Source organism: Solitalea koreensis (assembly GCF_900182575.1).
Taxonomy (GTDB): Bacteria; Bacteroidota; Bacteroidia; order Sphingobacteriales; family Sphingobacteriaceae; genus Solitalea; species Solitalea koreensis.
Genome location: NZ_FXSZ01000007.1, coordinates 1 through 57,671, shown reverse-complemented (window position 1 = coordinate 57,671; position 57,671 = coordinate 1). Strand labels below are relative to the sequence as shown.

The window sequence follows — 57,671 nt, the reverse complement described above, 5'->3', positions numbered from 1 at the left end:
TAGGAAGCAAGCACGTTTCCAAAATATTGTTGTAAGAATTATACACAGGAGCCTCTCCAACGTTTCCGTCTTCGTCTTCGATCGTTATAACTGACAATCCAAAAGTTGGAAATGGCCCCATCGTGGAGTCTTGAAATGGGAAAACAGCTGGTACCGGATTTAAAACTCTGATCTGTACCCCGGTAATATTAAAAACTTCATTATCAATCCTATTCATTTAGCTATATATTGTAGTGTATTGAATAATTTCATTCACAAAAGATTCGCTAAGCGGCCCGCTCTTAAAATCTTGAATTGTAGATGCCAACTGAACTGAATTTGAAGCTCCGATAACAATCTTAAAATCGTAAGGCAACGATATTAATAAGCGATGAGCCAAAGTAGGCAATGCAATGGCTTGCTCCTCAGCAAGTGCCTTTAATCGCCTGGCCAACTCAATAGATTCCCCGTTCAACCATGCAGGCGGATTACTGGTAAAGGTGTCATAACAACTTCCCAACAATCCCATATAGAGAGGACTGGCTGCGTAATATTGGATATTATTAGAAAGGCAAAAAGGAAGATTTTCACGTAATGCAACTGTACTGCAAGCATTCAACTTATTAAATTCCATCAGCACATCAACTATTTCAGGCTTAATGTAAGGAGTAAGCCATGAGGGAGGATTACCACCTATCCCAATCATCTTTGCATACCCCTTTTCTTTAAATGATAACATGGTTTCCATAACGCGCGAAACAGTTTCTGGCTCTACCTGGGAAGGATCGTGCAAAAACAAAATATCCAATGAGGAAACACCCAACGTTTCAAGACTTTGTTCTACACTTCTTTGCATGCCATCAACACTGTAATCATAACGCCCCTGGTCAGCTGTAAATCCTTTTAAACGTCCTACTTTTGAACTAATCAATGGTCGGGATCCTCTCCACTGCCGGAGTGCCTGACCAATAAACTGCTCGGCATTGCCGTATGCAGGGGCTGTATCAATGGCTCCTATCCCACATTCCAGCGCTTCAAGAATAGTCTTAACAGATTCTTCCGGATCAACCTTCCCCCAAACTCCACCTATGCCAGCAGTACCCAAAACACATCTGTTTAAATTTGTCTTTTCGTTTTGCCGATTCATATTTATCAATATTGATTGCCTTAAAACTATTTCATTTTATCTATAAGAGCCTATTTCATATTGCTCAATTCCTATGTTATTTTAACAATGGTTTCAGATGTTCTGAAAAGGTAGAAAATGAAAGAAGCGCTGAGCCAAAAACTAAAAGTTTTACAAAGAATGAAGGAGAGATAAAACTAAAACAGGTAAAGAAAAAAGAGTTTCTTTACCTGTTTTTACCCTATATAAAATGAACGTTTAATTTTTTAATAAAAACTCGGCAACTCCCATCGGAGCCATTTTCACTTCCGCATCTTTGGATTTTAGCACTTCTGACTTCAGTTCCACGAAAGATGCCGGCTGCAATGACTTCCAAACAAATTTGGTTGCTTGTACCAACTGTTCCGGATTAAACAAACGAATCAGGTACGTTCCATCTTTATTGGGAGTAACACTGGTCACTACAATAGTGGTATTGGTCAATTCAAATAACCCTTTGGAAAGCGACAATCCAGTTTTAATCGGCAAGGCTATTAAGGGTTGAGTAAACTCAGATGCCGACATTTCCATCTCGCTTTCATTAACTTGATCATGCGGACGCAACGCATACCTAAAATGGGCTACTCCTTCCTGATCCGCTTTATAATTGGTATGCCAATAATTGTTCATGGCATAACTGAACCAGGTGGCTGTGGGATGCCCCTCTTTTTTCCATTCTTTGTGATTAGGCGGCACCGTTTGTCTTTCGTCTATTATGTTTCCCGGCTCCACAAATGGCGTTTCCAGCCACATCCATTGCAGACCTTTTTCGGAAGATGATGCATCCAGCCATCTGCGGCCATATAGATAGTCCATATTGGAACCTGCCAGCTGATCTTTCAGATAGTGCATACTGCCATATCCTGCATCTAAGGTTGTGTTAGTTAATAAGGAGTTGAAAGGATACCCAAAATGCACCCCTTCTTTGGCTCTTACCTTTTTCTTATCCAGAACATTCTCCACTAAAACCTTATCATCTCCATTATAGAGTGAAATCCTGCGTTCTAAGGCATTAGCTCCCGGTGCCTCCGAAACGAGGGAAATGGTAGTTAATACGGGTCCGTTTTCAAGAATCGCGACCCTAACCTGTCCATTGGTAAGAGCCTCAGCTGGATTTAATCCTGGCACATACCAATAGCTGTTCATCCCCTGATTATTGAAAGTTCCTGCATAGTTAAAATCATTGTCTTTCGCTAAACTTGCGATACTGCCATTTGACGAATCCCAGCTGATACCTATTTTCCCGTTGGTCATGGAATGGTCAGTTAGCATCAATTTACTTGTTAATGGAGCAGTCGCTTCATCAACGATTTCATAGGTTGCGGATCCCAGTGCCGGCACATCATTGGCCATGAACACATAATTTCCGTTAGCCAGTTTTTGCAAAGGACTTTTCTTGCCCGAAGCATCTTTTACCGATTTTCCCTTCAGCGTACCGGGCACTTCCACCGGCCCACTCCGTTTCCAGGAAGATGTGTTGAAAACAGCAATTTTATTAGACTGTTCATTACGCAAAGGTTGCATCAGAGTTGTCCATAAGGTATTTATCTCCGCATCGGCATCGAGCATGAACTGCTTTTTGATACGCCATTGTTCTGTAACAAAGGGTACATCCGGCTCTGTAATACTATTATGGGCACCCCAGGTATGCTCATGAAACATAATGACATTGGTCCATGCATTATAAAACTTCTTTTCATCGTACTTCTTCGGATCAACCATAGCGTACAAGGTGGTTAATTGCTGCAAACGTAAACTGTTCACCCTGTTTTTGCCTTCTTCGGAGGCGGTTGAAATTGCGCCATCCTCCCAATAAGGGGTCATATCTCCCTTTACTGATGGAATCTGCGCTCCATACTTTTGCTCAAAGGTTTCAAAAAGCTTATCCGTGGTGTTCAGTACAATTTTAGGCGAACTGTACTTTTCATTCCACTGTTTCACAAAGTCGGAGATAGTAGTATCTATCGGGCCGTTATCTGCAACAATATTATACCTCCATTGAACCAGCTCATAAGGATAATTCTTTTCAGTTAGCTCGTTTAAATAAGCGGCGATTTTCTTGGGACCACGCTCAAAGACTGCTCCTATAGCCGTTCCATGCCAAGAAGAATACCCTTTGGCTCCGGCCCAAAACAACACTTTTTCCTCTCCGGAAGGGGAACTCCACCAAACCGGCTTATCACCCCATGTTTTAACGAAGTATCCCACTCTATCCCCTCCGTAAGGGTGACTTTCTCCCAAAAAATTGGGTCCGCTGGAAAAATACTTCACCCCTCCTTTTGAAAGGGCTGTAACGGTTGTCCAGGCAAATCCCGGAACATCGGAAATCATCGCACTGTTGATCTTCAGGCCCAACTCTTTACGGAGCCGTACCGCATAATCTGTATAATGAAACATTTCTTCAGGCTGACTCAGTCCGGTTAAGATATTGGCATACAAAGCCGACAAACAAATGCTGCCCGATTTTACGGCTTTTAAAAACTTCTCCTTCTGAACCGGAGAAGCTTGTTGTAGATAATGTTCTACCGCCCACAACGATTCGATGTTCCATTTGAACCTGGCTTCGGCAGGATAAGACCTGGTCTTATCAATCATCGCCAAAGCATCATCAATATTCTTTATATGGATTTTCAAAACCTCCGGTTGAAGATGAGAATAACCGATGTCGGTATGGGAATGGTGGATAAAATTCAGTTCACGATAGACAACCGGTTTTAGGTGCACGAAAGAATTTATCAAAACTTTCCCCTGCACAAGAGCATAAACAGAAACACTGTCATCTTTTTTTACGGCAGCAACCGGAATATCGAAATTATTAACCCCTTCTTTTACAACAAAGGTGTACAATTCTTTATCGTTCACTTTAACCTTTAATGGTTCGTCTTTTCCAAAATGCAGGGCAGTGATAACAATAGGCTGTTTGCCATTTTTTAAAAGAAAAGGCATAGCAGCCACAGTGACTTTTTCCTCAAACGAAAACTTAAAAGTCATAAACCAGTCTTTACTATCTTCAGCCTGGCCAACAATTTTGAGGCGAACCGGCTTCCCTGGCTTTACTTTACTCAAAGGCAAGCGCAAAAAAGCCAGTCCGTGGGCATCATTGGCTCCATCTCTTTTGGTTTGCTGAAACACTAATGCAGAACCATCAGGAGCATCAAACCGCCAATTCGGCATTTGATTGTTGGGCAGGGTGGTAAAGGTCAATAACTTTACACCATCGACATACAGATCATAATTGCGCTTTCCACTGCTTGTTGCCGAAGAGTGGGCAGCTACCCACCCAAAATAAACATAATCGCCCTTACTATTTTGAGGGACAGTTGTCGTTTCCCATTCAATCGCTTTTTTACCATCGGTATTGCGGGTTAGTAAAGCTTTGGTCGCATAATCAGGAAAAGCAGAATAATAATCGATATTTTCCCCACTAATTTCCCTGGCGAAACCGTTAATCCAGCTTATTTTACCAAAATAGGGCACGGCTTTTTGCGCCATCACCTCTTGTGATAACAGAATTAGAATTAAAATGCCTTTTTTTAAAACTTTTATACTTTTCATTTAAATCGGGTTAAGAACAACTAATTTGAAGCACTTTGTAAGCACCAGAATTCTTCAATATCTTCAAGGCTTTGTCCTTTAGTTTCAGGGATTTTTTTCCATGAAAGGAAAAAAGCATAAGCACTGCATAAGGCAAAAATGAAGAAAGTAAATGCAGGCCCGTAATTATGTAATAATAAAGGAAAAAACTGACCCACTACCCAATTGGCAATCCATAAACTCACAGTTGAAATAGCCACCGCTTCGCTACGAACTTTTGTCGGGAAAATTTCTGAGATAACCACCCAGGTTACGGCGCCAAATGAAAACGAAAAACAAGCTATAAAAAAGATGATTGGCATAAGCACCATCCAACCATTTGAAAGGTTTGTTATAAATAAAACGGAGGCAAACAATAAAGACAATACTGCTCCACCTATGCCCCAGAGCAATAGCGGTTTTCTTCCTATCCTATCCACGAAATAGATGGCCACAAATGTGAAAAGTGTATTTACGATGCCAATGGTAACTTGTCCTCCTAGTGCATCGCCCAATTTAAATCCAGCTGCTTCAAGAATGGAGGGACCATAATAAATAATGGCATTAATTCCGCTAAATTGTGATAGTGCAGCCAAGAGTATACCGATCGCCATCGGCTTTTTATACGCGCCTTTAAATAGATCAGTCAGTTTGGTGACAGTTTCATCCTTAAACGAGTTTTGAATCCCTTCCATTTCAACTTTTGCATATTCCACATTTGAAATTTTAGTCAATATCTTTTCTGCCTCTGCGGTTCTATTTTTCAAAGCCAACCAACGAGGACTTTCCGGGATCAACATTAACATTAAAAGAAAAACAACTGCCGGAATAATTCCAATGGCAAACATTCCTCTCCATACTTCCTTAACGAACAGCAAGTCCACCCATCCACTTGTTGGCAAGGCTATAGCCAAAGAGGTTTGAATCTTTGCGTTAGAAAAATAAGCGACCAAAATACCGATGGTAATCGCCAGCTGATAAAATGTTACCAGTTTACCTCGCAATTGAGAAGGAGATAGTTCGGCGATGTACATCGGACAAATTGCTGATGCCACACCAATTCCTACGCCTCCTATCAGTCGAAAAACAATTAAAACAACAGCATCCTGAGCAAAAGCACAGCCCCATGCCGAAATAACAAACAAAAAAGCTGAAAGCAACATCACTTTTTTTCGCCCTAATGTATTGCCTAACTTGCCACTTATTGCTACCCCAATCATACAGCCCAATAAGGCTGAACTTACAAACCATCCCTCCATAAGCGGCGCCATTCCGTACTGCTTTTTAACAAAACCGATTGTACCGGAAATAACTGCGGTATCAAAACCAAACAAAAAGCCGCCTATTGTTGCGGTCAGGATAATTAAACTGAGGTAAATTAGATTAATGGTCGACTTTGGTTGCATAAAATAAAAGTTTAGGTTGTTTAGGTTGTTATTATTTTTTATCTCATTCTGTTTGCCTATAGTGCTTAAAGCACGGGTATTTTTTTAGTTCAATTTTTCGTTGCTCATGCTTAATGGGGCTTTTTCCACTCCCCATTTTTTATTGGCTTGAGCTCCCATTTCAAAAAGGATTGTTCCTCCCTTCATCAGACGATTACGATCAATCCAGCAATTTTCTATTTTTTTATTATTGAATGAAGCTGACTGGATGTACACATTCTCTTTCGAGTTATTTTTGGTTTGTATAACTAATTGCTTTCCTGAATAATACTTCGGATCAAGCTGAATGGTTACTTTATCAAAAAGCGGACTTCCAAACTGGAATGATGGGTTCATGGCAGCATGGCCCTGAACATCAAACAAACCAAGAGCAGCCATAACATACCAGGCGCCTAACTGTCCCTGATCCTCATCCTGCCCAACACCGTACCCTCGCAGTGGTTCAGTTCCATAAAATTCATCGCAAATAGCTCTTGTCCATTTCTGAGTAAGCCATGGTTGGCCGGAGTAATTGAACAACCAAGAATCGAGCAAACAGGGCTGATTACCATGATTGTATTGTAAATCAATTCCAGAGAAGCTGTCGATCTCCTCAGAGCTTCCTCCAAACTTGTTTTTTTGCGACTGAACAAACATGTTTCCCAGGCGGTTGTTAAATTCGTCTTTACCCATCAGCTGGATCAAACCCGCCACATCATGAGGCACATACCAAGTGTATTGAAAAGCGTTTCCTTCCTGAAAACCATCCCAGGCTTTCATGGGATCGAATTTTTCAATGAACGATCCATCTTCTCTTTTAGGACGAATAAATTTGGTTTGTGCATCAAACAAATTCTGATAATATCCGGCCTGCTTGATTAATTTTTCGTAGTCAGTTGTCTTACCCAAAGCTTTTGCCATTTGAGCTACTCCGTAAGAACTATATGCATATTCTAAGGTATGGGAAGATCCAAAATTAAACACCCAACCGTTAGGCAAAACCGTATTCTTATAAGGAATGTAACCGTTTTTAACGAAATCAATCAAATCATACTTCCCGTTTCCGAGGTTACGATCACGGTATTCCACCTCATTTTTAAATGCAGCTTCATAGCCTTTATCAACTTCAAAATCACGTATTCCGCAATTGTAAGCCGAAGCAATCAGTAATCCCTGAAAATTAGTTTGTACCCCATTGGTATATATACCAGCCGCTTCTCCATCGTGCAACCAACCGCGATTTTTGTAATAGTCTATATTCGATTGAACGTATTCTGTGAAATAATCGGGATAGGCCAATGCCCATAACTGGCTGAGGTTCCAGAAGCCACCCCAGATACCGTCGGTATTATAATGATGATACTTAGGCTGGCCTTTCCCATCAAGTGGAATTTGTCCCACACCACCATCAACCATCGGATATTGTCCATTGACGTCGCTTGAGATGCCGCGCCCCAGCAAGGCGTGATACAATCCGGTGTAAAACTTTACCTGATTCAGGCTATCACCTCCATCTACCCGAATCCTACCTAATTTTTCGTTCCATGCCTTTTGGGCAAGATCATGCACCTCATTAAATGTTTTTCCTTCAGCTTCCGCTTTCATATTCAACCGTGCATTTTCAACCGAAGTATAACTTAAGCCGGTAACGATTTCCAAAGTTTCGTCCTTTTTCATGTCGAAAGTCAGAAACAGGCCGTTGCCCGTTCCTTTGGTTTGGGCGACGCCACTTGTTTGAAGTGAATCAACAAAAGCACCTGTAGTTAGCGGCTGCATGTTAAGTTTTGCAACAAAATACATTTTCACTTTTTTATCCGGATCGCAGAATTTGGCATACTCCGGATACGTTTCAATATATCCTTCCACCTCATTGCCATTTACTAATTTAGCATACGCATCGGTAACACCACTGCTTTCGCCCTGACGATGCCCAATGTCAATTATGAGATGGGCTTGTTTGGTTTCAGGAAAAGTGTACCGATGAAAACCTACCCGCTCGGTGGCCGTCAACTCTGCTTTGATTCCGTAATCTTTCAGCAATACCGAATAATATCCGGGCTCAGCATGTTCAGTTGACTTGTCGAAACGGGAACGGTATCCTCCCTCCGGATTTTCAAGTGTTCCCGGAATGGTTTGTAGTTTGCCAACAGTAGGCATAAATACCAATCCGCCAATCTGAAATTCATGAAAATTGCCAAATCCTTCAATCGATGTATGCCGGTCGTCGTAACCACAAGGGCCCCAACTTCCCACACTCCCGTAAGCATTGGTATGCGGAGCTAATTTGGCCATGCCAAAAGGAAGAGATGCGGGTGTATAAAAGAACCAACGACCGTGAACCGATCCAATCTGAGGATCAACGAAAGCCGACAGGTTCGCCATATTCTTTTCAGATGAACAAGAACAAAGTAGTATGATGAGACAAAAAAATATCAAATTCCTGAATGGACGCATTTTTTACAGTTTTGATTTTATATAAAATTTAAATAAAAAGACAGATCACAATCACTCAGATAGCCTGTTAACAACACTCATCCTTCACATAAGCGATCACCAGCATTGCCTTCTTTACTGAATTATTTTTTACACTATATTTATTTGTCGCTGCCGGTATCACAAAGGTTTCTGCGTAATTAAACACATCCGTTTTATTCTCTACTGAAACCTCTACCTTATTACCTTCTACTAGCATACAGATATGGCATTGATTATTTGTGTTAACGTTTATCTCGTCTGTAAACTCAAATCTTTCAATTGCATAAAAATGTTCGGGATGTGTGGGAAGCTGAAATTGTTTATAGTTTCTGCCTTCTGCTATAAGAGTCGGTTGGGAAATGAGTGTTTCTTGCACCATTTTCCCTTTTCTTTCAAAGTATAGGTTTTCAAAAGCATGCTCGATATTAATAGGCCGGGGCTGTCCGTTTAGGCCCAATCGCAACCAATCATACATTTTAAACGTAAAAATATAAGGGGTACTGCTAATTTCCAGCACCATATTGTTTTTCCCTGAAGCATGAATTGTCCCGTTGGGTATCAGGAACAGATCGTGTTTATTAGCCTTAAATTTTTGAACGTATTTTTCTGCCTGCATTTCAATGCCGTTATTTTGTGCATCGAGCAAAGCAGATTTAAATTCAACCGGATTAATGTCTTCTTGAAAACCGAGGTAAACATCAGCACCGGGTTCACAATCGAGAATGTAATACGTTTCGTCCTGAGTAAAGTTCTCTCCAAAGTTTTCTTGAATATAAGCCGTACGCGGATGGCATTGAATAGAAAGATTCCCTCCATCAAAAGTATCCAGAAAGTCAAAACGGATTGGGAATTCTGTACCGAAACGCTGAGCGGCTTTTCCCAAAAGCTTGGTATTATTATGAAACAAAAGAAAATCAAATGATACTTCCAGTAAGTTTTGGTTACCTTCAATTACGATTCCATTTTCAGGAGTGATTAATTCAAAAGACCAGGCATAGTTTACTTCATCCATATTCAGTCCTTTGATATTTTTCTTCATCCAGTTTCCGCCCCATACTCCGGCTTCGAACCATGGCCTTGCCCGTAGCGGCTGCTCCAGCATTTTGGTCAACGTATTTCGGAAATCTCCCCCTTCCATCCACGTAATTTCATGGATTCGTTGTTCATCAACAATACTGTCAATTTCCGAAAGTAATTCCTCCTTATGTTTGTTCAATACAGGCCATTCTACAAAATAAGCTCGTTTATACATTTGGGCATTATCAAACAAGTCAACAGCACCAATATTTTTCACAGATCCGGCTCTCATTCTGTATTGAATTTCATTTTTGGGCACATCCACATAAACCAGATGACTGTCCCAATTACCTAAGGCTGCACCAGTTCCGTAAAGTATACATAAATCGGCAGAAGCATCCGGCTGCAACATTTCCAATTTTTCTTTATCAAAGAAATCGGACAAACTACCCATGTACCTTTTCCCAAAAACCGGATCGTTTCCCTTTAAATTATCGCTAATCATAGCGTCAATCTCTTCAGTTGTTTTGAGACAGGTGTTTACATCGTACCAAAAAACTTTTTTATTCCTTTTCTGAAGTTCCGTATGCAAGTGTGTTCTAAAATTCTCCCACAACACCCCGTTAAAGCCATCGATTACAACGGTTTTCTCATTGCATATTTTTTGGGCCAAGGCATCAAAACCAGTAAAAACCAAAAATTCGGAATGAAATGAAGGGAAAATAGTATATCCGTTACCTGATTCAACAGCGTTTACAGGCAATACTGGCTGTGTTGTCTTTCTTTCAAGAAAATTGGTATTCTGCTTATTCATATTGTTTTTTCGTTCAGCAATAACAGCAGCTCCTGTTAAAATACACTCCTCGGTATCTTCACAAAAAACTACATTAATCGGTTGTCTCATCTGCGCCAAACCATCTTTCAATGATTTTTCAAACAATGAACTGGCTTTGGCAATATTTCCTCCAATAATTAATTCATCACACTCAAATTGCTGCAACCAAGGGAACAAGAATGTAGCGAGATTAATCCCAAATTGATTAAAAATGGAACCTGCAATTTCAGCATCGGCAGCTATCATTTCCTTAACTGATGCAATTTCTTTCCCTGTTTGTTTTTTATATTCACTCAAAAACCAACGCGTTGAAAAACAGTCATCAGCTTTTGCATCCAAAAATGGCTCGTCGTAAAAAGCTCCAATAGCCGGCAATTGAGGATGTTGGGTAAGCAAAACCCCGTTTTCCATAAAGGCTGATCCAAAACCTGTTCCCAAAGTCAGGAATACCGTTTTTCTGCTTTCCAACTGATAACGATGATAAACACCCTCCGCAAAACAGTGCGCATCATTTGAAAATACAAAAAACGCATTGGTTAGCCCGGTAAAGTCGGCCATTGCTTGTTGCATATGAATTCCGAACATATTTTCGAATTTTCCGCCAACATTCGCAATGGCACAAACGCCCTTTTCGTAATCAAAAGGACCTGGAAATGCTATTCCGACAGACTCTACAGTAGCCTTATCGTGAAGTATTTCCTTGATACAATCACTAATATTAACCACAATTTCATACGCCGAATCCTTTGCGTCAATATTTTTTCTGATTAACTCCAAAAAAGTCTTCCCCTGTTGATTTGTATCGATATTGGTCACTGAAACATGGCTTCCGCCAACATCAACTCCAATTGTATTGTAATTTTTCATTGGTTATATTGAACGTTTTATTTCTATACTATAGGTAAACCAATCGTTGCGATAATAGCCAAGATTGTATTCCACCGGTTGACGGGCACGGTCCAACACGATTCTCTTTCGCTCAAGTAGGGGTTGCCCTTTTTCTATCTTTAGCAGCGCTGCAATTTTAGCGGTCGCGGCAATTGCTCTTAATTCTTCTTGAGAATAGACAGGAACAATGTTATGGTCACGATCTAACAATTCATAAAGTGGTTTTTCAAAATTCTCATGTTCGGAAATCCCTGTCCGAGGATGAAAATAAGATTCAAAATAAACCATCGGATTCTCATCCGTACTACGGGTACGCTGCAAACAAACCACACGTTCACCTTCTTCAATCTGCAGAGCCTTAGCTACATCTACTGTAGCTTGTATTTTATGAGCTTTAATGATCAGGTTCTTAAAAACCAATCCCATGTCTTCCATTTCACGGGTAAAGCTCATCCAATTGTTGAGGTTCGTGGTAATTCTATGTTGAGTCACCCTGGTACCGATTCTTTTTTTTCGTTCCAGCAGATTTTCACTCACCAGAATACTGATAGCCTGCCGGAGTGTATTTCTGGAAATACCCCAATGCCGGGCAAGCTCCGTTTCTTTGGGAAAAATTTCTCCTTTACTAAAATCAGGATGTTTTATGAGTTCCCTTAATTGTTCCTCGGCTTGCTTATGCAAAGGCACTTTGCTGTTGTGATCAAGTAAAGGAATTTTGCTCATATGTTCATACATAATAACAAATATATTTTTTCCAAAGAACTAATCAAGATTCCTTATTAAATAAAAATCTAAAGCTTTTATATTTATTTCAAATACAAAACGATTTGGAAACTTCGGAAACCGGCTCATTCTTGAAAAGTTTTATCATCAGCTTTTACCTGGTGGTAGTAATGTGGTGTGTTAAGTGGGTTGAATTTAAGTATGATATTAATTTTGCTTCGTTCGGAATTGTACCACGTACAGTACCTGGATTAATTGGAATCCTCATCGCCCCATTCATTCATGAAGATTTTGTTCACCTCACTTCAAATTCTCTCCCCTTATTAATTACAACTACCATGCTTTGGTATTTTTTTGAAGAAATGGCTACCAAAACCTTTTTATCGATTTACATTATAACCGGAATTGGGGTTTGGTTATTGGCCCGGCCAGCCATTCATATCGGTGCAAGCGGCGTAATTTATGGATTAACCGCCTTCTTATTCTTTAGCGGATTGTTCCGTCGTGACTATCGCTTAATGGCGCTTTCCTTGCTCATTATATTTCTATATGGCAGTTTGATCTGGGGTATTTTTCCGTTCATTCCAGAAATCTCTTGGGAATCACATTTAATAGGCGGATTGGTTGGTACCTTCATTGCCTTCTTATTTCGAAAGCAAGGTCCGCAACGTAAAGTGTATTCGATTGAAATTGAAGAAGATGATTTGGGAGAGGAAGATGAATACTGGAACACGGCAGAAGAACCAGGAACAGACGAAGAGGAAGAAGATAAACAATCATAACCTTGACGTTGAGTTACATACACCGTCAAACCAAGGTAATTTTAGTCGGTTTTTATTTGTATTAAATCTAAATAACTGTATTTTTGGCGCATGATATTATTGTGCCAGAACGAATTAGGTGAAATTTTTAATGATTCGTCAAAAGCTTGTTTACAGTTAGTCTTAAACGGTAAAAAAACATCGCTCCGAATTTGTGAGTTTTTGTTGCTTCGTCAGCGTTTAAACGATACCGACTGGAAAGGGATTTTGTTAGACACGGATCCTAAGGACGATTTTCATCGTATTGGTTTAAGCATTAAAAGTAAAGCAGTCGTTTTTGAACTTCATAATGCGCTTCGCCTTCGAGATCTGACAAACACAGCCTATTTTTATTTTTCTCTAAAAGATATGCTTTCAAGATCAGGAGTTACGATGCAACACGATCTTACCATTCCCTCGGAAGAAGAACTGGTCAATTGCTAATCCCTTATTTGTTTGCACTCGGGCTGAATATTGTCAGGCTCAATCGATTTATTTAAAAAGCTTCCAAATTATTTTATTTTCAAGCCTTTTCTAAAACATTGGCGTAAATTGGTTTTAACAAACTTTTTCGCCATGAAAACTGCACTTAGATTTAAAACCTCCTTACAAGAAAATATTCAAGACCTTCTTAACGATCAAATCGCAATGGAGGCACATTCTTCATCGGCTTATTTAGCGATGTCGGCTTGGTGCCACGTGCAAGGTTTACAAGGAACTGCAAATTTTTATCGTAAGCAATCAGGAGAAGAACGTAACCACATGATGAAAATCTTTGATTACATCGCTGACGCGGGAGGTCATCCGATTTCACCTGATGTAAAAGACATTCCTAAAAACTTCAACAACTTGCATGATTTATTGCTCGCCTCTCTGGAGATGGAGGTAAAAATCACTGAAAGCTTCAATAAAATTGTGGAACAATGTAATAAATCCAGAGACTTTCAAACCGCTCGCTTTTTAGATTGGTTTTTAGATGAACAATTAGAAGAAGAAAAAACCGCACGCAGAGCCATTGAACTCTATGAATTAATAGGAACGGAAGGTACCGGATTATTCCGCATTGATCATGAGATCGAAAAATTAGGATTGGAATAAATAGCAAATACCTAAAAAAGAGGCTGTTTCGATTGAAGCAGCCTCTTTTTTTATGGCTTATTTTACGGGAACCATTTTCAAACACACGGGTTTATCAATGCTTAGTATTACATCTGTCTTTTCTAATTTTCCACTACTTGCGTTAATTTTAAAAACCTGTATCGTATTACTATCACGATTAGCCACCAACAGTAATTTACCCGAAGGATCAATCGTAAAATTTCGAGGATGAAGGCCTACCTTAACATGCTCGACCATACTTAACTTACCATCATTCCCTACCTTATAAACAGTAATATCATTTGCTTTAGCCCGGTTGCTGGTGTATAAAAACTTACCGTTCGGGGTTAAATGAATATCTGCACTTCCTTTGTTTCCTACCCCGGCAGTTGAATCGGAGGTTATGGTTTGAATTAACTTTAAATTATTGTTTGACCAGTTATAAACTGCCACTTTTCCAGTAAGCTCGTTTAATAAATAACAATACTTTTTATTGGGATGAAATTCGAAATGGCGCGGGCCGGAACCAGGCTGGAGAGTATAAAAGGCAGGCTTCGCCTCACTTAGCACTTCTTTTTTCACAGAGTCGAATTTATATTGATACAAACGATCATTACCTAAATCAGCCGCCAACACATAATTGCCATCGGGAGTAAAATTAGCACTATGCGCATGTGCTTTTTCCTGGCGATCAGCCACTATGCCCTTTCCCTGATGCACTATATTTTGAGCAATCGGGGTTAACGAACCATCTGTCTTGGTCTTAAATACAGCAATATTACCTGAGCTGTAGTTTGCAGCAATAACGTTTTTACCCGAAGCATCCACCGTTACATAGCAAGGATGATCACCTTCGGAAAGTTGAGTATTAAAAAAATGTAATTGCCCGTTTGCTTTATCAAATGAAAAAGAAGATACTGCTCCTTTATGCTCCCCATTTTCATTAACCGCGTATACAAACTTTTGGTTTTTAGAAATTGCTAAATAGGATGGGTTTTCGGATTTAACCTCACTTTGATAGGTAAACGTTATCTTCTCCGTATTAAATTTATAAACATAGATACCCGTACTTTTTCCATCGGTATAAGTTCCTACTAGTAAGTAATAATCAGACGTCTGTGCTTTTGCAAAAAATGACAGAAATAGCAAGAGCATAATGATAGTTCTTTTCATAGAAAAATGTTTAATGCCACGCCAAGATAGGTAATTATTGAAGTAGAAATTCTAAATTATTACTTGAAGTCATATTCCCAATTTATGCCTACGCTTCCATCATAAAAAAAAGGAGTAAGCAATGAGTAGGCAGTTTCTGATTTGTGTACAGATTCGGCTTTATCAGGAAAAATCCAATAAGCAATTTTGGTGGACAGCATACCAACCCCTGCCCCTGCGACAACATCTGAAAACCAATGTTTATTATTATACATCCTGAATGCACCGGTTGCGGCGGCTACAGCATAACCCGATATACCAATCCATGGGGAAACAGATTTATATTCCTGATGCAAAAACTCAGCACCCATAAAAGCAGTTGCCGTATGCCCTGAAGGGAATGATTCATAATTAGATGAATCAGGGCGTTGAACATGGGTGGTACTTTTAAGTGTTCGGACAGCTAAGGCCATAATCCCTGCTGAAACTCCGTAAATGAATGCAGACCGCTTCATGCTATTTCGCCCTTGCACACCTCCAACTTTTAACCCCAAAGCAGCTACCGAGGGCACATATTGCAAATAATTATCGATTTTGGTGGAGAATTGCGGATGATTTTCCACTATTTGATCGCGAATATGAATATTAAACTGCTGTAGTTCATTATTATTTAAAGCTACCCCCCCATATGTAATAAAAGTAATGGGTATAAATACCTCTTTTAGCTTTACTTTTAAAGGAGTATTTGTATTCGTATTTAAAGATGCGGAAGGAACGGCGTGTTTGGTAATGAGCGTATCTTTGGCAAAAGAACAATATTGAGCCGTTGCATTATTTAGTTGTACCATTCCCAAAAACAACATGCCATATTTTACAAATCTCATATCTTCTTTTTCTAATACTGTTTGGTTCCGCTATCAAAGGTAATATTCCAAACTAACGTAAAAAGCAACGTAAATAATATAAGCTTAAAGAAAAGCTGATTTTCTATCTTTACTAAAGTTTATTCTTCTATCAATGACAGATTCATTGCCACTTACTTTTGAACCACTTTCTCCTTCCAATTGGCATCAGTTCGAGCGATTATTTGGAGAAAAAGGAGCATGTGGAGGCTGCTGGTGTATGTCGTTTAGATTAAAAAGAGCAGATTTTGAAGAAGGAAAAGGCCAGAGCAATAAAGATGCAATGAAGGAACTTGTGTTTGACAACAGAATGACAGGTTTACTAGCCTTTTATGAAGGCGAGGCCATTGCCTGGTTATCCATGTCGCCAAGAGAAGAATTTGTAAAACTTGAAAACTCCCGAATTCACAAGCGCATTGATAATACAGCCGTGTGGTCGATTCCTTGTTTTTTTATAGCCAAACCCTTCAGGCGAAATGGCGTTTCGATGGAATTATTAAAAGCAGCTATTCAGTTTGCTAAAGAGAAAAATATAAAAGTACTGGAAGCCTATCCTACTATTCCGTACAATCCGAAAATGCCCGATACTTTTGCTTGGATTGGTTTTCTATCCTCCTTTGAGAAAGCCGAATTTCAAATCGTAGATCAGAAATCAAAAAATCGCCCCATGGTGAGATATTACCTTTAAACCTTTCTGTTGAATAACTAAAAACCAACTTAGTGTAAAATGTACCGAATCTAATTCTCATTTAACATTCTCATTACATGGACTAAAGTCGATTTTCATGAATAGATTTTCCTGAATTAAAAAATCACACGGCTATCAAATTACGAAGTAGTTTACAAATGCTTAATATTTTTTTTATTTTGACATCAAACATTATACTATTTTGCTATTTTTGAAAAATGCTTCAATGATAAATTTAAGCTTAGTAAAGAGATTCAACTTTTATAAAGAATAGACTATGATTATAATTGCCGATGGAGGTTCAACCAAAACCAATTGGTGCCTTTTGAATAAAGAGAACAAAAAGATCTACTTTAACACAGAAGGCTATAATCCTTATTTTATTGATACTGAAGGCATAATTCAATCACTCCGAACCACCCTTCCCGATAACATTGAAATTAGCGATATTGAACACGTAAGCTTTTATGGAGCCGGTTGCTCGAACGAAGACAAAAAGAATGTTGTTGCGAAGGCATTGGAAACAGTTTTTAGCAAAGCGCGTGTATATGTTGGCCATGATTTACTTGCAGCTGCCCGTGCATTATTGGGGACTGAATCCGGTTTTGCGGCCATCCTCGGAACAGGAACGAATTCATGCTTATATGACGGCCATGACATTACAATGAATGTTGACTCTTTAGGATACATGTTAGGTGATGAAGGCAGCGGTTCTTATATCGGTAAGCGCATTTTACGTGATTACATGCGTGGATCAATGCCATTGGAAATGGCCGAAGCATTCCATCGCACTTTCGGATATTCGCACGCAGAGATCATGGAGCAGCTTTATAAAAAGCCATTGCCAAACCGTTATCTGGCGAGCTTCAGCAAGTTTGTATACGATAACAATAATGTACAGCCTTATGCCAGAGATGTTGTAAAAGAAGCTTTTACTGCCTTTTTCCGTGATTTAGTAAGCAGGTATCCTGATTACCAAAATTATAAATTCAACTGCATCGGTTCTGTAGGCTATAATTTCAGAGATATCTTAAGTGAGGTTAGTGCTGAGTTTGGAATGCAAGTGGGTAAAATTGTACGTTCTCCAATTGATGATTTGGTACAATACCACATTAATGAACTTAAAATTACAGCAGTGTAAATTTTGTATTACATATAGGAATACTACGGTGTGAGCAATCACACCGTTTTTTTGTCACCACGAATAAGCATTCTGAAACTGAAAAACGATTGAATGCGATGATAGCCTTTTAAACATTATTCTTTTTCAGTTTCGTTCACATCCATTAGGGGCTTGCGTTTGATTTTCATGATTTCTAGAAGCAGAAAGCCATATTAATTTACTGAAAATAAGATAAATAGATAATAAATTAAATTCAAACAAAAAACTTTTGAAATAAGACAGATCAGAATTTCATGAGATCATACTATTGGCCTATACCTTCATTTTCAGTGAAAAACCAAACGAGTTCCCTCTAGGTAACATTATCATATTTTTCTAACTTTGCGCTCTTATTAAAACTTTTAAAAAATTAACACATGTCAGTTAACAAAATTAAAGTTGCCAACCCGGTAGTGGAATTGGATGGTGACGAAATGACCCGTATCATCTGGAAATTTATCAAAGATAAACTCATTACTCCATACCTCGATTTAGATATAAAATATTATGACTTAGGCATTGAGCATCGTGACGCTACCAATGATCAAGTTACTGTTGATGCAGCTGAAGCAATCAAAAAATATAATGTAGGTATCAAGTGTGCTACCATTACTCCTGACGAAGAACGCGTAAAGGAGTTTAGCTTGAAACAAATGTGGAAATCACCAAATGGAACGATCCGTAATATTCTGGATGGAACTGTTTTCCGTGAGCCTATTGTTTGCAATAATGTACCTCGTTTGGTTCCAAACTGGACTGCTCCTATCTGCGTTGGTCGTCATGCTTTCGGTGATCAGTACAGAGCTACCGATTTCGTTACTAAAGGAAAAGGTAAATTAACCATTACCTTCACGCCTGAAGATGGAAGCGATGCTCAATCTTTTGAGGTGTATAATTTCAAAGGCGATGGCGTAGCGATGGCGATGTACAATACCGATGAGTCGATCCGTGGTTTTGCCCGTGCTTGCTTTAATCAGGCAATCATGAAAAAATGGCCTTTATACTTATCTACCAAAAACACCATTTTGAAGAAATACGATGGTCGTTTTAAAGATATTTTTGAAGAAGTTTACCAAGGTGAATTTAAAGCCGAGATGGACAAATTAGGCATCACATATGAACACCGTTTGATCGATGACATGGTTGCATCTGCTTTAAAATGGAATGGTAATTTCGTTTGGGCTTGTAAAAACTACGATGGCGACGTACAATCTGATACCGTTGCTCAAGGTTTTGGTTCATTAGGTTTGATGACTTCTACATTGGTTACTCCGGATGGAAAAACAATGGAAGCTGAAGCTGCTCACGGAACCGTTACCCGTCACTACCGCGAACACCAAAAAGGAAACCGCACTTCGACCAATCCAATTGCATCAATCTTTGCATGGACCCGTGGTTTGGAATTCCGTGGTAAATTAGATGGCAACCAAGCTTTGATTGACTTCTGTCATGCATTAGAGCAAGTTTGTGTTGAAACGGTTGAATCTGGTAAAATGACTAAAGACTTAGCAGTTTGTATCTACGGAAACAAAGTTACTGCTGATCAATATTTATATACTGAAGATTTCTTAGCAGCTATCGACGAAAACCTGAAAGCAAAGCTTGAAAAGTCATTAGTTAACAGCTAGTAGAAAAGATAGATCTTTCTATTAATAAATAAACGAGGCTGTCTCCTGTTTTTTTAAAACATAGGAAACAGCCTCGTTTTACATTCATACCATAAAATCAAAACACTGTATATATAAGTTAGTTTTAGAAGAAAAACTTAAGAATAAACAAGACAGCTATTATATAAACAGCAATATTAACCTGACTTGCCTTCCCCGTAAAAACTTTAATAAACACAAACGATAGCATTCCAAAAACAATTCCTTGTGCAATACTATACGTAAATGGCATCATTACGATGGTTATAAAGGCAGGAATGGATTCTCCAAAATCATTAAAATCAATATTAACTACACTGGAGATCATAAACAATCCAACAATTATCAAAGCCGGAGCTGTTGCTGCATCGGGCACCAATAGAAAGATCGGCGCAAAGAACAATGCAAGCAGAAACATCCCTGCCGTTGCCATAGCGGTTAAACCAGTTCTTCCTCCTGCTGCCACTCCCGACACACTTTCAACGTAAGCAGTAACGGTGCTTGTGCCTAATACGGCTCCAATGGTTGTACCAATAGCATCGGAAAACAAAGCCTGTTTTACTTTAGGAAATGAACCATCCGGTAAAATCAAGCCCGCTTTACTGGCCACACCGATTAAGGTTCCCACTGTATCAAACAAGTTCACAAACAGGAATGTAAAAACCACAATTGCCATATCTGCCGTAAAGATCTGTGTCCATTCAAACTTCATGAAAATCGGCGAAATACTTGGAGGCAAACTAATCCAAGCACCTGAGGGCAATACGGTAACTCCTAAGGGAACTCCGGCAAAAGCAGCGACAATAATTCCTATTAAAATAGCTCCTTTGACGTCAAGCGTCACAAGTACGCTGGTTACTATTAATCCGATAAATAGCACCCATACATGTGGATTTGCGATATTTCCCAAGGTTACTAACGTAGCCTCATTACCTACTATCAGCCCTGAATGTTTTAAACCAATTAAGGTGATAAACAAACCAATACCTACTGGAATAGCATGTTTCAACGTTTGCGGGATACTATTCACAATCAATTCGCGAATATTAAAAAAGGTTAATACCAGAAATAGTAAACCTTCAATAAACACGGCAGTAATAGCAAATTGCCATTTATAGCCCAGTCCCTGTACTACCGTAAAAGCAAAAAAAGCATTCAGCCCCATACCACTGGCCACCACCACCGGAAGATTTGCCAATAATGCCATCGCCAGCGTTCCAATAACAGCAGAAAGAGCGGTGGCGGTAAATAAGGCATGTTTGTCCATGCCGGTTGTACCCAAAACAGCAGGATTCACGGCCAATATATAGGCCATGGTCATAAAAGTGGTAATGCCTGCAATAATTTCTGTTCGAACCGTTGTGCCGTGTTCGCGTAGCTTGAATAAGGATTCGAGCATAGTTTAGCTGTTAGGTGCTTGAATATACCAAATTAAAAACATTCCTAAGAAACAACGTCACCAAACAACTGCCAAATAGGATCTTTGGGCAAGGGAGCGGTAATGGTCATTTCTTCTTTCTTAACAGGATGAATAAAATTGATTTTACGGGCATGCAGATTAATACTCAAATCAGGGTTAGAGCGCTGATAGCCGTATTTTTTATCTCCACGGATAGGACAACCTATATTTGAAAGCTGAACGCGTATTTGATGATGCCGTCCTGTAATTGGATCCACTTCAATTAAATAATACGAATCAGACTTACCGATTACCTTGTAATTTAATTCTGACCGCGAGCTTCCTGGCACTTCTGTATCATAGGCCTTAGAAGTGTTTTTCTCCTGATTCTTCTTTAAATAGTTAATCAGGTTTCCTTCAGGCTTTGGCGGTTGATTTTTCACCAGAGCCCAATAAGTTTTATGAATATCTCTTGATTTAAACAATGCATTAAATCGTTCCAACGCCTTACTGGTCCGTGCAAAAAGTATAACTCCGCTTACCGGCCGATCAATACGATGTATTAATCCTGCAAAGGCTTCGCCCGGTTTATTGAAGGTATATTTGATATAGTCTTTTACGTGATCAATCAGTGGTTTATCGCCAGAAATATCACCCTGTACCGGAATACCCGATGGTTTATTAACAGCAATAATATGATTGTCTTCATACAGGATTTCAAGATCTTTATAATTAAAGTCAGAGGCGAAGCTCATTTAGATTGGTTTTATTTTAGGATAACGGGCAGGAGATTCTATCGTCACGCTGAACAGAGTCGAAGTTCTTTTGCTACACGCCTCGACTCCACTCAGGCTGACTGTGGTGCCCCCATAACCCGCAATTCAAAATTATTTATTTACTAGTATTGTTCTTTTTCGTTCGGGAAATCACCTGATTTTACATCAGCGATGTAATTTTGAACAGCCCCTGTTATTTGCTCATACATGTTCAAATATTGACGCAAAAAACGAGGGCGGAACCCTTTGGTAATACCAAGCATGTCATTCACCACCAATACCTGCCCGTCACAATGTTGTCCAGCACCAATTCCGATAGTAGGGATTTTCAGCTCTTTAGAAAGGCGTTGAGCTAATTTAGCAGGGATTTTTTCTAATACTATCGCAAAACAGCCCGCCTCTTGCAGAATATGGGCATCTTCAATTAACTTTTTAGCCTCCGCCTCTTCTTTGGCTCGTACCGTATAGGTTCCAAATTTATAAATTGATTGGGGGGTTAAGCCCAGGTGTCCCATTACCGGAATACCTGCAGAAATAATTCTTTCTACTGATTCTCTTACTTCTGCTCCACCTTCTAATTTCACTGCATGACCACCCGATTCTTTCATGATTCTGATTGCGGAAGCAAGAGCTTCAATCGAATTTCCCTGATATGAACCAAAAGGTAAATCAACCACAACCAATGCCCGTTTTGTGCCACGCACCACCGAACCTGCATGATAAATCATATTATCAAGTGTAATAGGTAATGTTGTTTCAAAACCAGCCATTACGTTGGAAGCGGAATCACCTACCAGCAATACATCTATTCCTGCTCCATCAAGGATGACAGCCGTTGAATAATCATAAGCCGTTAGCATTGAAATTTTTTCTCCGCGCACTTTCATTTCCTGAACAGTATTCGTGGTAATTCTGCGTATTTCGGTATGGACAGACATTTTTTTATGGATTAAATTATTTATTCTTTAGCGTTTTACAAGGCATTGATGAATGATTCGCATGTTTAATGCTGTTTTATTTCCTTCAAACAATGGCCATCAGAGGTCTTTGCAGTTTTTTTGTAAATTTATTGGTAAACGAAACCAAAAGTACCTCGATTTTTTTACCTTTGCAACCGATGAGTACTTTCGAGAAAATTCCTGCTATTCTTCTCCTTGAAGATGGCACAGTTTACCACGGAACAGCCGCTGGTAAGATCGGAACCACCACCGGCGAAATTTGTTTTAATACCGGAATGACCGGTTATCAAGAAATTTTTACAGACCCTTCTTATTACCGTCAAATTATGGTTACCACCAATGCCCACATCGGCAACTATGGTGTTAACAGTGAAGAGGTAGAATCAGAGTCGGTAAAAATTGCAGGTTTAGTTTGTAAGAATTTTACCGCTAACTATTCCCGCATGATGGCTGATGAATCAATTCAAGAGTATTATTTGAATGAAAGTGTTGTTGCCATTTCAAATGTCGACACACGCGCCTTGGTACGCCACATCCGTGATAAAGGTGCTATGAATGGCATCATTTCATCAGAAGTTTTGGATATTGATCAACTTAGAAAGATGTTAGCCGAGGTCCCGTCTATGGCAGGTCTAGAGCTTTCATCAGAAGTATCAACAAAAAAACATTACTTCTACGGAAATCCTGAGGCAAAATACAAAGTGGCAGTTCTTGATCTTGGCGTAAAGAAAAACATTCTTCGCAATTTCGATAACCGTGATGTATATGCTAAAGTATTTCCGGCGAAAACCACTTTCAAAGAAATGCAAGAATGGAATCCAGATGGTTATTTCATTTCGAATGGTCCTGGAGATCCTTCTGCTATGCCTTACGCCATTGAAACTGTAAAAGAAATTCTTGCTGCAGATAAACCATTATTCGGCATCTGTTTAGGTCATCAGATTTTGGCTGAAGCGAACGGCATTTCAACGTACAAAATGCATAATGGTCACCGTGGCTTAAACCACCCGGTAAAAAATATTATAAAAAATCACTGCGAAGTAACTTCACAAAACCATGGTTTTGGTGTAAATCCTGATGAAGTTAGAAAATCAGATAAAGTAGAAATTACGCACCTAAATCTGAACGATCAAACGATTGAAGGTATACGTGTGAAAGGCAAAAAAGCATTCTCGGTACAATACCACCCTGAATCGTCGCCAGGCCCACATGATTCACGCTATTTGTTTGATGACTTTGTTGCGATGCTTGCTTAAAACAAGATAAAAGAATAAAAATTCACGATATAAAAAAGGCAGGATTGGTACCAATCCTGCCTTTTTTATATCGTGTTCCCTGTAAAAGGAGTTAAGACATACTTATCGCCCTATCTAAGTGCACATATCCGCCATCTACATAAACGCGATTAAAGCAGCCATCCATTCAAAGTTCCCATTCAGCAAGCCAGAATCAAAACCGGTTGCCGTCAAACCAAAGCATTAGGAATAATAAAAAATATCGGCTCTCCATCCAATTACAATAGACAATCCTATTAAAACAATAGCAAATTCAACATTAGCCACCCATTACATTGATGGATAATTTCATTAAAATGATAGCATATTCAACTACAACATTGCTTTAGTTAATACTTTCAACTCTATTTGTATGTAAACATTATCAGACAGGATAAACGCTAAAATTCAGGATAGTATTACTAGCGTTAACCACGCTTAATCTTTTAAAGTTGGTTTATTTGATCTTGAACGAATTTAACGCTACGATTCAACTCTTTTAACCACAATACCCTACTGCTTACCCGTATTTTTTGACTTTAAACAATTTGTAGTAATGAAATAAGGGTCAAAAACAGGTACTGTAGTGCTATTGTAGTAATGGATCCTACTGGTTTTCAAGGGAAAAACCAGTATTTAGTGGTAACCTAATTGAATTCGGAATTAACCAGAAATGGATTTAAAATGAATTTGGGGAAGGATTACTAGACAACATACAATTGATGGAAAAACCTAACGAAGAAACATTAAAAAATTTAAGCTTTGATGAAAGCGCTCCTAATGCTAAAATCAAAAGACAAATAGATGGCTTTGTTGGAGCACAGCAAATTGACATTCCTGAATCGGCCTTGGCCCGACATCTAAATCTGTTTTATATTACCCATATTGGTTATTACCCAAATGCGCAATTCCATTACAGGAGGAGAGAAAATGGATGCAACGATTATATTTTAATTTATTGCCTGAACGGAAAAGGACATTACACTTGCGAACAAGGATCCTTTACCGTTAAACCCAACCAGTTTATATTATTAACCCCTCATCAATTTCACTGTTACCAATCTGACATTGACGACCCATGGACAATTTACTGGGTGCATTTTACCGGCAAGAATATCGAAGACCTGAAAGCTGACTTAAACCTTGACAGATTTTCTATCCCCACTGACTTGCCTTATAATGAAAAAACAATAGAATTATGGCAAGAAATGTACAGTAGCATCCTGGATGGCTTCAGTACGGATAATATGAATTATGCGAATCTCAGCTTGTACAGATTTATTTCATTTTTCTTATTTCCAACTAAAGCCAAATACACAATAAAGGAATCTAAAAAAGTTGATCCATTAGAGCAATCCATTACTTTCATGAAAACAAACATTCATAGGCGACTTTCCGCAGAAGAAATCGCGAAAGAATTCAACTTTTCAGCTTCTCATTATTCTGCATTATTTAAGAAAAAAACCGGCCTCTCACCAATCGACTTTTTTATCAGAATAAAAATCCGTTATGCCTGTCAGCTGCTTACTCAAAGCAATTTAATTGTTAAAGAAGTGGCTGAAAAAATCGGGTATGACGACCCTTATAACTTCTCAAGGATATTTAAGAAAATCACCGGCAGTTCACCATTGGAGTACAAGAAGACAATTCATAAGAAATTTAAAGATGAAGCCCTAATCAACAATTAAGGCTCCATACATCAAAAAAGAGGCTGTCTCAAAAGTCGAGACAGCCTCTTTTTTGTTATTAAAATTTTCAAAATACAGGCATTTAGGTTAAATAAAATAACAAAAATTCATTTATTTAATATTTAATTATAAATATCATAACAAAAAATATGGAAATTTTGCTTTTGAGACAGCCTCTTTGCAATACACTTTATAACAACTGTTAATTTCACGCTTCCTATTTTAACGGGAAACAGACATTAAAGGAATTATTATTGAATGCAGGATGCTCCAAATCGCCTTGTGTCGGCTCATTTATTGATGCGGCAGCAAATAAGGCAATCGGTTTTCCCTTGTTATCAGTAACTACAAAAGGGCGCTCCAGATGAGCCAACTCCACTTTGTTCCCGTTTTTCATTTTTAGTTCCTTCAATGAGATGAGCGGATGCGCTGCCGGTTTCCAATTCAATCCATCATCAGAAGTAAGCAAAGCAAGCGCTCCAAATTGAGGAACTAATTTTTTACTGTGTGAATAATATTTTGCAGCTACATAGAATTGTTTTCTTGTTTTATCATACCACATACAAGGATCTTCACATGCCATTTCTGCCGAGGTAAACACTTCTCCCAACAAGGTATAAGGGCCATCCGGCTTATTACTAACGGCCATGTAAAATGTCATATTGCCAACATTCGGTTTCCTTGATTTGTACATCATATAAAACCTCTTGTCAGGCCCTTGCGTTACCGTTGGGTTAGTAGTCACTTCAAAAGTATTTACATTATCGGGCTTCATTAAAGGCTGTTCAGGCTTTTCATAATTGCCATTCAACAAATCTTTAATACTCTTGGCTTTGACCACTCCTATTGCCTGAGTACAGTTATACTTGAGCCAGTGCTTCCAATCAGCAGTCATTCTTGAATCATCTTTTACCTTAAAAGAAGGATCATATGAATTACTGATGTAATACAAGTAATAGTATGCTCCAAATTTTCGAATTTGCGGGTTGTGCATGGTGAAGCGATCCCAATGAGCTGGATTACCATCACCCTTTAATACCGTTGAAGTATGATGGTACGGACCGGTCAGATGATCTGAAACGGCATGCGCTATTTCGGAGTATTTACACCAACCTTTAAAACCGTTGAATATATAATTCATCGAGTCATCATCTAAGGTTCTTTTTCCGTGGCTCCAACGAGAATAGAACATATGGTATTTACCATCTTCTCCCTTAATTACACTGCTGCACCAGGTGTAATGCTCATTTGAATAAAAGATATTCGAGGAGTCTACCTCTTTTATTAATTTCTGAAAGTCCAGGTTATCTTGAGCATGACAATTCGTTGAAAAACAACTCGAAACAAAAACAAAGAGAAAACACGACAGATATAATTTGAATTTCATACGGCTAAAATACTTCAAATTTTTTCATAATAACAAAAGATTCACCTTCAAAAAGGCCAGGAATTAGGCTAATTTGAAAAACAGTTAATATCTCGCCTAAAACCTTGAAAAAACCGCCTTATTATATGTAATTATTAAAAATGATTAACTTTTTTGATAAAAAATACAATAAATACGCTAATCTGTAGCAAAATATTAAAATCACAATAGTGATTATTCTTTGTCCTTTCAGTGAAAATTCCCTACCTTCGGAACGCTTTTTGACCTTCGCAGGCTTTTACTCTAGTAAGGATAGTTTTAATAACTGACGAATTACAAATAAGCACCCCCATTACAAATTCCTTTACGAAACATTAAAAAAACCTAACTAAATAAGTATGAGCTTAATCTTAGACGTTAAAGCAAGACAAATCCTCGACTCGAGAGGAAATCCTACTGTTGAGGTGGATGTAATTACTGAAAATGGTATTATAGGCAGAGCAGCAGTACCTTCGGGTGCTTCTACAGGCACACATGAGGCAGTTGAATTACGTGATGACGACAAAAAAGTATACATGGGCAAAGGCGTTTTAAAAGCGGTTGCAAATGTTAATGATAAATTAGCTGAAGCTTTACGCGGAGTGGATGTGTTTGAACAAAACGTCATCGACAAAATTATGATTGAAGTGGATGGCACTGAAAACAAAGCAAACATTGGAGCAAATGCTATATTGGGTGTTTCTTTGGCAGTAGCAAAAGCAGCAGCACAAGAATCACGTCAACCATTATATCGTTACATTGGTGGCGTAAATGCTAACACTTTACCTATCCCAATGATGAACATCGTTAACGGCGGTGCTCATGCTGATAATAAAATTGACTTTCAGGAATTCATGGTAATGCCTGTGGGAGCTTCTTCATTCTCAGAAGCATTACGCATGGGTACTGAAGTTTTCCATCATTTGAAAGCAGTTTTAAAGAAAAAAGGCTATTCAACTAACGTAGGTGACGAAGGCGGTTTTGCACCAAACATTGGTTCAAATGAAGAAGCTATTGAAACCGTATTAATGGCCATTGAGGCTGCTGGTTACAAAGCTGGATCAGATATTTACATTGCGATGGATGCTGCGGCTTCTGAAATGTATGATGCTAACACCAATACTTACAAGTTCTACAAATCAAACCCTGACAAAGTATTCACTAGCGATGAAATGGTTGAATACTGGAAATCATGGGTTGAAAAATATCCAATTATTTCAATTGAAGATGGTTTGGCAGAAGATGATTGGAATGGATGGAAAAAACTTACAGAAGCAATTGGTGATAAATGCCAATTAGTGGGTGATGATTTATTCGTTACCAATGTAACGCGTTTATCAACCGGTATTGAAAAAGGAATTGCAAACTCAATTTTGGTAAAAGTGAATCAAATTGGTTCATTAACCGAGACTATCAATGCAGTTACTATGGCTCAAAATGCAGGCTATACGTCTGTAATGAGTCATCGTTCTGGCGAAACTGAAGATTACACCATTGCCGACCTTGCCGTAGCATTAAATTGCGGTCAAATTAAAACCGGTTCAGCTTCACGTTCTGACCGGATTGCAAAATACAATCAGTTGATTCGTATTGAAGAAGAACTTGGCGATACCGCACGTTTCTTGGGTAAAAATTTCAAATACGCTAAGAAATAGTTAATAAATTAATAGTCATTAGTTTATAGAACAGCCTGAACATCTTCAGGCTGTTCTAATTTCCCAAAAACACGCTTTCTACTTCTTACTTCCTGGCGTTAAAAGCCATTTGTTTATCCCGATCTTCTGGTTAAATTTGGCTGTGGTTGATTAGAATTCACACAAGAATTTAATCGACTGATAATTAGCATGAAGAACATGAAAAAACTTGTATCCATTTTCAGAAACAAATACTACCTCACGCTTATCGTATTTTTTATCTGGATGCTTTTCTTGGATCGCAACGATTTATTATCACAATATCAATACCGTCAAAAGCTAGCTCAGCTTAAAACCGATCAGAATTATTATAAAGAAGAAATCATTAAGGTTAAAAAAGACCTCAATGAACTTTCTACTGATCCTCAACAACTTGAAAAATTTGCCCGCGAAAAATACCTCATGAAAAAAGACGGCGAAGACATTTTCATCATTATACCCGAAGAACAAGAGCAAAAAAAGTAATTCCCAAATCTTCTAAAGGGAACTTTTAAGCCCAGTTTACGTTATCTTTATATAGAAAACTACTCTGTCATGAAAACATTACTGGTTCCAACTGATTTCTCAGAAGCTGCCTCGAAAGCTATTAAGTATGCAACAGATTTTGCCCTCCTGAACAACTACAAAATAAAACTGCTGCACATCAATCAAACGGTTTCTGACCCAAACATGCCGCCTGAACTTGTGGTTGACATCTTGGACCAACAAGAACAAAGTTCAAAAGAGCATATTGCCAAGCTTAAAGAAGACTTGGAAAACCAAGGAATACAAGTAGACGCAACCGTACTCCGTGGATTTTCAATAGCAGGAGAAATTGAAACGGTTATAAAAGAAAACAAAGTGGATATGGTAGTAATGGGTACCCGAGGCACCAGTGACATCATTGAGAAATTACTTGGCAGCAATGCTTCTTGGGTAATGGACAGTGTCCATTGTCCTGTATTGGTTGTTCCGCAAAAAACAGAAGTAAAACCAATAAAAAAGATTGTCTTTGCAACCCAGTTCAGATCCCCGGAAGCCGAATTTCTGAATCAAACCATTGAGTATGCAAAAAAATTAGATGCAGAGGTTACAGTGCTTAAGATCAATACCCATGATGAAGACGAAGGACTTTTGAATGAGCTGAACATTGTTTCGCAATCGCAACATTCGCGCATTGTAGTCAGGAATGCTCCAAGTGTTTCAGCAGGGTTAATTGGATATCTTGAAAACAATGAAGTTGACTTACTCACTGTAATTGCTCACAAACGCAATTTGCTTGAAAAAGTATTCACCCCTAGTTTAACTAAAAAACTGGCGGAACACATCCATGTACCATTATTGGCTTATCATATTTAAGGTTTCGATTCCGTTTAGGCTGAAATATTAAAGTAAAATAATTTCAAATATGCTTTAGAACTAGCAAATTTGCCTTATACTTATTCTTTCAACTTTATCTTTTTCTAACATAAATGGCGAAAATTTATCACCTTACCACTTGCAGCACCTGTCAAAAAATTATTAAACAAGCGGAAGCAGCAGGAATAACCTTTGAAAAGCAGGACATTAAAACACAAGCGATTACTCCCGAACAGATCGATGAAATGAAACGTTTGGCAGGAAGCTATGAAGAGCTTTTTAGCCGCAGATCGCAGAAATTCAGACCAATGGGCCTACATGAGCGGTCGCTTACCGAGAAAGACTATCGTGATTTCATTTTACAAGAATATACTTTTTTAAAGCGCCCGGTCGTGGTCGCCGGAGATAAAATATTTGTTGGAAATAATCCCAGAGTGGTTGAAGAAATGATACAGGAGTTGAAGTAATGTTATACTGAATACTTGATGCATTATGTCGCACCAGTCTCTCCAAAAGGAAGACTGGATCGAGTGGGGTGACCCCTTGGTAGTGCGAAACATTAATAAACATCTGAAATAGAATAAGCTTTTCCATGAAACTGAAAAGAGTCGCCCTTTTTCAGTTTCATTAAGCAAAGCCCAATAGGTGAAGCCGAAGAAACCGCAAAATAGTTAGTTCCATTAATGGTTAAGGCCCCGGCGCTTATGGCAATGTAAAACGCGCCATTATTGGTTATGGCTAAACTTCCGGGCTGAATAACTGTAGAATTATGGTCAGGCTTTATGGCCATTAGCACTTGTTTCAGCTTTAAGGCTTCGGTTAATTGGGTGCTGTTTCTGTCAATCTCTTGCTGCATCATTTCACGGGTGGTTTCGAATTTGTCACCCGCGCTGCTTTTGGTGTCATCGGTTGAAGCTTCGCGTGCCGATTGAATCGCCTTTTCAATAGTGGCTATTCGTTGTTCAATATAGTGTTTGCAGGCAATATAAAGTTGTTGTTTGATATCCATAGAACCTGCAAATAAACGGATTTCTGCTTCAAAGTTTCGGTGACCACTTCCGTTTTATTTAATTTATACCATGAAGTTACGCTTACTGAATTGTGCAAGACTTACACTTTGCAAGTGCAACTCTCTACCTCAAAAACAACAAGGCTACCTTTTTACAGGCAGCCTTGCTGTAGTTTTATGCTTTATCCCGGGTCAGAGACCCTATTTTAATTTGCAGTCTTAAGTCGCGCTATCGCTAAGACTTAAGACAACTGAGTGCAGTTTTGGATCTTTCGGGGTCCTATAGTTTAAACATAATAGGAAAGGTATAGTGAACCCTTACAGGTTGGCCATCTCGTTTCCCTGGATTCCATTTTGGCATTAATCTGATAACACGAAGGGCTTCTTCATCAAGATCGGAATCAATTCCTTGTGATACTTTTATATCTGATACAGAACCGTCTTCTGTTATTACAAAATCACTTATGACTTTTCCTTGAATTCTATTTCGTCTTGCAAATGCAGGGTATCGCAAAGTTTTACCGATAAACTTAACAAGTTGCTTCATTCCGCCCGGAAACTCAGGAAATTCTTCAACATGGTAAAAAATATCTGAATTATTTATCAGGCTGTCTGTAGAAGATGATCCTGCTACGATTGTTTTTTCTGGGTTGCGGGATGCTCTTATAATATGTACTTCCCCAATAGGTTTAAACGAAATGGGAAAGTTGTAATAAAGAGAAACGGGTTTCCCGTTTTTCAGAGCCGGTTGCCATTTAGGCATAAGGTTAACTATCCGGAGGGCTTCTTCATCACATCCACTTCCAATTCCTTTTAATACTTCCACGTTTTTGATAGAGCCATCAGCAGCTATAAGACATTTGATCATTACGTAGCCCGAGACATTTTTAAGACGAACCTCAGTTGGTGTTTTAAGATTTTGATTAATAAAATCGAACAGCTTTGAGTCTCCACGGGAAACTGAGGTAATTCATCGGCGGCGTTTATAACCTCAAGAGAGTCATTTGTAATGCAAACCGTGGTAGTTATCGGTTTTGTTAAATCAGCCGCAGGTTTGCTGTAGTTAAAAGCGCTTAATGAAATGGTAATTAGCGGTAAAGCAAGGATTAAAAATGATTGGTGTTTCAGCATACTGTTTTTGAAATCTTTTATTTAAGAATCAAGCAAGATAAAGACTTTTAAAGGTTCGATTCAAAAAATCTATAAAAAAGAAAAGACAGCCCCCCACAAAAAACTCAACGCCTCTGGCAAGTCTTCAGACTTGCAAATACTATTCAATCAGGTCAATTTTCAGCAATACATCTACCGAGCCTGCATAGCTTTTAGCACTACTGTATAAATATTCTTCCGCCACTAGTACTATTCCTGCTTTAACAGGGTTATCATGGATATAAGCTAATTTCTGCTCCATCATTTTATTATTGTACAGAGCAATTGGATGGTAACTCTGCTGCCAAAACTGATAATGGGTATTATTAATATTTTTCTTTCCGGCTCGTGTAAACATCCATAACATCCATTCTTTTCTGCTTTCTTCCGGATTATTTTGGATAGATTCTATAATTTTCGATGATGTGTACTTTTTAAAGTCTCTAATGATATTGGGCAACTCCTTTCCTTGCTGTGTGGAGAAAATAAAATGAACGTGATTGCTCATGATGCACCAAGCATGTGTTCGAAGTCCTTTCTGTTGCTGACAATAACGAAGACTTTCCAATAAAATATCCTTATATAAAGTTCTTGTAAAAACATCGATCCAGTTAACCACCGAAAAAGTAACGAAGTACAAAACCTCATGATCCCTTATCTTGTATTTTTCGCTCATAGGTAATGATTTAAAAATGCCAAGCTAATATAATGCAAGTCTGAAGACTTGCTGCATTTTTTCACACCAGTCTCCCAAAAGGAAGACTGGCGCGAGCGGTATTTCATCCAATCAATTTGTGAATGATTCTGACCCAAGCTCTTTTAAGTCTTCTTTATTAGTATCATCGTCAAAAGAATAATTATTGCTTCCACTCGTAAATCATAGGCAGATATAAACGGTACTTGATGGAAAGAACCCGGACTAATACAACAACTATCGCAGCTATAACTTCAGCATATCGTTGATCAATATTAAAACTCAATAGGGCAAAGAATAAGGTACCTCCTACTATACATGCCGTGGCATATATCTCCTTTTTAAAAACTTGCGGAATTTCATTCAGCATTATATCGCGCAAAACCCCACCAAAAGCAGCCGTCATGGTACCCAAGGCAACGCAAATGACAGGATGCAACCCGAAGGTCAGTCCCTGGTGAATTCCGGTTATGGTAAAAGCGCCCAATCCAAACGAATCAAAATAAAACAAGATTCTTTTAAAACGATGCACATATGGTCTTGCAAAAAGAATGATGAGGTACGAAATAAAGATGGTGCTGATGGTGGTAAAATCGCGCATCCAGGCCACGGGCGTAAAGCCAATCATCATGTCACGCAATGTCCCTCCGCCTACAGCCGTCACAAAGGCCATAATCAGCACGCCAAAAATATCCAACCGTTTATTCATAGCGGCCAATGCACCTGAAACCGCAAATGCAATAGTACCGAGCAGATCAAAAATATTTAAAATTGACATTGTGAATGAAAAAAACCAGCTTGTTATTCTATACTTCTATTACATCATTATTCTATACTAGTCCCGTTAAATTAAGTCTTCCGAAGGTTGACTTAATTTCTCCAATGAAACCGAGGTCACCGATCGTCAAAATAACATTATTTTAAGAATTCAAGCACAGTTTTCAAACAGGGGGCAAAAAGGAAGGTTTTGTGCTTTATCATCGGGTCGCAGACCTACCCCGCTCTTTTAAGTCTTCCGACAGGATGACTTAAAAGTTCAAATGATACAGAATACTCCGTCTGCCCGAAAATCCAGAACCTAAGCTATTCAAGTAACGCTACTTCGAGCAATCCCATCTGCTGCTATATCTTTAATGCTCGGGCTCATCTACAATTCCCGCCGCTTCAATCCAAAAAGTTAAGAAGTAAACCCCTTCTTCATTGGAAAATTTATAACCTTCATTACTCATTTTTGGTAGATGCTTGCACTTCGAAGATAAGAAAAGCAACTAAGTTCATTACCATCGGCCAGACGGAGTCTTCTGTTTAATTTTATACTCCTAAGTCATCCTAAAAAGGAAGACTTTCGAGAGCGGGAGGTTTCAAACAGGGGGCAAAAAAGAAGGTTTTGTGCTTTATCAACGGGTCACAGACCCTCGTATTCATTAGAACTTTGAAGTCATCCTAGCGGAAGACTTCAAAGAGCGGGTAAAAGCACTACAGATATGAGTTTTGGAAGCCGTTTAATTACTATTCGCAAGGAGCATAAGATTTCGCAAAGCGAACTGGCTCAAAAGGCAGGGATACACTCGAATGTACTGGGAAGGTACGAACGGGAAGAGGCTACACCTTCGGTAGAAATGGCTGCTAAGATTGCTGACGTTTTAGGTGTTTCTCTTGATTATTTGGTAGGTAAAACCGACGTGGAACTCGATCAATCTATTTTGGATAAAGTCGTTACCATTCAGAAGCTACCCGAGGAGGATAAAAACCATATCATGTATTCGCTTGACGGACTGATACAGCACGCCAAAACTAGGTTGGCTTATAAATAGAAACAGCCACCCATTACAGGTGACTATTTCTATAGCTTACATAAATTTTTATTGCCAATTCACTACTGGTTGCTGGTTGCTAATTATATCTATTATACCAGTACCTGTAGTTATAACATAATGCTTCAAATCTTTCCTTTCTGTAATACCGTAACTTTCTGTAACGATCCAGTCTATATAATCTGATGATTCAGAAATAAATAAAGGCCATCGAGTACTTAAAATTTCATTCTTATTCAGACTTTCTAATCTCGACGTTTCATCAGTATTTCTATACGCTATATACGATGCAAACTCAATAATTAAAATTCTATCACTATCCTCTATCTCTAACTGTATTTTAAGTCTTTGAGAGTCATCATGCAAACTTAGCAAGTATAGGTCAGATGATATATGATTAATAGGCTCCCATTTTATAAATTTCTCATTCATCATATCTAATTTTTACTTTATTACCAGGTCTTTGCACTTCTACGGTTGGTCTACCATCTGTGCTCCTATCTCTTACGTTAATCGGTGTCCCATCAGGCAATTTACCTGTCCTACCCCCAGGAATAGGCTTAACATCTGTTGGCCCTAAGGAATCGAAATCCTTATCGGCTTGAACCTTACCACCTGGACTCTTATAAAAATCGTTATCCTTTTGGTTCTTTATCTTTATTTTTTCCAATCCATCAACTAATTCATCCACAGTTAATTTTGTTAAATGATCTCTAATTAGTTTACCTAGATGAACTTTTAATTTATCCTCCAATTCTTTCTCCCCAGTTTGACCCCAGTTCGCTGGAATAAACACTAAAACTGGTGCTAAAACCCAAGGACTGACTGCTGAAATAGCTCCAACTGCAGGAATATTTAATGGTCGTGGACTAAATGTTGGAGGCGGTAAATACATAGGTGTTACACTCGCCTTTGAAGTCACTACAACCTCTTGAAGATGTAGTGTGTCTCGGCCATCTGGATCTGTAAATTTAATAGGATTGTTTAAGACATAAGCGTAAGGTGACGCATCTTCAAATTTTTCAGCAAATTCATCAACCACATTCCATCTGGCAATAACAGGATCATAGAATCGTGCTCCGTAATCCTACCTACTCAACCCTAATACGTTCCATTGCGTTTCCTTACCAACCATTCAGCGGTAAGCAAAGCCAGAATTACAAAGAACAGCCACTTGTTGCTGATTAACTCGGCTAGCTGTTTATCCTCATACGAAATGGTTTTTATTTCCTCTTTCTTATGGATAAGCTCGGCCAGTTTTTTCATTTCGGCCGGATACACCATTTCACCTCCTGATGTTTTAGCCAGTTGATACAATAACTGATGATCGGCGGTGGTTTGCAACTCTTCAATATTGAGAGCGTTCACAATAAACGCTCCGGTTGCTACACTTTCCTTATCGCCTAGTTTGGTTTTTGCCTTAAACGTGTAATCGCCTATTGGCAAAACGCCGGCATTGAGGTAATAAGCTTTATCGGAACGGCTGAACGAGAAGTTAAAGTTTTTACCCTCTTTATTTTTCAGCTCCAGCAACACTTCCGGATCATTCACCGGTTCATAGCTGTCGTTATACAATTCGGCGTTGAAGGTTACCGCTTCATTTTCATCAAAAATTTTCTTCGGTTGAGTAACCCTGAATTTGCGTTTATCTTCTTTAGCCGAAAGGTATTGAATGGTTTTATTAACAAGTTCGTTAAAAGCATCGTGATTACTATTCGCCTGGAAGTCAGACAAACGCCAGCGCCATAAGCCTTCGCCAAACAAATAAGCCGCTTTCTGGCCCGCATTATCAGTAAAGGTCAACATCGGCTGGCCAGTTTTCACCGAGCCAATTTGCTGCGTAAGTAAAGTGCCGGCTGAGCCCTTTAAAACGATGCTTGCAAACGGCGAACTCAACGGAGGATAGTTCTCGAACTGCTTTTGCGCAGGATCCGTTAAAACGAAAAGGAAAAAATCATGCTGAAGTACGGCCTGCGCTTCATTATAACTGTTTCTGAAATCAACTATTGAAGCCCCTTGCTGCATTTTATTAAACAAATCAACATAGGTTTGATTTCCGATAATGTACCAAATCGGGAGGCCTAACTGAGTAGCCTTGCTCAAAACCGGAGCAATAGTACCGGTAGCTGAAGGTAATTGATGAAGAATGATCAATCCGTAATTGTTTAACGACCCGGCATTGAAGGTCTCCGGATAATCGATCGTTACTTCATAGTTTTTATTGTTCTCGATAGATTGCTTAATCGTTCCCAGGTCAGGATGCGGTGAATTAGCGAGCAAAAGTATTTTCTGTTTCCCATCCAGCACATCCACAAAAATGGTTTGGGTATTATTTTTTGTGGTGATTTCTCCTTGCAAAGGTTGCAAGCTGATGGTAAAACGTTGGGTTCCGGTATGCTTTGCTTCCAGATCAACAGGAATGGAAGTTCTGAAATCATTTGACGAAATGGCAATTTCTTTAGTGTATACAACCGCCGATCCACTGCTTACGGTAAGTTGAGTTTTAGCGTTAGCATATCCGCTTGCCGAGGCATTTACATTGATTCTAAAATTATTTCCCAGATAGGCAATTTTATTATAGTCGACAGAGGCAACCAATATATCGCGGCGCTGAGTGGTATCGCCCAACGCAATTGTAAAAACAGAAGCATTTAAATTGGACCGGTTATAAACCGGATTGGGCCCACGATTATACAAACCGTCACTGGCAATAATCACTGCGCCAACGTTTCTGTTGGCAAACCTGCTACCCAGTTCATCAAATAAGTTACCAAAGTCACTTCGTTTCTCGGCAAAATCTACTGTTAAGCCTTCTGTCACTTTATCGCCATACGTGAAGGCTTTTACTTCAAAATCTTTGCTTAACTGATCTTTGAGTTCCTTAAGTTGCGTTAAATAAGCAGTTTTGTAGAACGCTGAATCTTTATTTAAAGTAAGCGATGAAGAGTTATCCTGAGCAATAATGATGAGCGGTTTCTCCACCATTTTTGAAATGGTTTTAATCAACGGAGCCAGCAATAAAAATGCAAGAAAGGCTACGGCAAAGGCTCTGCATGTAAAAAGAGCTTGGCGGGTGGTTTTGGTAAATGAGGTGGATGAACTGTACATTAACCAGGCATAACCCAAGCCTAGTAAAATGCAAGGAATTATCCACCAGGGAGATGAAGTAAATAGGATCATACTTTCGTGATTACACCGATATTATTTTAATTGCACCGATTATACAACAGGCTTGAAAGTATCAAAAAATAATGACACATTAAGTTAAAAGATATCATCAGTACTAATTTTCACGCAGAGGCCTAGAGGCAGGAGAGTTAAAGCTAATGATTTCCACGCAGAGGCGCTGAGGTCGCAGAGCATGGAGTGAAAAGCTAATAATTCCACGCAGAGACTGTTGAAGGCTAATGATTTTCGGCTGAGGCACTGAAAATGCATGTAAAGTAAAATGCCTCCAATTTCTTGAAGGCATTTTACTTTTAGTAATAAAATATGCTTAAACCAAATCGCATATTTCCTTACTCAACTCTTTAATTATTCAAAAACAATGGTCATTTCAACCCGACGGTTAGCCTGACGGCCGGTAGCGGTACTATTATCTTCAATTGGCTTATCAGGGCCAAACCAGTTTACTACAAACTGAGTTGCTTTCACTCCTTTTTTAACCAGGAAGTTTTTCACTGCATTCGATCTGTTTTTCGACAAGATCATATTCGCGTTTCTGCTACCCACGTTATCCGTGTGACCTTCAATTTTCAACTTGTAAGCAGGATTTTCTTTCATCAATTGCGCCAACTCTGTTAATGAGGCAAATGAAGTGCTACGAATAACCGACTGACCCGTAGTGAATTCGAGCTTGTCAAATGCTTTTTCAAGTACCTTTTTTGCTTCTTCTTTAATTACCGGACAACCATGATTATTAACATCACCCGGTGTATGAGGACAAAGATCATCTTTATCCAGTACTCCATCTCCGTCTGTATCAGGGTATGGACAACCCTTATTTTCAACCGGACCAGCAACCGTCGGACAAGCATCCAGCTCATCTTCCACACCATCACCATCCGCATCGCGGAACGGACAACCATGTAATGCCAATGTTCCTTTTTCTGTAGGGCACTTATCTTCCGGATCGATAATGCCATCTCCGTCCGTATCCGGGCATCCATTTAATTCTTTCGGACCGGCCAAGTCAGGACATTTATCTTCACTATCAATAATGCCGTCGTTATCAGAATCCGGGCAACCTCCTAATTCCTTTTTACCAGCAATATCGGGGCACTTATCTTCGCTATCAGGCACGCCGTCATTATCGGTATCCGGACAGCCGGAAAATTCTTTTTTGCCCGGTATTAATATACATTTATCTTCACTATCCGGCACTCCATCCCCATCAGTATCAGGGCATCCCCAGAACTCAGGAGATCCTGCTATATCCTTACATTTATCCTTTTTATCTGATATTTTATCCTTATCACGATCTTTAAGTATTTTATTGCGAACAGGAATTTTGAATCCAAAATGAATATCAGCAGCTCTAATTTCTTGCTTACCGAAAAAAGGAGCTATTGTACTAGTACCTACAAGAAATGGACCTGCGCGGAATGTTAAGCCTACATTTAAGTCCTTGTGCTCAGTATATGACACTGGAAAATAAGCGCCGAAACCACCGGTTTCAAAACGTGGCGTAACGCTATAAATATTTACAAAATGTGCGTTTACTTTATTCTTAGCCGATAAAGGCATGAAAGCATTGGCATTTACATAAAACCCTGCTCCTATTCTGTAGTCGAGATTGGCATTCATAGAAGTAGGCAAGCCAAACTCATACTCTTTAGCGGCAGCACTTGAATTGGTAAAATCAGCATCTAAAGCCGCAACGAACTCTTTCGCATCAGCCGGACTTGGCAAACCTGAAATGTCGTAATTATCGGCGTTCATATTTTTATATTCTCTGCTGTAAGTGCCCTTATCGAATTTTAAGCTTGGGCCTAAATCTGTTATAGAAATCGCTGCTTTAAACAGGTATTTATTTTTATCATGACGGATCAAACCTTTCTTCTGATCCATCTCATAGGTGAAGTTTTCATACTTAGGGCGATACTCATATACCAAACCTAAATCAACGGCCCCTGAAGCTCTTCCTGCAATTTTATCAAATTGAAAATCGCCATTGCTATTGAAATTATTCGAGTAAGCCATGCTCAAATCCGAATTACTGATCTTCACAGCACTGTTCTGTGGATCAACCAATTGAATTGACAACGTATTACTGTTTAGATAACCTGAAACATATCCTCTAACGTATTTAGCAGAAATTGCTCCTTTCAGAAAATTCTGTTTTGCATTCAATAACACACGTCCATAGGTAAGGCCTACTTCGCCCCATCCTACTGTTGAAGTTCTAAAGTTCGACATTGTGATGGGTTTTCCTTTAAGTGCTTCAGTACCAAAATCATCATTTACCAACTCAGCGAACTCTGAAGTAATTCCGTCGATATTGGTAAACATGTTTGCTTTTGAAAAGAGTGCAATGGCATTTTGTTTTTTCTTTCCGAACGAAAACATAAAGGAAGGCCCCATAACACTCGAGTTTTGTACACCTGAACGAACCTTATTATCATTGGTAAAACTCCAATAAGGACCAGCATCATCTTTAACATTTAATTTTAAGAATCCTTTGTCGAAAAGATAATTACGATTTATGGAGCCAAAATTATTCGATGCAGTGGTTGAGAAACTGATCAGATTCATGTCAAAGCTGAAACGACTATCAACAATTTCAGCCGGATTATAAAACACGTTGTAAATTCCGGCGTAATTGCTGCCGCGAAGTCCGAGAAATTGTTGTGCATGAGCCGACTCACAGCTCAAAGCAGCAATCATTATCAAAAAAACCTTTTTGTAAAAGTGCTTCATTCTTAGATTATTAAATTAAAACTGGACTTGTATTGAAAAAGAGAGGTAGATTTATTTGGACGCTAAATTATAAATTAAAAAATAGCCTTAAAAAAGAAATAAATATTATTTAAAAAATATAATTATAGTTTTTAATTTATTAATTATTGCCTTGAATTAAAAAGCACTAAGCGAAGTATTGGGAATGATTTAAAAACAAAATGCCAGACTAAATCGCCTGGCATTTTGTGGTATGTTTTATCAGAATTACGACTCCATACCACCACAAACTGAAATAGTTTGTCCGGTGATGTATGCACTCATATCTGAAGCTAAGAATAAAGTCAAGTTAGCTACATCTTCAGTTTCGCCCATACGCTTCAATGGAATAGATTCAGCCCATTTTGCTACTTGTTCAGCAGGAAGAACTTCAGTCATCTCGGTTTTAATAAAACCCGGACAAACTACGTTTGCACGAATGTTTCGAGAGCCTAATTCTTTAGCAATTGACTTGGTAAAACCAATAATACCCGCTTTTGAAGCTGCATAATTAGCCTGACCTGCATTGCCCTGAATACCTACAATTGAACTCATGTTCACAAACACACCATGACGTTGTTTCATCATTGGTTTTGAAGCCGCCTTCGTTAAGTTAAAGATCGACTTAAGGTTTACTCGCAATACTTCGTCCCAAGCCTCTTCAGTCATACGCATTAACAAACCATCTTTGGTAATTCCGGCATTATTAACTACGATATCTAACTTGCCGAAATCAGCCACAATTGCATTAACCAATTCTTCAGCAGCAGTGTAATCTGACGCATCAGAACGATATCCTCTAACAGTAGTACCATATTGTTGAAGCTCTTGCTCTAAAGCCTGACCTTTTTCAACAGATGATAAATAAGTAAAAGCCACATGAGCTCCGTTTTGTGCAAATACTTCGGCAATCTTTCTACCAATACCTTTTGATGCACCGGTAATCAAGGCTACTTTTCCTTCTAAAAGTTTCATTTCTTGGAATTTGAGATGTGGGATATGAGATTGAAACACATCCCTTCAATAGTTTCATTAGCTTAATAAAAAAGAGACATGAAATTTTCATCAAATCTCATGTCTCAAAGCTCAACATCTAATTTTAAATTTTTCCTGCTTTTTTTAGTTCTTCAACCATGGCAATGCCAATTTCAGCTGGAGAGTCAGCAACGCGGATACCGCACTCGCGCATAATTTTCATTTTAGCAGCAGCAGTATCATCAGCACCGCCAACAATTGCACCTGCGTGCCCCATACGACGGCCCGGAGGCGCTGTTTGACCCGCAATAAATCCAACTACTGGTTTAGTTCCGTGTTCTTTTACCCAACGGGCAGCTTCAGCTTCCATACCGCCACCGATTTCACCAATCATGATGATACCGTCAGTTTCAGGGTCGTTCATCAATAATTCAACCGCTTCTTTCGTGGTAGTTCCAATGATTGGATCGCCACCAATACCAATAGCAGTTGACTGACCAAGACCTTGACGTGAAATTTGATCAACCGCTTCGTAAGTTAACGTTCCTGATTTTGAAACGATACCCACACGACCTGGTTTGAAAATAAAGCCCGGCATAATACCCACTTTAGCTTCACCAGCAGTCATAACGCCTGGACAATTAGGACCGATCAATCGGCAATCTTTATCTTTTAAGTATTCCTTCACCTGAATCATATCTTTAGTAGGAATACCTTCTGTAATACAAATAATCACTTTGATACCGGCTTCACTAGCTTCCATAATAGCATCCGCTGCAAATGCAGGAGGTACAAAAATGATTGAAACATCGGCACCGGTTTCTTTAACCGCATCTGCAACAGTATTGAATACAGGCAGTTCCAAATGGAAATTTCCGCCTTTACCCGGAGTTACACCACCAACTACATTTGTTCCATATTCAATCATTTGCGAAGCATGGAAAGTGCCTTCGCTACCGGTAAAACCCTGAACAATTATCTTAGAGTTTTTATTAACTAATACGCTCATTGTATGCTTTTAAGTTCGTGGTGCAAAACTAAGTTTATTTCCCGAATTTGAAAATGAGATTATTGAAATAACAGTATATATTATTTAACGCTTAGCGGAGCTTTCAATTGGTCTCTCCGTAGTGGTGGTACGATTTCAAGCGTGTCACCACTACAGAGATAAAAAAGGTGCAGACGAAAACATCTGCACCTGTTGGGTTAAACACAGAAACACTAGCGTGTAAACTTGATTTCCATTGTTTTAAACTCTTTTCCACCAGCCGGAGTCGTATACATTTCCATTAATTGAGTGTTATCGTCAATTAACTTAAAGACTTCACGCATATTACAGTCTTTGCCGGTTGTTGGATCAAATGATTTACCTGTGAACGTTATTGATTTATCAGCTGCGTTCCATTTACCCTCCGTGAACGTCATGCCCGTTCCCATGTTATCAATCCATGAGTTTACAAATATTTTTTTTGCATTGTCATAACCAAGGGTACCAATTCCTTCAAAAGGCATTCCCATCATATCGCCCTTAAACTTTGATTGCTGATACCGGCCGCCTAAAATCATTTCATTTGTACATACTCCCGTACTTTTTTGAGGAGGAGCTCCAGGCGCCATCCACATGGTCACTTCAGACTTCCACATCCCATCACTTTTAGCGAGCATTTTATGTACATCACCAGGAGTCATGTATTCTGTCCAGGCTTTCTGCGCTGCTGCCTGAGCTACAGAATCCTTTTGCGCTTTAACTGATTTCAACCCGGAAACCAGCATTATCGCCATCAAAACAATGAATAAACGTTTCATAAGATTGATTTTTTATTCAAGTTACAACTTTAACTCACATATACCAATCTGAATATCAAATAGTTATCAAACTTAAACCTTTATTCCTACTGAATTAAACTGAAGATCATACAGGCGTTTATACCATCCATTTAATTTAAGAAGCTCTTGGTGAGTGCCCATTTCTTTAATTTCACCCTTATCAAGCACGATAATTTTATCGGCATGTTGAATGGTCGATAAGCGGTGAGCAATGACAATGGTGGTTCTGTTTTCCATTAATTTCAGAATAGCATTTTGAATCAGATGTTCCGTTTCAGTATCGACTGAAGAGGTTGCTTCATCCAGTACTAAAATCCGTGGATCATAAACTAATGCTCTGATAAAAGAAATCAATTGAGCCTGGCCAGCAGAAAGGGTTGAACCGCGTTCCATAACGTTATAATCAAATCCTCCCGGCAAGCGATTAATAAATTCTTCGGCCCCTACTTCGCGTGCAGCCTCTCTGATTTGCGCATGCGAAATGGTATCATTTTTTAGTTTTATATTATTATAGATAGAATCAGAGAAAAGAAATACATCTTGTAAAACAGTAGCAATGGAAGATCTCAAAAAACTCAATTCATATTCACGAATATCTACGCCATCAACTTTTACTGAACCTTTACTGATCTCATAAAACCGATTCAGGATATTAATAGTTGATGACTTTCCGGCTCCGGTCGCTCCGACCAATGCAAGCGTTTCTCCTGCTTTTAGCTTGAATGATATATCTCTTAATATATACTGTTCGTCATTATAAGCAAACCAAACATGATCAAACTCAATTTCACCTTTCAGCCGGTCGGGTTGTAAACTACCTTTATTCTCAGTGACTTCATCCGTATCCATTATCTCAAAAACACGTCCTGCACTCACCATTCCCATCTGCAACGTATTAAACTTATCAGCTAATTCACGAATCGGACGATAGAGCATATTGATATACATAATAAAGGAAACAATCACTCCCGGCGAAATTTCATTTTGCAATATTTCTTTAGAGCCCCACCATACCAGCAACCCCAGCGACATGGCAGAAATAATCTCGACCACCGGAAAAAAGATGGAATAATACCAGTTCGACTGAATATTTGCTTTACGATAACGCTTGTTTATCGCTTTAAACTTATCAAACTCTTGTTTTTCGCGGCTGAACAACTGGGTTATAAACATGCCGGTAATATGCTCCTGCAAAAAAGTATTGAGCTTGGTCACCTCGGCTCTTACCTGTTGAAATGCTGATTTTATGGCTTCCTTAAATATATAGGTGGCAATAAGGAGCAATGGCATTGGAGTAAGCACTACCAACGTTAGTTTCCAATCGGCATACACCATAAAAGCTATGATGGTAACGATTTGAAGAATATCGCCCACTATCGATATCAGTCCTTCTGAAAACACGTCAGCAATCGTTTCTAAATCGGAAACAGTACGTGTAATTAAAGTACCAATAGGGGTATTGTCAAAATATTTTAAGCGCAGCTGAGTGATGTGATTGAATACATCGCGGCGAAGGTCTTTAATAACTGATTGCCCCAACCAATTTGTTAAATAGGTATGATTGTACTGAACTAATGTTTGAGCACTAATAAGAATGGTCATGGCGACGGTCATCATGACCAATCCATTCATATCATTAAACAAAATGTAATTATCGACCGTATATTCCACCAGATAAGGGCGTAACGGAGCCAATATAGCCAATGAAATAGTAAGCACAACCGCCCAATAAAACCTAATTTTATAAGGCTTTGCATAATTAAAAACTCTTCGTGTTAGGCTTATATCAAGTGCGTTTCCGGTAGCGGCCATATTAGCGTATGAAAGTATTATTCTGTTATAAAACTATATCAGGTTAACCCAAAAGTCGGCAACCCTTATTAAGCAATCAAGATTTTGATAGATTGAGACCTAAACTATGGCCTATTGGACCATTGACTATCAACAAATTGAACTATTAAGCATTTAACCACGAACCAAAAAAATCGTTTCGGGGTATTCTATTTTTGTAAGAAACAAACCACTTGCGGGAACTGAAGTCCCTGCTTCTGAACGGTTTTTACTTTCAAGTATTTTATGAACTTCTTCAAAAGTAATTGCACCCCGACCCACATCCAGCAAGGTACCTACGATAGCGCGTACCATGTTTCGCAAAAAACGATCGGCAGTAATATAAAAAACGAGTTTATCCCCCACATTAACCCATTCTGCTCTCGAAATTTTGCAATTATTGGTGAACGTTTGTGTATTGCTTTTACTAAAACAACTGAAATCAGTATAAGTCATCATGACTTTAGCTGCTTCATTCATGGCATGAACATTCAAGTTATTCTTAACTAAATAACCAAATTCAAGTTGGAACGGGTCTTTTTCAAAATACAAATGATATTCATAAGAACGGGCTGTAGCATCAAATCGGGCATGAGCCTCTGGTTTTACAGCAAGAAATCGCTTCACCGCAATATCATATCCTATAAGTGAATTAACCGAACGAACCAAACGGTCGTGATCAATTTCTTGTTTCCTTTTATCCGATCCAGTTATTTTAATAGTAGAAATTGTATCAAAATGTGCGAAAAAGTCAGTCGCATGTACGCCTGTATCGGTTCTTCCACAGCCAAGGGTTTCAATATCTTCCCGTAATACGATCGATAACGCTTTGTTCAGCACCTCTTGAACAGTAATTGCGTTTTCCTGCACTTGCCATCCATGAAAATTAGTGCCTTTATAGGCTAATTCGATAAAATATCTGTTTTTGGTAGTCTCCATTTTCGCCGTAAATGTCGTGCTTTAAGCTGAAAGCAAAAAGTGTAAAACAGAAAGTATCATTAGCTTTAAAGTTGAAAGTAAAAAGTTAAAAGCAGAAAGTATCAATACGTCGAAACTCCACATTTTACTTTGCACTTTAAGCTTTTTATTATATTTGGCGCATGATACAACGTGTTCAATCTATCTATTTGGCATTGGCATTAATTGCTGCCATTTTGCTGTTCTTTTTCCCTATAGTAAGCTTTGTGCATCTTAATCAGGTTGCAAATGACTCTATAAAAGAATTAATTGAGATACGAGCAACCGGCAAATATGCCGAAACCATTGAAGGTTTTAAACAAATTCAAACCTACTTAGCTAACCTTATTGCGCTCGGAGGTATTATGGTAGGATTAGTAGCTGCCATTTTTTCGTACAAAAATCGCAAACAACAAACCCTAATTTGCTGGGCGGTTATTTTACTAACCATTGTTCTATCTGTATTAACAATGCTTAAAGTGCAACCAGAAAACACACCCGCTGTCAGCAACTGGACTGTTAAAACTGGAGCCTATCTCTTGTCGGTGATTTTAATTTTGACTTTGTTTGCCAGAAAAGCAATTGCCAAAGACGAAGCATTAATAAAATCAGTTGATCGATTGAGATAGTTGCGAGCTATTTTATAAAAATAAAGAAGAAAACCTGTTGACAATCAGCAGGTTTTTCTTTTTATATGGATTTAAGATCATTTTTGATGTAGCTTAAAAAATAAAACAAACCTGAAGAGCAAAAACTAAAAACAAGCTGACTATCGAAATTTTAACGTTTTTAAAGTTTTATTCCATTTTCTAACATCGATCTGATCAGCATATCTTAAAATTCATTTCCATTATTGAAATTTAAAACTTACCTTTGCAGCCTAATTAAGAACCGAGTATAAATCGGGTGGATTGTTACCATTTTTGGCCTGGCGGCCATCATAACAAAATCAACTCTCCTCCCTTTACCCGTTAGCCATCGGGAAATTTAAAACAAAAAATCATTAGATGAATTTATTCGAACAATTGGGCTTAGGCTCTAAAATCGTCCAGGCTGTTGACGAACTTGGCTTTACTGCGCCAACTCCAATCCAAGAAAAGGCGATCCCTGAATTACTGACTGGCACCCGCGATTTCGTTGGTTTGGCCCAGACTGGCACCGGCAAGACCGCCGCATTTGGATTACCTCTGTTAGAGTTAATCAACCCTGAATTACGTCAACCGCAGGCATTAATCTTGTGCCCTACTCGCGAACTGTGTTTACAAATCACTAACGATTTGAAAAACTTCAGCAAGCACATAGGTCAATTAAACATCGTTGCCGTTTATGGTGGTGCTAACATCGGCTTACAAATTAAAGACTTAAAACGTGGCGCACAAATCGTTGTGGCTACTCCAGGTCGTATGCTGGATATCCTTGGTCGTAATGTGTTAAATTTCGACAATGTTCGCTATTCAGTACTTGATGAGGCTGATGAAATGTTGAACATGGGATTCCAGGAAGACATTAACTCGATCCTTTCAACTACTCCTAAAGACAAAAAGACCTGGTTATTCTCTGCAACCATGCCGAACGAAGTTCGTCGTATTGCACAGAACTACATGACTGATCCTTTTGAACTTACTGTAGGTACAAAAAATACAGGTAATGCAAATATCGAACACGAATACTATGTAGTTAGAGCTCGTGAAAAATATGCTGCATTCAAGCGCTTAGTCGATTTCAATCCGGAAATTTTCGGGATTGTTTTCTGCCGTACCAAAATTGAAACACAAGAGATTGCAGAGGCACTAATCAAAGACGGCTATAATGCTGATGCTTTGCACGGTGACCTTTCACAACAACAACGTGATAAAGTAATGAAACGCTACCGCGATCGTTCATTACAGTTGCTTATCGCTACTGACGTTGCAGCTCGTGGTATTGACGTAAATGACGTGACTCACGTAATCAATTATTCATTACCTGACGAAGTTGAGAATTACACCCACCGAAGCGGCCGTACGGCGCGTGCCGGTAAAACTGGTGTTTCAATGAACCTTGTCAACAGCAAAGAACTTGGTAAAATTCGTCAGATCGAGCGTATCATTGGTAAGAAATTTACCAAAGCTGAAATTCCTGCTGGTTTTGATGTTTGCGAAAAACAATTGTTTGCAATCATTCACAAAATACACAATGTAGAAGTGAATGAAGGACAACTTGAGCAATACATGGATCGTATCAACACTGAATTGGCTGATATGAGCAAAGAAGAATTGATCAAACGTATTGCCTCATTAGAATTTAACCGTTTCCTTGAGTATTACAAAAATGCTCCTGATTTGAATGCTCGCGCTGATGAGCGTCCGGAAAGAGGTGATTCAAACAGCATGCGTGCAGGAAGCGGATTTACTCGCTTATTTATCAACCTGGGTTCATTAGATGAATTTACCCGCGGTGATATGTTACGCTACATTTGCGATAACTCAGGCATCCCTGGTGCTAAAATTGGCCGTATCGATGTTAAAGGAGTTTACTCTTTCTTCGAGGTGGTTAGTGAAGATGTTGAGAAAATTTTCTCAGGTCTTAACAGCATCGACTTCAAAGGACGTACTGTTCGTGTAGAAGTTTCACAAGACGGAGACAGACGCCGTGAAGGTCGTTCAGGTGGTTTCAACGGCCGACCTCGTGAGCGTAGCTTTGGTGGTGATCGTGAACGCTCTGGCGGATTCCGCGGAGGTGATCGTGAACGCTCTGGCGGAAATCGTGAACGCTCTGGCGGTTACGGAAGTGGCAACAGACGTCGTAGCGATTCTTCATCAGCGAACAGCGAACGCCGTGGCGGACGTTGGTAATCCGAAGTTGAGATCATAGCATCCAAACAAAAAGCCAGATTAAAATTGGCTAATCATAAAAAAAGACCTGCAGAGTAAAATTTGCAGGTCTTTTTATTTTTATGTATAACGAACTCGCCGTCTTGATACTTGATACTCAAATCTCAATACTCATTAACTCAACTTCTCTGAAAGCAATCTAATCTCTACCGTTGGAGAAATATTTTCATAAAGAATAGCATAAACAGCACGACTAATTGGCATGTACACTTTATGGTTTCGGTTAATTTCGTGCAAGCATTTTACAGCATAATACCCTTCGGCAACCATATTCATTTCAAATTGCGCTGATTTAACAGAATACCCCTTTCCAATCATATTTCCGAACGTACGGTTACGACTGAACTGTGAATAAGCCGTAACAAGCAAATCGCCCAAATAAGCTGAATCTTTTATATCACGATCGATAGGATGGACTGCATCTACAAAACGTTTAATCTCTTGTATTGCATTCGAAATAAGTACGGCTTGGAAATTATCACCGTAGCCTAATCCGTGACAAATACCACTTGCTACCGCAAAAATATTTTTAAGCACCGCAGCGTATTCCGTACCGTAAATATCATCAGAAGTAGTCGTTTTTATATAACGATTGGAAAGCAATGAGGCAATCAAACAGGACACATCCTGACTTTGCGAAGCTATGGTAAGGTAAGATAGTTTTTCGAGCGCTACTTCTTCAGCATGACAGGGACCAGAAATGACCGCCACTTTATCAAATGGAACTGAATATTGTTTATGAAGAAATTCTCCTATAATGAGATTATCTTGCGGAACGAATCCCTTAATTGCTGAAACAATCACTTTACCTTTTAAATCATCAGCAGAGATTTCAGCTAATGCATCTTGAAGGAAAGCAGCAGGAATAGCCAAAACAATTATATCTGCTCCAGAAATAGCCTCCTTCAAATCGCTTGTAATGTTTCCAGGCTCAATATTGATTTCCAAATAACTTAAATAGCGTGGATTTCGATGATATTTTTTCAAATGATCAATCGCTTCCTGATTACGCATCCACCAAATCACTTTGTTACTACGCCCATTATCTGTAATGATTTTGACAATGGCCGTTGCCCAACTCCCTCCGCCAATTACAGCTACCCTTGTTTTATTTTCTTCCACTATTTTATATTAAAAGCAATCTAATTTTACGTAAACCTACATTATTTCATAAAATTAATTATCACTAACATCAAATTTAGCCTACCCAATATGAATAAAAAACAAGTTAAAACAATGTAAACCAGACCACTACCCATAGAATAGTTTTTTTTGAGAAAAATCAAAAAAAGCCCCGCTAATTGCGGAGCCTTGAAACGTATGCATCTTTATTATTTTTTATCCGGAGAAAACAATTTTTCCTTTTCTACTTCTTTTATTTTATCCCCGTCTTTTAAGTCTTTAGAGATTGCTAAATAAGGCGCAATAACTACTTTATCTGCATTCGTTAAACCCGATTTTATTTCTATAAATGAATCATCTTGAATACCGGTTTTTACAGGAACAGCCTTGACAACGCCCTCACGAATGACAAAAACGATCTCTTGCGGCAATACATTATTTTTTACCTTTGATTGATTACCATCATTACTCGTTTTCAGCATCTTCGCTTCTCCATTTTTATCCTTTTCTTCATTTTGGCGAGTAGTAACCGACTGAATGGGTACAGAGAGCGCATTGTCAACTTTATGGGTGTGAATATCGACAGTCGAGGATAATCCCGGGCGAAAAGGCGATCGAACTTGCTCTCCGGCATTCATCAATTCTTCATAAGAGGAAGGCAACAATCTTACTTTTACTTTAAAATTAGTTACCTGATCTGTAGTTGCCACCCCTGCTCCACTTGTTGCTGAATTGGCAATTTCGGTGACTACTCCTTTAAATTTTTTACCTAAATAAGCATCCACTTCAACGTCAGCCGTATCCTGCAACGCAACGCGGTTAATGTCATTTTCGTTCACATCAACAACAGCTTCCATCGTTTTTAAGTCAGCAATACGCATAATTTCAGTTCCCTGCATTTGTGCAGTACCTAAAACGCGCTCTCCTCTTTCAACACTTAGCATGGAAACAACTCCATCCATCGGAGCGTAAATTGTAGTTTTAGCCAAACTCACACCTGATTGTTTTAAAGTAGCCTGAGAAGATGCCACATTGTATTTGGCTGCTTCCAAACTTTGGCGGGCCGCCTGAACATCTTGTTTAGCCTGTTCATATTGCGCCAAGGCGGCATCGTATTCTGATTGAGAAATTACTTTTTCTTCATACAGTTTCTTACTCCGGCTAAATGACGATTGTACATTTTTAAATGTGGCTTCAGATGCAGCCAATCTTGCTGCACTATTAGCCATATTAGCCTTTACTTCGTTAACGATTGCTTCTGAACGACTGTAATCTGAAGCATAAAAGTCAGGGCGGATACGTACAAGGAGTTGGCCTTTTTTAACGCGCTCTCCTTCTTTTACATACAATTCAACAATTTCTCCGGAAACCTCTGGGCTAAGTTTCACTTCTGTTTCTGGTTGTATTTTGCCACTTGCAGAAACCGTTTCTACAATTGTGCGCTTAGCGACTTTTTCAACTGCAACTTCAGTTTCTTTGTTTCCCCAAAACCAGCCTTGTTTTTTACCAACGGCTGCTAAAACAATCAAAAGTGCAGCTGAGGAAAGTAAGTACCAAAGGGTGTTATTTTTCTTATTCATTGTATGCTTGAAAATTTTAAAGCTATCTTTTCTTTTAAAATGTTAAAGGTTTGCCAAGATAATAATCAATTACTTTACTCTTTAAAATCATATCGTATTTAGCTTGCAAAGCATCCGATTCTGCTTTACTGTAATTAGTTTTGGCGATATTCAAATCAAGACTGTTCAATAATCCAACATCAAAACGTTTTTGACTATAATCATATGCTTTTTTAAGAGATGCATAAGAACTTTCAGCAGCTTCATGTTTTTTCTTGGCCGCGTTTAAATCAGCTACCGCCTGGGCAATGGTTTTATTCAACTGATTTTTAGCCAGTTCTTCCGTAACAACAGCATTTTCAAGGTTGATTTTAGTTTTATTTACCCCGGTTCGAACCTGCAAACCATTAAAAAAAGGAATTCGTAATGTAAGCCCAATTGCTCGTCCTACATTGTTTGTAAACTGTTCGCCAAATGAAATCGGAGCGGTAGTAATGTTTTCTGTAGGACCATAAACCGGTATATTTCCACTGGGATCTTTAATATAAAAATTAGTTACGGCATCAGGACCTGGCGTTCGAGACAACTTTTGAGCAATATTTGAATAGTTGGTCGAATAACTTGCCCCTAAACTCAAAGTTGGGTAGTATTTGCCTTTTACAACTTCCAATAACTTCTCCGTTGCTAGCCGCTCGTATTCCAATGATTTTATTCCCGGATTTATTTTCAATGCTTCGTTATATACTTCCACATCACTATAATCGGTTCTAATATTCATCAGGGATAATTCTCCCGGACGCTCTATATCAAACGCTTTATCTTGCTCAATGTTTAATAACTGGCGTAGGTTTAAAAACGAAATGGTTAATTGATTCTGTGCAGTAATAAGGTTTAATTCATCAGCGGAGGACTGAGCTTTAAACTGCAAATAATCAGCTTCTGTAATTGTTCCAACATCCGCCTTTTTCTTTGCCATCACAACCTGACTTTGACTTACCTTTAACTGGTTCTGATAGTTTTGCACCTGATCCTGATAAAACAAAGCATTCAAAAACTCAGAAACCACATTCAATGTAACATCCTGTTTTGTTTTTTCTACATTATTTTGTTGAGCCATTAAACTATATTTATTCTGTTTAATGGTATTCAGCTTTTGAAGGCCGGAAAACAAAACCACTTCCGATCCAATAAAAAAATTGTTTGAATTCAGGTTTTGATCGACGTAAATATTGGTTTGAGGGTTGATACTACGTCCCTTATTAAAATTTTGGCTCGCCTGCCCATTTAAACTGGGAATAAGATTATACTTTGATTGACGAAGATCCTGATCTGAAAGCGCCTCATTAAAGCGAGATTGTTTAATATTTAGATTATGCTCCAATGCGTAGCTTACACATTTTTCGAGAGAGAGTTTTTCTTGAGCAATCGCTTGATGACAGGTAGCTGCGTACACTAAAAACGACAACAAAATTTGCTTTTTCAAATTACTAACTATTAGTTTAAGAGATTGAAATACAATATTATTTATTACAAACCAATTAAAATAAATTACGTTATAATTTATTTTAATTTAAAGAACAGTCTTCCAATTGATGAAAAAATAAACAATAGAGTCACACACTTAAAAGTATATGAGCACTTTTATTACCTTTGAAACAATGTATTTGGTTAAAACTCCATACCTGTTAAAAAAACTGTACCCTTCTCTGATTTGGAACCAAAGCAGGAAGGAAAAAGTGCTCTATATAACTTTTGACGACGGGCCAATTCCACAGGTAACTCCTTTTGTACTGTCCGAGCTTAGAAAATATAATGCCAAGGCTACTTTTTTTTGCATTGGTGACAATGTAAATAAACACCCTGAAATATTTAAACAAGTAATTAGCGAAGGACACTCTATTGGAAATCATACCTTTAACCACTTAAATGGTTGGTTTACCCCTACGGATGAGTACATCAAAAACATTGAAAAGTGTAATAAAAAAGTAAAAGCCCGTCTTTTTCGCCCTCCATACGGAAGGATTAGGCCTACACAAATTCTTTCATTGAAAAATGAATTCAAAATAATAATGTGGGATATTTTAAGTGGTGATTTTGATCAAGAACTTTCGCCTGAAGATTGCTATAAAAATGTGATTGAACAATCCGAAAATGGATCTATTATTGTTTTCCACGATAGTTTGAAAGCTGAACCCCGTTTACGTTATGCCTTACCCAATGCCTTGAAGTACTGGACAGAACAAGGCTATGAACTAAAGGCACTTTAATTATTCATCTTTTGAGTTGTATCGGCTGTTATCTTTTGAGCCTTAAATCTTTTATAAGAAGAAGATACGTAAGCATACAAATCATATTGAGTGGATGACTTTAAAAATAAATACTGAGGCCGGCTAAACTTCATAAAATCATTCAATTCCTGTTCGTCACTAATCTTTGCTATTTTACTTACTAATTCAGCATTATAGTAGTTGTCAATATACTTTTCGTGTTCGTAATTAATAAGGTTTTTTTGAAAACTACGTGTATTCTTACGTTTTTTACCACTATACAGGTATTCTATAAATGACAAGGGGTGAAATACCGCCATTCCTGCCAAATTACCCACTGAAGGATCTTTATAATTATAAACTCTTGCATAATCCTGACGTTGCTGCAAAGAATCTTGTTTCCAGGTTTTCCGGGTTGATACTATTACTTCTGGTAAAAAATAATCACGAGGTATCATGTAAATATTCTTTGTTAAAAAACTAAGTGTCTGCTCGATAATTATTTTTTGACTTTGAAAACCTAAGCCTGAAAACAAAATAGTATCACCGGGCATAACCCAAATTTTATACATTCCGGCTTTATCAGTTGTTGATTGACTGTTCTGTGAAGCATTCGTCACCAATATATTTTCAAGTACTTGAGCCCGTACTTTATCAATAACCTTACCCGAAAGTACACTCTGAGCCGAAGCCGAAAATCCAGACCCAATCAAAATCAACACCAAACCTATTTTAAATTTCAACTTCATCATAGCAATAACGCAATAAGCAAAAGTATAGTTCTTTGCTCAGTAACCCAAGTTTAAATTAGCTCCACAGGCTCAATATTAAAAACAACTTGCTATTAATCAGTGATTTAACTAGATTGCAATGACAAATCTATGCTCTTATGAAATATAATTTTACTCCAGAAAAAGTCCTTGCATTATCGATTATTCTCTTTAGTGCATTCCTGAACAACTCCTGCTATCCGGGAGGAGCAGACAATGTTCAAGATTTAGACGTAGTGGCTACCGCAAATAATCCGAACTACAACTTTGCAAATGCGAGTACCTATGTGTTGCCACCGCGTATTGTAAAAATTACGGGAGAGGATCCAAAACCTGAAGATACTCTTTCAGGTCCATCCGTTCAAACCATTCTAAATCAGATCAAAACCAACATGACAAGTTATGGATATACTGAGGTAAAACCTGGTGGAGCAGCCCCTGACCTGATTGTCCAATCGTATATTGCCAGAACTACAGTAATAGGCGCCTATTATCCCTTTTGGTGGGATTATTGGGGATGGTACCCTTGGGGTTCATGGGGATATCCATGGGGAGGAGGATGGTATCCGGTAGGATTACCTGTGGTTTACTCGTATACCATCGGCGATTTAATCATTACAATATCGGACCCTAAGGCAGAAGATATTCCAAATAAACACATCGGATCAGTATGGCTAGGCAGCATTAAAGGGGTTGATAATGGGACTACTTCAAATACATCAAGAGCAGTTGCGGGTATTGATCAAGCATTTGTTCAATCGCCATATTTGAAAACAAACTAACTCTCATCTGTTTCCTAAAATTTAAGGTCATGAAAGCTCTCAAAAAAACTATATATCTATCAGTCTTTTTTTGCATATTGAGTTTTGCATCATTCGGACAACATTCATACTCCACTGTTACCTATAATATGGCTCTGCCAACAAGCAGTCTTACTGACTTTGTTGATGAATACAGTTTTAGAGGAATCGGCCTCGAATATGGTAGATTTGTAAAAGAAAAACTAAGTGCAGGTATTTCACTAGGCTGGAATGTGTTTTACCAAGCAGCTCCTTCTGCTACCTATGATTTAGAAAACACCCTAACGGTGACCGGAAAAACATACCGTTATATAAATGCATATCCGCTTATTTTGAAAGCTCATTATTACTTGGGTGAACCTCATAAAACTCCACTTCTGCCCTACATTGGAGCCGGAATAGGAACTACTTTTGCTCGTCAACGACTCGATTTTGGAGTTTACTCGTATGAAAATAATGCCTGGCAATTTGGAGTTTATCCTGAGATTGGCACATTTTACAGTATCAACTCCAACGCCAACATCACGGCAAATATTCGATACAATATCGGTTTTGAAGCAGGAGGGTTACCTTCCGTAAGCTTTATTGGATTTAATCTAGGCCTTGCATTTAGCAAGTAACAACCTTCTTTTTCAATAAATAAATAAATAAATAAATAATTAACTAATTAACTAATTAACTAATTAACTTGGTCTAACATCTCTAGACCAAGTTTTTTATGATTACATATGCTGATTTCGAAAAAATTGAAATAAGAGTTGGAACAATTGTTGAAGTTAATTCATTCCCTGAAGCCAGAAATCCATCCTTTAAATTATTGATCGACTTTGGAGCATTGGGGTTAAAATATTCATCTGCTCAACTAACCAAACTTTACAATAAAGAGGGCTTAATCGGTTGTTAATTTTCCTCCAAAACAAATTGCTAATTTCATTTCCGAATGCCTTGTACTTGGAGTAGTTGGAGATGAAAAAGAGATCATCTTACTACAGCCTGAACGGTTATCAAAAAATGGTCTTCGAATAGCTTAAAAAATAGTTCAATTCTCATCACCCTATTTCTACTAAAAACCTCCACAGAATTCTGTAGCGTCAGTTAAGTGTAATTTCCTATTAATCTTGAAAACTTGATTTAAAAAGAGGCTTAAAAACTCTACCTTTGCCTCAACTTTAAAATACACATAACAAGTTAATAATCAATAAAAACAGATAACATGTCAGTATTAGTTGGAAAAAAAGCTCCTAAATTTGTTGCACCTGCTGTAATCAACGGCGAGGAAATTGTTGAAGATTTTTCATTAGACCAATTTATTGGTAAAAAAGAAGTTGTTTTCTTTTTCTATCCTAAAGATTTCACTTTTGTTTGCCCTACTGAATTACATGCTTTCCAAGAGAAATTAGCTGAATTCGAAAAACGCAATGTAGCTGTGGTTGCCTGCTCAACCGATACAGAACAATCACATTGGGGCTGGTTACAATTACCAAAAAAATCAGGCGGAATTGAAGGTATTACCTACCCGATTGTAGCTGATACTGCAAAAACTATCTCAACTAACTTTGGTGTATTAGCCGGTGAGTATGAATACAATGAAGAGGGTGAGTTTACCGCAACAGGCGCAATGATTGCTTACCGCGGACTATTCCTTATCGATAAAGAAGGAGTTGTTCGTCACCAAGTAGTTAATGACTTTCCATTGGGCCGTAATGTAGACGAAGCACTTCGCATGGTTGATGCTTTACAATACTTTGAAAAAAATGGCGAAGTTTGTCCTGCTAACTGGAAACAAGGTGAAAAAGCAATGGATGCAACTTTCTCAGGTGTTGCTTCATACTTCTCAGAAAACTAATCCAGAATCAGTATTCCGGAATTATTTAATTTTCAGTTAATAAAAAAGGAACCAGCTTGCGTTGGTTCCTTTTTTTATTCTGTTAAATGTAGCGTCCTGAAATAAGTTGACACAAGACGTGTTAACTATATGAAAGATCAGGAATTTAAGGGTTATCAAAGAAAGACTCAAAAAGATTACAG

At 38.5% G+C, this 57,671-nt stretch carries 49 protein-coding genes and 1 pseudogene (1 of these 50 running past the window's edge); 20 read left to right on the top strand and 30 right to left on the bottom strand.

The features are described from left to right. The 7 genes from FN756_RS11400 to FN756_RS11370 form a co-directional block, all read right to left on the bottom strand. A protein-coding gene (locus FN756_RS11400) for an enolase C-terminal domain-like protein (protein ID WP_142604243.1) crosses the window boundary here: on the bottom strand, positions 1-217 show its start. The gene continues 962 nt to the left of window position 1, outside the view; only the first 217 of its 1,179 coding nucleotides appear in the window; its start codon is at positions 215-217; the stop codon falls past the left edge of the window. Then, a complete protein-coding gene (locus FN756_RS11395) occupies positions 218-1,126 on the bottom strand; it encodes an aldo/keto reductase (protein WP_142604242.1) in 909 nt (302 codons plus the stop codon). Positions 1,127-1,363: 237 nt separating this feature from the next. Continuing rightward, a complete protein-coding gene (locus FN756_RS11390; protein WP_142604241.1) occupies positions 1,364-4,699 on the bottom strand; it encodes a glycoside hydrolase family 38 N-terminal domain-containing protein in 3,336 nt (1,111 codons plus the stop codon). A 20-nt stretch (positions 4,700-4,719) separates the two neighbouring features. Continuing rightward, the gene (locus FN756_RS11385) at positions 4,720-6,123 is read right to left on the bottom strand and encodes a sugar porter family MFS transporter (RefSeq protein WP_142604240.1); all 1,404 of its coding nucleotides are present in this window, start codon (positions 6,121-6,123) and stop codon (positions 4,720-4,722) included. 84 nt (positions 6,124-6,207) lie between these two features. Continuing rightward, a complete protein-coding gene (locus FN756_RS11380; RefSeq protein WP_142604239.1) occupies positions 6,208-8,595 on the bottom strand; it encodes a GH92 family glycosyl hydrolase in 2,388 nt (795 codons plus the stop codon). Between the two features lie 67 nt (positions 8,596-8,662). Next, on the bottom strand, positions 8,663-11,335 hold the full coding sequence (locus FN756_RS11375) for an ROK family protein (RefSeq protein ID WP_142604238.1): 2,673 nt from the start codon (positions 11,333-11,335) through the stop codon (positions 8,663-8,665). 3 nt (positions 11,336-11,338) lie between these two features. After that, positions 11,339-12,079, bottom strand: coding sequence for a GntR family transcriptional regulator (locus FN756_RS11370; protein ID WP_142604237.1), 741 nt, complete (start codon positions 12,077-12,079; stop codon positions 11,339-11,341). A 104-nt stretch (positions 12,080-12,183) separates the two neighbouring features. Between FN756_RS11370 and FN756_RS11365 the strand changes: the two genes are divergently transcribed. The 3 genes from FN756_RS11365 to FN756_RS11355 all read left to right on the top strand — a co-directional run bounded on the left by FN756_RS11365 (position 12,184) and on the right by FN756_RS11355 (position 13,977). Further along, positions 12,184-12,861, top strand: coding sequence for a rhomboid family intramembrane serine protease (locus FN756_RS11365; protein ID WP_142604236.1), 678 nt, complete (start codon positions 12,184-12,186; stop codon positions 12,859-12,861). 90 nt (positions 12,862-12,951) lie between these two features. Then, on the top strand, positions 12,952-13,323 hold the full coding sequence (locus FN756_RS11360) for a hypothetical protein (protein WP_142604235.1): 372 nt from the start codon (positions 12,952-12,954) through the stop codon (positions 13,321-13,323). Between the two features lie 132 nt (positions 13,324-13,455). Then, positions 13,456-13,977, top strand: a complete 522-nt coding sequence (locus FN756_RS11355) for a ferritin (protein ID WP_142604234.1) — start codon at positions 13,456-13,458, stop codon at positions 13,975-13,977. Positions 13,978-14,034: 57 nt separating this feature from the next. Here the strand turns inward: FN756_RS11355 and FN756_RS11350 are convergent, their stop codons facing one another. After that, the gene (locus FN756_RS11350; RefSeq protein ID WP_142604233.1) at positions 14,035-15,150 is read right to left on the bottom strand and encodes a lactonase family protein; all 1,116 of its coding nucleotides are present in this window, start codon (positions 15,148-15,150) and stop codon (positions 14,035-14,037) included. A 59-nt stretch (positions 15,151-15,209) separates the two neighbouring features. Continuing rightward, entirely contained in the window at positions 15,210-16,013 is an 804-nt protein-coding gene (locus tag FN756_RS11345) for a phosphatase PAP2 family protein (protein ID WP_142604232.1), read from the bottom strand. A 133-nt stretch (positions 16,014-16,146) separates the two neighbouring features. Between FN756_RS11345 and FN756_RS11340 the strand changes: the two genes are divergently transcribed. The 3 genes from FN756_RS11340 (at position 16,147) to FN756_RS11330 (ending at position 19,509) form a co-directional block, all read left to right on the top strand. Further along, positions 16,147-16,719, top strand: a complete 573-nt coding sequence (locus FN756_RS11340; RefSeq protein WP_142604231.1) for a GNAT family N-acetyltransferase — start codon at positions 16,147-16,149, stop codon at positions 16,717-16,719. Between the two features lie 277 nt (positions 16,720-16,996). Continuing rightward, the gene (locus FN756_RS11335) at positions 16,997-17,860 is read left to right on the top strand and encodes an N-acetylglucosamine kinase (protein WP_142604230.1); all 864 of its coding nucleotides are present in this window, start codon (positions 16,997-16,999) and stop codon (positions 17,858-17,860) included. A 398-nt stretch (positions 17,861-18,258) separates the two neighbouring features. Next, the gene (locus FN756_RS11330; protein ID WP_142604229.1) at positions 18,259-19,509 is read left to right on the top strand and encodes an NADP-dependent isocitrate dehydrogenase; all 1,251 of its coding nucleotides are present in this window, start codon (positions 18,259-18,261) and stop codon (positions 19,507-19,509) included. A 124-nt stretch (positions 19,510-19,633) separates the two neighbouring features. Here the strand turns inward: FN756_RS11330 and FN756_RS11325 are convergent, their stop codons facing one another. From FN756_RS11325 to panB, 3 genes are all read right to left on the bottom strand, one after another. Beyond that, positions 19,634-20,926, bottom strand: coding sequence for an NCS2 family permease (locus FN756_RS11325; RefSeq protein WP_142604228.1), 1,293 nt, complete (start codon positions 20,924-20,926; stop codon positions 19,634-19,636). Between the two features lie 44 nt (positions 20,927-20,970). Next, the gene (locus FN756_RS11320) at positions 20,971-21,681 is read right to left on the bottom strand and encodes an RluA family pseudouridine synthase (protein WP_142604227.1); all 711 of its coding nucleotides are present in this window, start codon (positions 21,679-21,681) and stop codon (positions 20,971-20,973) included. 143 nt (positions 21,682-21,824) lie between these two features. Next, a complete protein-coding gene (gene panB / locus FN756_RS11315; protein WP_142604226.1) occupies positions 21,825-22,640 on the bottom strand; it encodes a 3-methyl-2-oxobutanoate hydroxymethyltransferase in 816 nt (271 codons plus the stop codon). Positions 22,641-22,819: 179 nt separating this feature from the next. On the opposite strand from panB, the gene carA reads away from it, so the two are divergent. Together carA and FN756_RS11305 are read left to right on the top strand one after the other, a co-directional pair. Further along, positions 22,820-23,917, top strand: coding sequence for a glutamine-hydrolyzing carbamoyl-phosphate synthase small subunit (gene carA / locus FN756_RS11310; protein ID WP_142604225.1), 1,098 nt, complete (start codon positions 22,820-22,822; stop codon positions 23,915-23,917). Between the two features lie 740 nt (positions 23,918-24,657). Then, positions 24,658-25,623 carry an AraC family transcriptional regulator gene (locus FN756_RS11305; RefSeq protein WP_142604224.1) on the top strand — a complete coding sequence of 322 codons (966 nt, stop codon included), beginning with the start codon at positions 24,658-24,660 and terminating at the stop codon, positions 25,621-25,623. A gap of 217 nt (positions 25,624-25,840) precedes the next feature. Here FN756_RS11305 and FN756_RS11300 read toward each other — a convergent pair whose 3' ends face one another. Beyond that, positions 25,841-27,010, bottom strand: a complete 1,170-nt coding sequence (locus tag FN756_RS11300; protein ID WP_142604223.1) for a glycoside hydrolase family protein — start codon at positions 27,008-27,010, stop codon at positions 25,841-25,843. A gap of 377 nt (positions 27,011-27,387) precedes the next feature. Between FN756_RS11300 and eno the strand changes: the two genes are divergently transcribed. From eno to FN756_RS11280, 4 genes are all read left to right on the top strand, one after another. Further along, on the top strand, positions 27,388-28,683 hold the full coding sequence (gene eno / locus FN756_RS11295) for a phosphopyruvate hydratase (RefSeq protein ID WP_142604222.1): 1,296 nt from the start codon (positions 27,388-27,390) through the stop codon (positions 28,681-28,683). A gap of 198 nt (positions 28,684-28,881) precedes the next feature. After that, positions 28,882-29,187 (top strand): FtsB family cell division protein, encoded by a 306-nt coding sequence (locus FN756_RS11290; protein WP_142604221.1) that lies wholly within the window; start codon positions 28,882-28,884, stop codon positions 29,185-29,187. A gap of 69 nt (positions 29,188-29,256) precedes the next feature. Beyond that, positions 29,257-30,060, top strand: coding sequence for a universal stress protein (locus tag FN756_RS11285; protein ID WP_142604220.1), 804 nt, complete (start codon positions 29,257-29,259; stop codon positions 30,058-30,060). A gap of 113 nt (positions 30,061-30,173) precedes the next feature. After that, positions 30,174-30,527 (top strand): arsenate reductase family protein, encoded by a 354-nt coding sequence (locus FN756_RS11280; protein ID WP_142604219.1) that lies wholly within the window; start codon positions 30,174-30,176, stop codon positions 30,525-30,527. Between the two features lie 92 nt (positions 30,528-30,619). Here the strand turns inward: FN756_RS11280 and FN756_RS11275 are convergent, their stop codons facing one another. The 4 genes from FN756_RS11275 to FN756_RS11260 all read right to left on the bottom strand — a co-directional run bounded on the left by FN756_RS11275 (position 30,620) and on the right by FN756_RS11260 (position 33,690). Further along, positions 30,620-31,069 (bottom strand): 3-oxoacyl-ACP synthase, encoded by a 450-nt coding sequence (locus FN756_RS11275; RefSeq protein WP_142604218.1) that lies wholly within the window; start codon positions 31,067-31,069, stop codon positions 30,620-30,622. Between the two features lie 280 nt (positions 31,070-31,349). Next, the gene (locus FN756_RS11270) at positions 31,350-31,997 is read right to left on the bottom strand and encodes an energy transducer TonB (RefSeq protein WP_262709403.1); all 648 of its coding nucleotides are present in this window, start codon (positions 31,995-31,997) and stop codon (positions 31,350-31,352) included. A 342-nt stretch (positions 31,998-32,339) separates the two neighbouring features. Next, positions 32,340-32,894: an REP-associated tyrosine transposase gene (locus FN756_RS11265; RefSeq protein ID WP_142604216.1), complete on the bottom strand. Its 555-nt coding sequence runs from the start codon at positions 32,892-32,894 to the stop codon at positions 32,340-32,342. A gap of 181 nt (positions 32,895-33,075) precedes the next feature. After that, complete coding sequence (locus tag FN756_RS11260; protein WP_185955258.1) at positions 33,076-33,690, bottom strand: trimeric intracellular cation channel family protein; 615 nt, start codon at positions 33,688-33,690, stop codon at positions 33,076-33,078. Positions 33,691-34,396: 706 nt separating this feature from the next. Between FN756_RS11260 and FN756_RS11255 the strand changes: the two genes are divergently transcribed. Further along, positions 34,397-34,726, top strand: a complete 330-nt coding sequence (locus FN756_RS11255; RefSeq protein WP_142604215.1) for a helix-turn-helix domain-containing protein — start codon at positions 34,397-34,399, stop codon at positions 34,724-34,726. Between the two features lie 48 nt (positions 34,727-34,774). On the opposite strand, the gene FN756_RS11250 is transcribed toward FN756_RS11255, so the two are convergent. From FN756_RS11250 to truA, 9 genes and pseudogenes are all read right to left on the bottom strand, one after another. Beyond that, entirely contained in the window at positions 34,775-35,161 is a 387-nt protein-coding gene (locus tag FN756_RS11250; protein WP_142604214.1) for a hypothetical protein, read from the bottom strand. Next, positions 35,151-35,798, bottom strand: a pseudogene (locus FN756_RS11245) (RHS repeat-associated core domain-containing protein); the annotation flags it as partial. The pseudogene FN756_RS11245 and the gene FN756_RS11250, both read right to left, overlap by 11 nt. A gap of 29 nt (positions 35,799-35,827) precedes the next feature. Further along, positions 35,828-37,906, bottom strand: coding sequence for a hypothetical protein (locus FN756_RS11240; protein ID WP_142604213.1), 2,079 nt, complete (start codon positions 37,904-37,906; stop codon positions 35,828-35,830). Between the two features lie 354 nt (positions 37,907-38,260). After that, positions 38,261-40,645 carry an OmpA family protein gene (locus FN756_RS11235; protein WP_142604212.1) on the bottom strand — a complete coding sequence of 795 codons (2,385 nt, stop codon included), beginning with the start codon at positions 40,643-40,645 and terminating at the stop codon, positions 38,261-38,263. Between the two features lie 246 nt (positions 40,646-40,891). Next, entirely contained in the window at positions 40,892-41,638 is a 747-nt protein-coding gene (gene fabG, locus FN756_RS11230; protein WP_142604211.1) for a 3-oxoacyl-[acyl-carrier-protein] reductase, read from the bottom strand. A 124-nt stretch (positions 41,639-41,762) separates the two neighbouring features. Next, complete coding sequence (gene sucD, locus FN756_RS11225; protein ID WP_142604210.1) at positions 41,763-42,647, bottom strand: succinate--CoA ligase subunit alpha; 885 nt, start codon at positions 42,645-42,647, stop codon at positions 41,763-41,765. Positions 42,648-42,859: 212 nt separating this feature from the next. Continuing rightward, a complete protein-coding gene (locus tag FN756_RS11220; protein WP_142604209.1) occupies positions 42,860-43,444 on the bottom strand; it encodes a DUF1579 domain-containing protein in 585 nt (194 codons plus the stop codon). A gap of 72 nt (positions 43,445-43,516) precedes the next feature. After that, a complete protein-coding gene (locus FN756_RS11215; protein ID WP_142604208.1) occupies positions 43,517-45,277 on the bottom strand; it encodes an ABC transporter ATP-binding protein in 1,761 nt (586 codons plus the stop codon). A 153-nt stretch (positions 45,278-45,430) separates the two neighbouring features. Then, positions 45,431-46,234: a tRNA pseudouridine(38-40) synthase TruA gene (gene truA, locus FN756_RS11210; RefSeq protein ID WP_142604207.1), complete on the bottom strand. Its 804-nt coding sequence runs from the start codon at positions 46,232-46,234 to the stop codon at positions 45,431-45,433. Between the two features lie 161 nt (positions 46,235-46,395). Between truA and FN756_RS11205 the strand changes: the two genes are divergently transcribed. After that, a complete protein-coding gene (locus FN756_RS11205) occupies positions 46,396-46,881 on the top strand; it encodes a DUF4293 domain-containing protein (RefSeq protein WP_142604206.1) in 486 nt (161 codons plus the stop codon). 378 nt (positions 46,882-47,259) lie between these two features. Then, entirely contained in the window at positions 47,260-49,086 is a 1,827-nt protein-coding gene (locus FN756_RS11200) for a DEAD/DEAH box helicase (protein WP_142604205.1), read from the top strand. A 153-nt stretch (positions 49,087-49,239) separates the two neighbouring features. On the opposite strand, the gene FN756_RS11195 is transcribed toward FN756_RS11200, so the two are convergent. The 3 genes from FN756_RS11195 to FN756_RS11185 form a co-directional block, all read right to left on the bottom strand. Continuing rightward, on the bottom strand, positions 49,240-50,247 hold the full coding sequence (locus FN756_RS11195) for an NAD(P)H-dependent glycerol-3-phosphate dehydrogenase (protein ID WP_142604204.1): 1,008 nt from the start codon (positions 50,245-50,247) through the stop codon (positions 49,240-49,242). A gap of 209 nt (positions 50,248-50,456) precedes the next feature. After that, positions 50,457-51,827, bottom strand: a complete 1,371-nt coding sequence (locus FN756_RS11190; RefSeq protein ID WP_142604203.1) for an efflux RND transporter periplasmic adaptor subunit — start codon at positions 51,825-51,827, stop codon at positions 50,457-50,459. Positions 51,828-51,861: 34 nt separating this feature from the next. After that, entirely contained in the window at positions 51,862-53,289 is a 1,428-nt protein-coding gene (locus tag FN756_RS11185) for a TolC family protein (RefSeq protein ID WP_142604202.1), read from the bottom strand. A 175-nt stretch (positions 53,290-53,464) separates the two neighbouring features. Between FN756_RS11185 and FN756_RS11180 the strand changes: the two genes are divergently transcribed. Then, positions 53,465-54,073, top strand: a complete 609-nt coding sequence (locus FN756_RS11180; protein WP_142604303.1) for a polysaccharide deacetylase family protein — start codon at positions 53,465-53,467, stop codon at positions 54,071-54,073. On the opposite strand, the gene FN756_RS11175 is transcribed toward FN756_RS11180, so the two are convergent. Further along, a complete protein-coding gene (locus FN756_RS11175) occupies positions 54,070-54,825 on the bottom strand; it encodes a carboxypeptidase-like regulatory domain-containing protein (RefSeq protein ID WP_142604201.1) in 756 nt (251 codons plus the stop codon). The genes FN756_RS11180 and FN756_RS11175 overlap by 4 nt on opposite strands. A 137-nt stretch (positions 54,826-54,962) precedes the next feature. Here FN756_RS11175 and FN756_RS11170 point away from each other — a divergent pair, with 137 nt between their 5' ends. The 4 genes from FN756_RS11170 to FN756_RS11155 all read left to right on the top strand — a co-directional run bounded on the left by FN756_RS11170 (position 54,963) and on the right by FN756_RS11155 (position 57,489). Continuing rightward, positions 54,963-55,625, top strand: a complete 663-nt coding sequence (locus tag FN756_RS11170; protein WP_142604200.1) for a DUF4136 domain-containing protein — start codon at positions 54,963-54,965, stop codon at positions 55,623-55,625. Between the two features lie 77 nt (positions 55,626-55,702). Further along, entirely contained in the window at positions 55,703-56,263 is a 561-nt protein-coding gene (locus FN756_RS11165; RefSeq protein ID WP_185955257.1) for an outer membrane beta-barrel protein, read from the top strand. Positions 56,264-56,361: 98 nt separating this feature from the next. Then, entirely contained in the window at positions 56,362-56,547 is a 186-nt protein-coding gene (locus FN756_RS14720; protein WP_317131201.1) for a hypothetical protein, read from the top strand. A 309-nt stretch (positions 56,548-56,856) separates the two neighbouring features. After that, positions 56,857-57,489: a peroxiredoxin gene (locus FN756_RS11155; protein ID WP_142604198.1), complete on the top strand. Its 633-nt coding sequence runs from the start codon at positions 56,857-56,859 to the stop codon at positions 57,487-57,489. Positions 57,490-57,671 lie beyond the last annotated feature (182 nt).

Coding starts and splice junctions, on each gene's coding strand:
- FN756_RS11395 (WP_142604242.1), bottom strand. CDS start 1,126: ATGAATCGGCAAAACGAAAAGACAAATTTAAACAGATGTGTTTTGGGT.
- FN756_RS11390 (WP_142604241.1), bottom strand. CDS start 4,699: ATGAAAAGTATAAAAGTTTTAAAAAAAGGCATTTTAATTCTAATTCTG.
- FN756_RS11385 (WP_142604240.1), bottom strand. CDS start 6,123: ATGCAACCAAAGTCGACCATTAATCTAATTTACCTCAGTTTAATTATC.
- FN756_RS11380 (WP_142604239.1), bottom strand. CDS start 8,595: ATGCGTCCATTCAGGAATTTGATATTTTTTTGTCTCATCATACTACTT.
- FN756_RS11375 (WP_142604238.1), bottom strand. CDS start 11,335: ATGAAAAATTACAATACAATTGGAGTTGATGTTGGCGGAAGCCATGTT.
- FN756_RS11370 (WP_142604237.1), bottom strand. CDS start 12,079: ATGAGCAAAATTCCTTTACTTGATCACAACAGCAAAGTGCCTTTGCAT.
- FN756_RS11360 (WP_142604235.1), top strand. CDS start 12,952: ATGATATTATTGTGCCAGAACGAATTAGGTGAAATTTTTAATGATTCG.
- FN756_RS11355 (WP_142604234.1), top strand. CDS start 13,456: ATGAAAACTGCACTTAGATTTAAAACCTCCTTACAAGAAAATATTCAA.
- FN756_RS11350 (WP_142604233.1), bottom strand. CDS start 15,150: ATGAAAAGAACTATCATTATGCTCTTGCTATTTCTGTCATTTTTTGCA.
- FN756_RS11345 (WP_142604232.1), bottom strand. CDS start 16,013: ATGAGATTTGTAAAATATGGCATGTTGTTTTTGGGAATGGTACAACTA.
- FN756_RS11340 (WP_142604231.1), top strand. CDS start 16,147: ATGACAGATTCATTGCCACTTACTTTTGAACCACTTTCTCCTTCCAAT.
- FN756_RS11335 (WP_142604230.1), top strand. CDS start 16,997: ATGATTATAATTGCCGATGGAGGTTCAACCAAAACCAATTGGTGCCTT.
- FN756_RS11330 (WP_142604229.1), top strand. CDS start 18,259: ATGTCAGTTAACAAAATTAAAGTTGCCAACCCGGTAGTGGAATTGGAT.
- FN756_RS11325 (WP_142604228.1), bottom strand. CDS start 20,926: ATGCTCGAATCCTTATTCAAGCTACGCGAACACGGCACAACGGTTCGA.
- FN756_RS11320 (WP_142604227.1), bottom strand. CDS start 21,681: ATGAGCTTCGCCTCTGACTTTAATTATAAAGATCTTGAAATCCTGTAT.
- panB (WP_142604226.1), bottom strand. CDS start 22,640: ATGTCTGTCCATACCGAAATACGCAGAATTACCACGAATACTGTTCAG.
- carA (WP_142604225.1), top strand. CDS start 22,820: ATGAGTACTTTCGAGAAAATTCCTGCTATTCTTCTCCTTGAAGATGGC.
- FN756_RS11305 (WP_142604224.1), top strand. CDS start 24,658: ATGGAAAAACCTAACGAAGAAACATTAAAAAATTTAAGCTTTGATGAA.
- FN756_RS11300 (WP_142604223.1), bottom strand. CDS start 27,010: ATGAAATTCAAATTATATCTGTCGTGTTTTCTCTTTGTTTTTGTTTCG.
- eno (WP_142604222.1), top strand. CDS start 27,388: ATGAGCTTAATCTTAGACGTTAAAGCAAGACAAATCCTCGACTCGAGA.
- FN756_RS11290 (WP_142604221.1), top strand. CDS start 28,882: ATGAAAAAACTTGTATCCATTTTCAGAAACAAATACTACCTCACGCTT.
- FN756_RS11285 (WP_142604220.1), top strand. CDS start 29,257: ATGAAAACATTACTGGTTCCAACTGATTTCTCAGAAGCTGCCTCGAAA.
- FN756_RS11280 (WP_142604219.1), top strand. CDS start 30,174: ATGGCGAAAATTTATCACCTTACCACTTGCAGCACCTGTCAAAAAATT.
- FN756_RS11275 (WP_142604218.1), bottom strand. CDS start 31,069: ATGGATATCAAACAACAACTTTATATTGCCTGCAAACACTATATTGAA.
- FN756_RS11265 (WP_142604216.1), bottom strand. CDS start 32,894: ATGAGCGAAAAATACAAGATAAGGGATCATGAGGTTTTGTACTTCGTT.
- FN756_RS11260 (WP_185955258.1), bottom strand. CDS start 33,690: ATGTCAATTTTAAATATTTTTGATCTGCTCGGTACTATTGCATTTGCG.
- FN756_RS11255 (WP_142604215.1), top strand. CDS start 34,397: ATGAGTTTTGGAAGCCGTTTAATTACTATTCGCAAGGAGCATAAGATT.
- FN756_RS11250 (WP_142604214.1), bottom strand. CDS start 35,161: ATGATGAATGAGAAATTTATAAAATGGGAGCCTATTAATCATATATCA.
- FN756_RS11240 (WP_142604213.1), bottom strand. CDS start 37,906: ATGATCCTATTTACTTCATCTCCCTGGTGGATAATTCCTTGCATTTTA.
- FN756_RS11235 (WP_142604212.1), bottom strand. CDS start 40,645: ATGAAGCACTTTTACAAAAAGGTTTTTTTGATAATGATTGCTGCTTTG.
- fabG (WP_142604211.1), bottom strand. CDS start 41,638: ATGAAACTTTTAGAAGGAAAAGTAGCCTTGATTACCGGTGCATCAAAA.
- sucD (WP_142604210.1), bottom strand. CDS start 42,647: ATGAGCGTATTAGTTAATAAAAACTCTAAGATAATTGTTCAGGGTTTT.
- FN756_RS11220 (WP_142604209.1), bottom strand. CDS start 43,444: ATGAAACGTTTATTCATTGTTTTGATGGCGATAATGCTGGTTTCCGGG.
- FN756_RS11215 (WP_142604208.1), bottom strand. CDS start 45,277: ATGGCCGCTACCGGAAACGCACTTGATATAAGCCTAACACGAAGAGTT.
- truA (WP_142604207.1), bottom strand. CDS start 46,234: ATGGAGACTACCAAAAACAGATATTTTATCGAATTAGCCTATAAAGGC.
- FN756_RS11205 (WP_142604206.1), top strand. CDS start 46,396: ATGATACAACGTGTTCAATCTATCTATTTGGCATTGGCATTAATTGCT.
- FN756_RS11200 (WP_142604205.1), top strand. CDS start 47,260: ATGAATTTATTCGAACAATTGGGCTTAGGCTCTAAAATCGTCCAGGCT.
- FN756_RS11190 (WP_142604203.1), bottom strand. CDS start 51,827: ATGAATAAGAAAAATAACACCCTTTGGTACTTACTTTCCTCAGCTGCA.
- FN756_RS11180 (WP_142604303.1), top strand. CDS start 53,465: ATGTATTTGGTTAAAACTCCATACCTGTTAAAAAAACTGTACCCTTCT.
- FN756_RS11175 (WP_142604201.1), bottom strand. CDS start 54,825: ATGATGAAGTTGAAATTTAAAATAGGTTTGGTGTTGATTTTGATTGGG.
- FN756_RS11170 (WP_142604200.1), top strand. CDS start 54,963: ATGAAATATAATTTTACTCCAGAAAAAGTCCTTGCATTATCGATTATT.
- FN756_RS14720 (WP_317131201.1), top strand. CDS start 56,362: ATGATTACATATGCTGATTTCGAAAAAATTGAAATAAGAGTTGGAACA.
- FN756_RS11155 (WP_142604198.1), top strand. CDS start 56,857: ATGTCAGTATTAGTTGGAAAAAAAGCTCCTAAATTTGTTGCACCTGCT.